Below are 57671 nucleotides of genomic sequence, written 5' to 3'. Positions count from 1 at the left end.
AGTTTTTGCAAACTAGCGGGCAGGACACTGCTCCAATGGCCGCATAGAAGGAAATGCCAAATGCACAAACTGCGACAACGCCGATTGTCGTTCTGGATCCACATCGACACAAATTTTCGCGCGTGCACCTGCGGCCGATTTTTGCTTGACGGTAATCTGCGCCTCATCAACGTTCATATGCGTTAGCGCAGAGCGTAAAGAATCGAGCTGCACTGGCGTTTCGCTGATATAACACATACCAGAGAATTTCTCTCGTCCGCAATGTTTGCCAGCGGCAGTCGACAGGGAACTGCCCGACAACTCAGACAGTTGCGTATCATTTTTTTGGAAAATCGCTTTCTCCTGTTTCATAGGTTTCATATACCTGCTTTATCTATCTTGTACATTAGTGATGACACAGAATCTGTCTGGGAAATATCTCTGACTTTAGTCATTTTTAAGTCACACATTCGACGCGTATCGCACGGCAAAAATCAAAAAGCTTTAGACGCTAAGCGCATATCCAGACATTCTGCTTAGAAGAATTAATGCAATATAAGCGCCAGAATGACCACCACCTCACCTTCATCCGACAATCAACGGCTTAGGCGAACTGCTGACAGATAGCCCGCTCGGAGTCTCGAGTTCTTCCCGTAGAAATTACAAACTTTTGAAATTTCCACAGTGTTTATAAGTGCATTGGCCGCTCAAAAAAGCTAAAGGCTTGAATTTCCTGACGTTCACCAGCTGGAATTCGTTTTGCTTATAGAGGGTTAAATACCATCGCTTGCCTACCGTGATGACCCGAGAGGGTCGCAAACGCAAGCATAGCAGGAGAGGAGTCAATGACTGACAGCTATCAGACACAGAGCATTCTGAAAATCGGTGATAATTCCTACACCATTTACGATCTCAACAAACTTCCCAACGTAAATCTCGACCGCCTGCCCTACAGCCTGAAAATACTTCTCGAAAACCAGCTCAGAAAAGAGGATGGACGTCAGGTTACTCAGGCTGACATCGATGCGATCTGCCAGTGGCAGCCAGAAGCAATACCAACAGCAACCGTTAACTTCACACCGGCACGGGTAGTCCTTCAGGACTTTACCGGTGTGCCCGCCATTGTCGACTTGGCAGCCATGCGGGATGCGATCGTCAAATTGGGCGGCGACGCGGACCAAATTAATCCGCTAGAACCTGTCGACTTGGTCATCGACCACTCTGTTATGGTTGACCATTTCGGCACCCCCGACGCCATGCGACAAAACACGGATATCGAATTTGAACGCAACTACGAGCGCTACCGGTTTTTGCGTTGGGGTCAAAAAGCCTTTCAGAACTTTCGCGTAGTTCCCCCTGGCACGGGTATCGTGCATCAGGTGAATCTGGAATATTTGGCAGACGTTGTCACCCAGCGAGAGACTCATTCGGGGCAGCTACTGTATCCCGACACACTTGTTGGAACCGACTCCCACACAACCATGATCAACGGCTTGGGAGTCTTGGGCTGGGGTGTCGGAGGTATCGAGGCCGAAGCTGGCATGCTAGGTCAACCCGTCAGCATGCTGTTACCTCAAGTGGTCGGTTTCAAACTCAGAGGTAGCTTGCAAGAAGGCACCACGGCGACAGACTTAGTACTGACTGTCACCGAAATTCTACGGGCAAGGGGCGTAGTTGGTAAGTTTGTCGAATTCTATGGTGACGGACTCTCCAACCTGCCACTGGCAGACCGAGCCACCATTGCCAATATGGCGCCCGAATACGGGGCCACCTGCGGAATATTTCCGATCGATCAGGAAACCGTGCGCTATCTGCATTTAAGCGGTCGTGACGAAAAGCACATTCAAATGATTGAAGCCTACGCCCGTCACCAAGGCCTGTGGCGCGAGGATGGTGGCGCTGAGGCAGACTACTCTGATCATCTTGAACTCGACTTAAGCGACGTTGTTCCCAGTATCGCCGGCCCTAAACGGCCCCAGGACCGAATCCCTCTGCAGCAAGCACACTCGGCCTACCGAGAACATATGGAGTTGATGGGCACGCCGATTAGCGAAGACTCCGTAGACAGATTTGCCGGTGAGGGAGGACATACCGCCATCGGTGCCGATTCCGATAAAGAAGATATACAGACGCCCTACGACGCCACACCAGACGAGCGCCCACTGCGCAATGGTGACGTTGTTATTGCCGCAATCACCTCCTGCACCAATACATCCAATCCCGCCGTGATGATCGCCGCAGGTCTGGTGGCTCGTAAAGCCACTGAACTGGGGTTGACGACCAAACCTTGGGTAAAAACGTCACTGGCGCCAGGTTCTCAGGTTGTTCCCGGCTACTTGACTAACGCGGGCTTGCTTGAGCCTCTGGAAAAACTTGGTTTTGATGTCGTAGGATTCGGTTGCACCACGTGTATCGGTAATAGCGGGCCCCTGCCCGAGGAAGTCAGCGAAGAAATTAATGCTGGCGACTTGAACGTCTGCTCAGTTCTTTCTGGAAACCGCAACTTTGAAGGCCGCATACACCAAGAGGTCAAATCGAATTATCTAGCATCACCGCCGCTGGTCGTTCTCTATGCATTGGCCGGCTCTATGTTGATTGATGTGTTTAAGGACCCTATAGGTGTCAATGGCGAGGGCGATGCCATCTATCTTAAAGATCTGTGGCCTAGCCAGTCGGAAATCAATGAATTGGTAGCGAAGGCGATATCTGCCCCCTTGTACAAAGAACGGTATGCGGATGTCTTTCAAGGAACCGACGCCTGGCAACAGCTTCCTGTCGAAGAAGGCCAAACCTACAACTGGCCAGCATCAACCTACATTAACAACCCGCCCTACTTTGATGGGATGACCAGCGAGCCTAGCGCACTACAAGCGGTTACCGATGCCCGCTGTCTGGTGAAAGTTGGCGACTCCATCACCACCGACCATATTTCTCCGGCCGGAGCCATCAAGCCCGACAGCCCTGCGGGGCAATACCTGCAATCACAAGACGTTGAGCCGAAAGACTTCAACAGTCTCGGTTCACGACGAGGCAACCACGAAGTCATGATGCGCGGCACCTTCGCCAACACCCGCTTGCGAAATCAGTTGGCTCCAGGAACAGAAGGTGGGTATACGCGACTCCTCCCTGGAGATAAGGTGATGAGCATCTACGATGCTGCGATGACCTATGCCAAAGATCACATTCCGCTGGTCGTCCTTGCCGGTAAAGAATATGGAACGGGCTCCAGCCGCGACTGGGCGGCGAAAGGCACGAAACTTCTAGGCGTCCAGGTTGTGATTGCGGAGAGCTTCGAGCGCATCCACCGCTCAAATCTGGTCCAGTTCGGCGTACTACCGCTGCAGTTTGTGGATGGCGAATCTGTGGAAACGTTAGGATTATCCGGCGAGGAAACCTTCTCGTTCGATTCTGTCGATGAAGAGCCGGAAACGATATCGGTGACAGCAACCAATAGCGCGGGTGAAACCAAAACGTTCACGGCCAAAGTGAGAATTGATACTCCCGCGGAATGGGACTACTACCGACATGGCGGTATTTTGCAGTACGTTCTACGCAACCTCGCCGCACAAAAATAAACACTGCGGACGACTCGACAGCGAACAAGCTTGGAGACGCGAATAAATCATCACAGGGGCAGACGTCAATCGATCTGCCCTGTTTTGTCTCACTCAGCCTTGTTCCGCCAGAGCAGATTCCTGAAGAATTTTGTCGATGTAGGTGCAGCGGCTATTAACCGAATACCCGCTGCTCTGAGCCCACTGCAAACCTGCCTGCGCCAAATCTCTACCATGCCCCTGACCTCGCAATCGGTATGGAATATGGGTCGACGTAAACTCCACCGTTTGATCGCCAACAAAATGGTATTCCAGTTTACCGAGTTGGCCGTTTAAATTGAGGGTAAAGCAATGCTGCTCTGGTTGATGAACCACCCCGCTCATCATTCATACTCCACATCAGAAAATGTCAGTTACACCACCGATAATAGTCATAGCCCCAAACACGTTGCATAGATCACGCCTATTCCATAGCGCGTCAGCGTATTTGACGGACAGATCATTAACGAAACCGTAGACTCTAGGACAATGGGCTTCTCGCCCAAGGCGAAAGTTTTTGAAATGACCTTCGACTGCACTGGGTAAGACAATAAATCGCTGAGACTTATCTTAAGATTAGATGAAAAATTCGCCGAAATAGAAGTTCCCACAAAACAAATAAGGAATATAAAAACTGCATCACATTCCCCAAATCGCAGTGACATTTTTTTGTCACTTATTAGCGAAACCACCCGCCTGATTTGAGCAAACGTCACAAAACTGACAGGCAAGCAGGCGCCAGAAAATCAGAGCGACGAACTGAAAACATCTAATCCAGTAGATATTCCCTTCGACTGGATGATGCCAGTTCACGAGCGAGACGCCGACGAATTCTAGGCAGCAACAATATCGAACGCAGACTGTCTTTATGGTTGGTTTTGGCTAGGCTGGATGGCTGAAGATGGGTGAGCGCATTATCACGTCTTAATACAAAGGGTGGCAGCCCCTCTTTCAACAATAGAAAGCTCATTAACAAAGCCCCCGTTCGATGATTCCCTTCAACAAAGAGCTGTGGTTGACTCACTACGAATATGTAGATACCCGCAGCCAAATTCCAGGCATCAAAATGGCTGTGCATATCCAGCCATTCCATCAATCGCTCTATCCCTTCGCCAGGAGGGCCGTAAAAGTGTTCGCGGCTGTAATCGATGGCGTCATTCGCCTCTTCCCGAGCTTGGGTTGAAGTACCAAATAAAACCAGCGTATTTAACTCAAGAATATGGGATGAATTGCCTCTCGCCAACAGATCTGTCCCGACAGAATTCTCTCGATCGATAAATTGATAGCCCGCCATCAAGTTCTCAATAATTTGAGCGTTTAATGGCGCCCTGGGCTCATCCAACTGACGATTAATATCTTGAAACCCTTCCCGCAGAAGATTTAAATCGCGCTCTATCGCGGCCAAGTTGAGGCGAACGATAGGGCGATGCAAGCCTGTCGGGTTTTCGTGGGCAGGTTGAGCATCGGTCGCATGAACATCCACCGGTGTCTCTCGGTTAGATTGCTGCTCCGGCAATGACAAATTGGAACGTTTTTCAACGTTGAACGCCATAGTGCCCCGCCCTGTAGAGTGTGGTTTTTACTGTCTGATAACAACGCTTAGTATGGCAACTCCGACAGTATCCTCCAGGAAATCCTCAGCCCGCAACAAAAAAGGGCGGTCAAATGCCGCCCTATTTCCATCTAATGAGCAATCGGGCGCCTGCAACGAGGACAACCCCCAACGAAAAAAGCTCTTTAGCTGAATTCTCCAGACACGTACTGTTTGGTCAAATCCTGTTGCGGATTGTTAAATATTTGGTCAGTAGGTCCCATCTCGACCAAATGCCCAGTACGTCCACCACCAGAAATATCAACGCCGAAAAACGCGGTGGTATCGGCGACTCGTGTCGCCTGTTGCATATTGTGAGTCACAAGAGCTACGGTGTAGTTGTCCTTCAACTCGAGCATCAGTTCCTCGACCTGACGGGTCGCAATAGGGTCGAGCGCAGAACATGGCTCATCCATCAGAAGAACATCCGGTTCTGTGGCGATCGCGCGAGCGATACACAAACGCTGCTGCTGCCCACCGGAGAGACTTAGGCCGCTGGATTTCAGTTTGTCTTTAACCTCTTTCCAGAGCGCCGCTCGCTCCAGAGCTTTTTGAACACGCTCTTCAACATCGCCCTTAAAGCGGTTAAGTCGTAAGCCGAAAGCAATATTGTCATAGATGCTCATCGAGAACGGGTTTGGCTGTTGGAACACCATTCCGATGTACCGTCGTACCAGTACGGGATCCACGTTTTTGGCATAAATGTCACTTCCGTGATAAGTCACCTGCCCCTCAAAACGAAAACTGGGAATCAGATCGTTCATCCGGTTCAGAGATCTCAACACTGTACTCTTACCGCATCCGGAAGGTCCGATAAAGCCGGTAATTTTACCCTTCTCAATGGGGACATTACTGTCGCGAACGGCGAGAAAATCACCGTAATAGACTTTGTTCAGGCGGCAGTCGATAACGGCGTTGGTTTGCGCGTCCTGACTGGCTTCAAACGAATTGGTAGCTGCTTTCATCAGCATTTCCCCCGAAAATCAAAACTTTGGTCGGCCGAGAATTCGGGCCAGAATATTGAACACCAGTACAATCAATACCAGCGTTAGCGACGCTGCCCAGGCCAGTTCAATTTGGTTCTCAAAGGGCATTGCCGAGAAGTTGTAAATTAGGATTGATAGCGAAGCCGTTGGTTCCATCAGCTCTTCCATATAATAATTGGAAAAGAGCGCGGTAAACAGCAGTGGCGCAGATTCTCCTGCGGCACCGGCAATCGCTAGCATCACGCCGGTCAAAACACCCGGCAATCCTGTCGGCAATACGATCTTTAAAATCACCTGAGTACGAGTGCAGCCCATTCCATAAGCGGCATCGGTCATTTTTTGGGGCACTTGCCGCAAGGCTTCTTCAGCGGCCAAAACGATTGTTGGCAACATCAGTACAGCAAGAGCAATCCCCCCTGCCAATGCGGAGTAACCGAAATTAACAACCAGCACTGCGTAGGTAAACACACCGGCTAAAATCGAAGGAAATCCCGTCAAGGTTTTCGCAACGAACCGCGATGCACTGGATAGACGCCCATTGGGTGCTACCACCGCTAAATAGATCGCGGCCAGCAACCCAAACGGAATGGCGATCACTGACGCGATCAAGACCATAACCAACGTACCCAGAATCGCATTTCCAAATCCGCCTCCCATGTCGAAGCCGGCTGGGGGAAGCGCCGTCAAGGTTTCCCAATTGAGCCGCACACCGCCTTCCACGATCAGCATGTAAATCACCGATAGTAATGGGATGCTACCCAAGATAGCGGCAAACCAAGCTAAACCTGTCAAAAACAAATTTGTGAAAGCTCTGCGTTCAAAAAGATCCCTCTGCAGATGAGGGAGTTCACCTAGACGCTCCAGACCTTCCATGCCAACTTCCGATGCCTGTTTCATTTTTTGCCCTCAAACTTTCGCATCGTGATCTGCTGGACGGTGTAACCAACGACATTCACCAGGAAGGTGATCACTAATAACACCATGGCTGCGTACATCAACGCTTGAATTTCAATTTGACTCGCCTCGGGGAAATTAGATGCCAGGAGCGAAGCCAACGTATCGGCGGGAGCGAACAGAGACATACTGATCTGATTACTGTTTCCGATGAGCATAGCCAGCGCCATCGTCTCACCAAGCGCTCGACCAAAGGCTAAAACTAACGCAGCGAGAATTCCGGATGAAGCAGTCGGCAGCATCACTTTTAAAATGGCCTCCCAGCGAGTGGTCCCCATTCCGTAAACCGCCTCTTTGAGCTTGTAGGGAATTCGTCTGAGGGCATCGACAGATATTGCCGCGACGGTTGGCAATATCATAATCGCCAGTACCAGAGCAGCTGGCGCCATACCCGGGCCGCTCAGTTCGGTTCCGAAGAGAGGGATAAAGCCAAAATTCTCGTGCAGTGAGTGCGCAACCGGTCGCAAAAGTGGGATTAAGACATAGATGCCCCACAAGCCAAACACCACCGATGGAATAGCCGCTAATAGCTCGACGATCGTACGGAAAACGACGGCGACGGCTGGAGGAATAAAATCCTGAGTCAGAAAAATAGCAATGGTAACGCCCAGTGTCCCACCGATGATTAGTGCAAGCAGTGAGCTGTAGAGGGTTCCCCAAATCTCAGGCAAAACGCCAAACTCATTGCGGACCCCATCCCAGGTCGTCCCGGTAATAAAACCGAGGCCATGCTCCGCCATGGCGGGCGCAGCCTTTTCTCCAATTTCGAACAAAATATAAACCAGGAGAACGATAACAAGCAGTGCCGCGCTGTAACATATCGCCCGGAATATCGCATCCGAACGGTAATCAAAGGCACTCGGCGGAGCAGATACAGAGCCTGAAGACGACTGCTGTGCAAAGGGGTTATCGGACATGAAGTTACCCGTTTTTTACTCATTGCCGGGGCAGTTGTTGGCTAACCGCCCCGGAGTTTTCCGTAGATTATGCTGCTATCAACTTAGTTAATGTTTTTAGCGACTTCACGAACAGTAGCGATAACGTTCTCAGGCAGAGGAATGTAGCCCAGGCTGTCGGCACTTTTCTGACCTTCGGTCAAACAGTATTCAACCAGATCCTTAGCTGCGGCTGCTTTTTTCTTACCCATATCTTCTGGGAACATCAACCAAGTGAAAGACGCGATGGGATAGGCATCTTCACCAGCAGGGTCGAATACCCAAGCGCGCAAATCGGGAATCTTTGAATCAGGCAGGTTGCCAGAAGGAAACTCTGCACTGGCCAATGCTGCAGCTCCAGATTCTGCACCGGCAGAAACAAAGTTTCCGGACTTATTCTCTAATATCGCTGTTGGCATACCCGTCAGTTTGGCGTAGCCGTACTCGATGTAACCAATAGATCCAGGCGTCTGTTTAACAGTCGCTGTGACACCATCGTTTTTGGGTGATTTCACGAAGCTATTAGGCCACTGAGGCGCTTTACCCTGACCAATCTGATCTTTGAAATCGGTGCTGATGTTAGAGAGGTGACCGGTGTAAACGTAAGTGGTACCGGAGGAGTCAGACCGAACGACAACGTTGATTTTCGCTTCTGGCAGATCAACACCTGGATTGGCTTCAGCGATCTTAGGATCGTTCCACTGAGTGATCTCTCCGGAGAAAATCTCAGGGTACACATCACGGGGAAGTTTAAGCTCATCAACACCGTCGAGGTTATAGGTCAACACGACTTCGCCAGCAGTGATCGGCAGTAATACAACACCCTTCTTGGTCTCCGCAATTTCATCATCGTTCATGGCAGCGTCGCTGCCAGCAAAATCGACGACCTGATTGGTGAAATCGCGAATACCTGCGCCACTACCCTTGGCTTGGTAATCGACACGTACGTCATCGCTTTCCTTGCTATAGTCACGAAACCACTTGGAGTACAGTGGAAATGGAAAGCTGGCGCCAGAACCCTGCAATTTGGTATCGGCAGATGCCACTGGCACTTGCACCCCCATAACAATTCCCGCGACCAACAATGGCTTAACCAGGCTGGAAAACTTCACGTTTAATCTCCCGTTGAACTTGCATTAATAGATGCCAATGAAAGAACGTACAGGCCACGCCCAAGACTATTCCTTTAGGTAAAAATCCGTAGTCTGATTTTCTTTAAGACGAGGTAGCAGTACATCCAAAATTTGTCCAACCATTAGACGTACTTTATATGACAGAACAATGACAGTGTCGCTTGAGTTCAATCCGATTCGGCTAAGAATGACAGGCGCCAAGAGATATTTGTGACTTACTGTGCCAACGCCATACACTTGAAATAAAAGCCGTTATACTCTTTCGCGCCGTCTTTTCACGCGCAGTTTGAGTCGACATTAATTTCTGCAAAGACAGGTTTTAACAGGGAACAGACCACAGGAGTTGCAACGATGTTTAACGTCAATCCCAGTGAAGTAGATCAACGGGCGCTAGAAGCTTATAACGCCAAATTGACCGAGCCAGAAAAAGTGATACGGGAACTGGGAGAGATCAGCAATATGATTCTTGCCATGGGAGTTGCTATGCCAGAGCTTCTCCTGCAAAGCATGGCTCGAATTCTGCCAACTCTTGAAGTGAAGCCCTTCAACATTTACTACATGCATGGGAATGAAGCGCTGCGAGATCTGCTTTTGCAGGAGAACATTCACGAGAAGGTGAATCCCCGTCCCCTCTTCCTCAGCGCCTATGACCGGGAGGTTTTTCAACGCTTTCCTCAGTGGATGCAATACGTTCCGTCAACCTTTCACCAGGTAGGTCGCCTGCTGTCGGAGAGGGTTACTCCCGATTGTTTTATGGCCACCGTCTCGCCGATGGATAAGCATGGTTATTTTAGCCTGGGCACCAATGCCGATTATGGCGCGACCGTCGTTCGCAAAGCGAAGAAAGTGATTCTCGAAGTGAATCCCAATATGCCGAGAACCTTTGGGGAATGTTCGGTTCATTTTTCGGAAGTGGATCATATCGTCGAGTGTGATCGACCTCTGCACGAAATCGCCGACAAACCCATTTCTGACATTGACCAACAGATTGCCGCCCATATCGCCGAGCGCATCTGTGACGGAGACACCTTACAGCTCGGCGTTGGTGGGGTCCCCAATGCAGTCGCCAGTATGTTGACCAATCATACGGATCTCGGTCTTCACTCCGAGCTTTTTACCCCTTCGATGGCGAAACTGGTAGCCGCGGGAGTCATCAATGGCAAACGCAAAACCTTGATGCCTCACAAACATGTCTACACGCTGGCCCTGGGTGATCGGGCCATGTTTGACTTTATGAACGATAATCCTGCCATTATCGGCCTTCCTGCGGATACGGTGAATAATCCAAGCGTTATCCGGAAAAATGACAACATGGTGTCAGTGAACGCTGCGATTGAGGTTGATCTGGCCGGCCAGATTAACGCGGAATATGTTAACGGCAGTATATTCTCTGGCACTGGCGGCCAACTGGACTTTGTCCGAGGCGCCTTTGCCTCTCGCAATGGCCGCTCGTTTATCGCCATGCATTCCACCGCCAAAAAAGGCACCATCAGCCGCATCGTTCCGCGCTTGGTCGGCAGTGTTGTGACAGACACCCGCATGGATACTCATTTTGTGGTGACCGAATACGGCTGTGCTAACTTGAAGGGGCTTTCATTGCCGGAGCGGGCTCAGGCGTTGATCGCCATCGCACACCCGGATTTTCGAGAAGAGTTACAACGCCAAGCCCATCAAATGGTGTTTTAACGAGCGGGATAAAGACAGATTCGCTCAGCGTTTTTTGCGATCGTTTTTCTGCTTTTGAAAATGACGCGCCAAACGCTGCTTCTTTTGCACCTGACGCTGGGTAAGAGCGTTCTTGCGCCCTTCAAAGGGGTTATCAGACGTTTTGAATCGAATCTTTACGGGCGTGCCGTGAAGTTCCAGCGCACGCCGAAAGGTTTTCTCCAAATAACGCACATAGTGATTGGGTACTTTATCGGTTTGATTGCCGTGAATCACAATGATTGGTGGGTTGTGTCCACCAGAGTGAGCGTAGCGCAACTTGATGCGACGACCATTGACCATCGGAGGCTGATGCACGGTAACCGCCTCTTCCAAAATCCGTGTTAAGCGGCTGGTGCCCAATTGATCGGTCGCAGCCTGATAAGCCTGCTCAATCGACTCATATAAATTCCCTACTCCACTGCCGTGAAGTGCGGAGATAAAATGAACGTCGGCAAAATCGATAAATCTCAAACGGCGCTCCAGTTCGCGCTTGATCGCATCGCGCTGCTCCGTTTCCAGGCCATCCCACTTGTTGACCGCAATCACAAGGGCTCGACCGCTATCGATGACCTGCCCCATCAAATGCAGATCCTGTTCGACCAATCCCTCCTGCGCATCCATAACAGCGATCACCACATTGGCGTCATCAATGGCTTGCAGAGTTTTTACGATGGAGAACTTCTCAACGGCCAGTCGGATGTTTTTGCGACGGCGGACACCGGCTGTATCAATCAGCGTATAGGGGTTCCCGTCTCGCTCATAGTCGATATAAACGCTGTCACGTGTGGTTCCCGGCATATCGTAAACGACCACCCGGTCTTCACCCAGCAAGCGATTGACCAACGTCGATTTACCGACATTGGGCCGACCGACGATCGCGATTTTAATACCTCGTTTATTCGCATCTTCGGACTCTTCGGCAGCAGCCTCTTCTATGGGCAAATATTCGACGATAGCTTCTGTCAGCTGGCGGACACCTCGCCCCTGACTGGCCGTCACCGGGTGAACGTCACCCATTCCCAGTTCAAAAAACGGCGCGATCGCCATATCAAAATTCTGACCATCAACCTTATTGGCGACCACCAGCAAGGGCTTTCCCATGGTGCGCAGTTGTTGCGCCAGAGTCGCATCAACAGAGGTTAGGCCGGCTTTGCAGTCGAGCATGAAAAGGACGACGTCGGCCTCTTCCGCGGCCTTGATGGACTGATTGGCCATAGCCGCATCCAAGCCCTCATCTTCTCCGGTGATACCGCCTGTATCGATGAGTAGCACACGCCGCCCGTGCAGATCTGCTTCGCCGTATTTACGATCTCGCGTCAATCCGGAAAAGTCAGCAACCAATGCGTCACGACTACGGGTCAAACGGTTAAATAAAGTGGACTTGCCCACATTGGGGCGTCCCACCAGGGCGACTACAGGTATCATAGGAGGTCTTTACGCGTCTAAAGAGGCAGATTCACCGCTGAAGGCGGAAAATTACCGGTTTTGAGGCTAATTTCTAGCCCCGCCTGAAAAACCGCCAACTATAGCGCTTGGCAGCGACTGCGGCCAGTGCCGCAGTCAATCCGCTGCTTGTGAGGGGAGAATCAATCTTCCTGGATGCGCAGGGCTTCAACTTCGCCGCTATTGCCATAGACGTAAAGGACGTCGCCCAGGCCCAGCATCGGCGAGCGAACACCGTCGCCGTCCACCTTGCGACGGGCGACGAACTGACCATCCGATTGAGTCATAATATGAACGTATCCGTCGAGGTCACCAACGGCAACATAGCGGGAGAAGGTGGTCGGAGCACTGATTTTGCGGCGTAGCATTTGATCGTTGGTCCACTGCAGCTCACCGCTATAAGCGTCAAATGCTTTGACTTCCGAGTTAGCGGAACTCATAAAAACCCGCCCCAGGGCTGCTCCCAAATTGTTGTAAGTGCTGGCCTTCTGATTCCATAGTGGACGGCCAGTACCTCGATTGAGTGCCAGCAGACGCCCTTGATAGCTCCCCGAATAGAGGATATCACCGACCAACAGAGGTGCCCCGTTGATGTCGACAACTCGCTCCAATTCAGAACGCCCCTGAGGGAAAGCCACACGCTGCTCCCACTGCAAGGTACCGTCCTTAATATCGATCGCCAGAATTTTGCCCGTCTCAAACCCGGAGTAAACGGAGGTATCAGTGACGACGGGTGTCGATGTACCACGCAACGTCAACGCTGGCAGGCTGGTGTCCTGATGCCAAATTTCGACCCCATCCTTCGCATTGAGCGCAAACAACTTGCCGTCCTGGGTCTGGACAACCACTTCGCTACCATTGCTCTGCGGTGGCGACAAAATTTCACTGCTTAACTGAGAACGCCAAAGCTCCTCGCCATCTTCGGCTTGAAGAGCAATGACTTCACCGCCCGTGGTGCCAACATAAACCACACCTCGCGCACTACCCACACCACTGGCAATTTCAGTCCGCAGTTTTTGGGCCCAACGTTTCTTGCCGGTCTCACGATCAATGGCGGCTAAATACCCATGAATATCCACCACGAACAGCAACTCGTCATTGGAGGCCATGGGCAACAATGTAAAAAAGTCTCCTGCGCCATCGCCGACAGACGTCGACCATAACCGCTCTACCTTGGCCGTCGGCTCAAAATCCACCAACTCAACAGGTTCGATATCGGCGTCATCGGTTGAGGAACAGCCACTCAGCATGCCGCCAACAGTCAAAGCCAACGCCAGGGTCAATCGCCACTTCATGAATTTTCACTCGTCGTTGCATCGGTAGCACCCGCCTCGGCGGTGGGCGCCTGTAAATCGTCCAGCTTCATTTCCAGCAGCGGTCGGCGCTGCGATTCTGCCGGCAAGAGGCTGTCCAGCGCTAAGCTGTAGGCTGCGCGAGCGTCTTTCTCTCGCCCCAGGGCCAGCAAGGCATCGCCACGCAGTTCCGCCATAGAAGCAGCAAAGCTCGAATTGTCGCTATTTTTAGCAAGATCCAGAACAGCATCGTTCTGCCCTTGGGCCAATCGCACACGCGCCAAGCGTACTCGAGCCAGAAGGGCCATGTCCGAGTCGCCATTTTGATCAACCACCCAAGTAAGATGCTGCGCCGCCTGATCTAAATCACCGGCGTCGGCCGCGACCTTCGCTTGATAGAAGGCCGATTGAATGGCATAGAGATTATTCGTGAATTGCTCCTGCAATTGGCCTGACAGATGTGTCAGCGTTGCCTTCTGATCATCGCTCAGCCCTTCTTGTGGCGCTTTTTCAATCAGCTGTATTATCTGACCATAAAGCGCTGACGCCTGCTCTGCGGACTGGCGCTTCTGCCCCTTCCAGAACTCCCAACCAAAAAATCCGGCAATAGCCAAAACCACAAGAACAGCCACCATGGTGCCATAGGTCGCCCACCAACGTTTCAGGCTTTCCAGCTGTTCTTCTTCACTTAAATGTACAGACACAGTCTCTCCTAACAAGATTCGTGTTGTTGATCTATAACGGGCTCAGCGCCCACTACGGAGCTTCGCAATAGGTTTGCAAAACCGCTAACAGAGCATCCCAATCCAGACTTTCCTGAGGCCGCTCTTCGCGCAGAAACTTAACAGATACGCGGTTTGACGCGATTTCGTCTTCCCCTTGAATCAGCGCCACACTGGCACCACTTGCGTCCGCTTTTTTCATCTGCTTTTTAAAATTGCCACCACCAGCATGATTGACCAACCGCAAATTCGGTAACGCCGAGCGAATCTTCTCTGTGAGCTGCAAGGCTGCAACGCTATCGCCGCCAGCAGTTAACATATAAACGTCCGTTGAGCGGTTAAGACCCGATGGAAGCACATCCAGTTCCTTCAGCAGCAAAACCAAGCGTTCGATGCCCATAGCGAACCCAACCGCCGGCGTCGATTTACCCCCAAGGTGCTCAACCAAACCATCGTAGCGACCTCCCGCACAAACGGTACCCTGGGCGCCAAGACGATCCGTCACCCACTCGAAGACCGTTTTACTGTAGTAATCCAGACCTCGAACCAGGCGGGGATTGATCTCATAAGCAATCCCGGCTGCATCGAGGATCCCTGTAAGGCCATCAAAGTGCTCGCGTGATTCGTCATCGAGGTAGTCGTGCAAGGCCGGTGCATTTGCTAACAACGCTTGAGTTTCTGGATTTTTACTGTCGAGAATACGCAGAGGGTTCGTGTGCAATCGGCGCTGACTGTCCTCATCAAGCTGATCAACAAACCCTTCCAGATAGTCAATCAAGGCCTGCCGGTAGGTTGCTCTCGCCGCCGTGGAACCAATGGTATTGAGCTGCAGAGTAACGGCATCGGCCACGCCAAGCTCTTTCCATAAGCGCGCGGATAGCAACAACAGCTCAGCGTCGATGTCCGGTCCAGTCATTCCAAAGGTTTCAACACCAATCTGGTGAAACTGGCGCAACCGGCCTTTTTGTGGTCGCTCGTAGCGGAACATGGGCCCCATGTACCAGAGGCGCTGGGTTTGATTGTAGAGCAAACCATGCTCTTCACTTGCCCGCACACAGGAAGCCGTACCTTCCGGTCGCAATGTCAGACTGTCGCCATTACGATCGTCAAAGGTATACATTTCCTTCTCAACAACATCGGTGACTTCTCCGATGGAGCGAACAAAGAGCTCGGTCGGCTCCAGTAGAGGAAAACGAATCTCTCGATAGCCGTAGCTGAGCAATAATTGCCCAACCTTGCGCTCAAGGTATTGCCAATAAGGAGATTCCGTCGGCAGAAGATCGTTCATGCCGCGGATTGCTTGCAGTTTTTTCACAGAAATGTTCCCAGGAATCAAAATCCTATGCGCGCGCAATTATATCGTTTTCTGCGCGGGATTTTTGCTCAGCCTTGTCGCGAATCAAACGCTCAAGATCGTCGATCAGCGTCTCAGCTTTGAGCTTTTGATTAGGTTCACCGTCGATGTAAACCAAGTTATTCGGCGTACCCCCGGCCAGCCCCAAGTCGGCCTCTTTAGCTTCACCCGGACCGTTGACGACGCAGCCGATGACCGCAACATCCATTGGAACGGTAATATCTTCCAGGCGCTGCTCCAGCTCATTCATGGTTTTAATGACATCGAAATTCTGCCGCGAACAGCTTGGGCAGGCGATAAAGTTAATCCCTTTATTGCGCAAGCGCAGACTTTTCAACAGATCCCAGGCCACTCGCACCTCTTCGACCGGATCGGCGGCCAGAGAAATACGTACGGTATCGCCGATACCATCCAGTAACAACGCACCGAGGCCAACAGCAGATTTTACCGTGCCCGCCCGCAGTCCACCGGCTTCGGTGATTCCGAGATGCAACGGCTGCTCAATCTCTTTGGCGAGCAAGCGGTAGGCGTCGACAGCCATAAATACATTCGATGCCTTGACGCTCACTTTAAAATTCTGGAAGTCAAGTTCATCCAAAATGGCGACATGTCGCAACGCGGACTCCACCAAGGCAGTCGGTGTCGGTTCGCCGTATTTCTTTTGTATGTCTTTCTCAAGAGAGCCAGCATTAACCCCGATTCGAATTGGGATATTGAGATCTCTAGCTTTGTCGACTACCGCTCGAATGCGCTTTTCGCGTCCGATGTTACCTGGATTGATGCGCAGGCAATCGACTCCCAGGTCCGCTACCCGCAAGGCAATTCGATAATCAAAATGAATGTCAGCCACCAGAGGTACGGTGACCAGTTTACGGATTTGTCCAAACGCTTCAGCGGCCTCCAGAGAGGGCACAGAAACCCGTACGATATCCGCCCCAGCATCCTGAATACGTTTAATTTGGGCAACCGTGGCGGCAACGTCGGTGGTTTCCGTATTTGTCATGCTCTGGACAGAAATGGGGGCATCGCCACCCACGGGGACATTGCCGACCATAATCTGACGCGAGCGACGTCGCTCGATCGGGCAATCGTTGTGCATAATTGTGGTGTCCTGAAACTTCTAAGGTTGGTTGGTCGCGTTTTCCCAACTCATACCAATTACAGTGTGGACAGGGCCTTGCCGCTCCGGACCTTGATAATCAAGGAGATTGCCGTTGACGGCCAGATGTGCGGAGGAAGGATTACCCAGAGTCACCGAGAATGGACTCCGACCATGAACGGTTACCTGATCACCCTGCTGGTAGAGATCGGTCGCCAGTATATCGCCTTTAGCGTCGGTTATCTCTACCCAGGATTCATCCGTGAAGCTAATTTGCAGTACATCGAGGGTAATCCCCGCGGCTGTCACAACGGGTTTGGCAGCTTCACCTCGTCCAGGCAGAGGGCTACGCCGCTCTATGACATTGTTGGCGACGCTCATTCCGGCGGAGGCAACGGGCAAAGCAAGCGCATCAGCCTGCTGAACTTGAGAAGATTCACTGGTAGGACCAGGCGCGCTGGAGCCGCCGTCCTGTAGATAAAAATAAACAATAACCCAACATAAAACGGCTAACAGCACACACAGCTTAACACCACAGAAACGTATTAACTGGCGCCAAACGGGCAAGCTCTCATCGTCATCTTCGGGGGATTCCGACTCCACAGCCGGACGGCGTACCTGCTCAAGAGTCTCCTCGAGTTGCTGACGATAAGCGCGATAATCGGACAGCAATTGTTCCGGCGGCAAACCGACTCGTATCGCGTAATTGCGGAGATAGCCGATGATGAAGGTATCACCTCGTAATTTCTCGTACTGATCCTTCTCAAGAGCTGTCACCAAATATTCGGTGATGCACAAGCCACGGGCAATCTCTCCCTTCGAGAGAGACTGGGCTTCGCGGGCGCGACGCAACTGCACCCCCGGAGTCACCTCAACCCGAACGGGAGCAACTGGCTGCTGTAGCTCTTGGTCAGTTTGTATCATTCCATACTCTTTTTGTATTCGCGATACTCCGCCGAGTTAGGGTGCAGGTTTCTTAACGCAAGCTCGTAGCTTGCCTCCTTGTCGCTGTCACCAAAATGGCGCTCCAGGCGAATACCCAACCATAAACTTCGGGCACTATGCCTTGCGACCTTACTGTAGCGAGCTAAGCTGCTACGGGATAGAGTGTACTTTTCCTGCTGAAAATACAAATCGGCAAGTTCAAGGTGAGCAATCCCAAGGCGGGGATTGATTCCAACCGCTTGTTTCAACGCTTCTTCTGCTGCAGAAAAATCGCCCAATTTTAGCTCAGTGCGCCCCAGGTTCAAGAGGGCCAGTTCACGTCTTTCGTAATCGTAATCATCTGCGACTACCCGCAACTGCTTGGCAGCTTCACTGAAGCGCCCCTGTGAGTACAGCATCGCCGCATAGTTGTTGCGAGCCAAGGAAAACGATGCATCGTATCTCACAGCCCGCTGAAAATACTCTTCAGCTTTATCCAAGTCACTTTCCGCCTGGTAAACCAATGCCATCCCGTTGCAGGCTCCTGCGGAACGAGAATCGATATCCAGGGCTTTTTGAAAGTGGCGCCGGGCTGAATCTTTGTCCTTCTGGCGAAGATACCCCAAACCCGCTTGAATATGCGTTTCTTCGGCTTTTTCGAGATCCACGGCCTGTCGAGGCGAACTGGTCGTAGTAACACACCCGCTCAACAAAACTATAAGAACTCCGGCAACGGCTGGACGCCATTGTCTCAATCGCATTCTCGACACTCCGACAGGTTAACTCTTATCAGTATAACCAATCGTCAAAAGTGCACCGGGCAATTTTTGCGAAATTACCGGCTTTTTGCAAAGGTTTATCCCTAATTTATGACCCTGACCGCCTCTTCAGCGGCTTTTTGGTAGCGACGACTACGCTGGGTTTTATCATTGACCTGCCCCGCCAGCTGACCACAGGCGGCGTCTATATCATCACCCCGGGTGGTACGAACCGTAGTGGTGAACCCCTCTTGAATCAGAATATCTTGAAAACGTCGTAATGCATTGTTACTGACCCGACGATAATTTGACAGAGAAAAGGGATTAAAGGGAATCAAATTTATTTTAACCGGCACATCTCGCAGTAATCGAGCCAGTTCTTGAGCGTGATGAGGGCGATCGTTGACTTGATCAATCAACGTGTATTCGATGGTGATTTTACGACGTTTATCCGGCAGACCGTCAATATAACGCTGTGCGGAATCCAGCAACTGAGCGATAGGATACTTGCGGTTGATAGGAACCAGCTCGTCTCGCAGCTTGTCATTTGGTGCATGCAGAGATATCGCCAAACAAGCATCGGTATACTGCCCCAGGCGATCCAAAGCCGGCACCAAGCCAGATGTGCTCAATGTCACGCGCCGCTTCGAGAGCCCATAACAATTGTCGTCCATCATTAAATTCAGGGCGTTGACGACGTTATCAAAATTCATCAACGGCTCTCCCATGCCCATCATCACCACATTCGTAATAATTCTCGGGCGCTTTTCACCGAACTGACCGTAGGATTTCGCGGCTACCCAAACCTGGCCGATGATCTCTGCCAGAGTCAGGTCGCGTTGAAAGCCCTGCTTTCCGGTCGCACAAAAACTGCAATCGAGAGAGCAGCCGACTTGAGACGAGACACACAAAGTACCTCTGTCTTTGTCGGGAATAAGTACCGTCTCTACGGCACTTCCACCAGTGATACGAATAAGGAACTTACGCGTGCCATCAGCGGAATCAAATTGCTGGATGACCTCCGGAGCACGGATTTCAGCAATCTCCTTGAGCTTTTCGCGCAGGGCTTTGCTGATATTGGTCATCTCATCAAAGTCATCTACCCCCATCTGGTGAATCCATTTGAGAACCTGCACCGCGCGGAATTTCTTTTCACCGATAGATTCAAAGAATTCCACCATGCCAGTCCGGGACAAATTCAATAGATTGACTTTGTCTGGATGGATACTGGGGGTAGAGTCATTCATAGCGTACAACTCGCTACATCAAATAATAAGGATCATTAACGAGAGCAAATTTCTTCCGCTTTGAAGAAATAGGCCACTTCACGCTCAGCAGATTGAGGAGAATCCGATCCGTGCACGGCGTTAGCTTCGATGCTGCTGGCAAAATCCGCACGGATTGTACCTGGCTGAGCTTCTTTCGGGTTGGTCGCACCCATCAAATCGCGGTTGGCTGCGATAGCGTTTTCCCCTTCCAGAACCTGAACAATCACCGGACCGGACGTCATGAAGGCAACCAGATCTTCAAAAAATGGGCGCTCTTTGTGCTCAGCATAAAAACCGCCAGCCAGTTCGCGGTCCAATTGCAGCATTTTCATGGCAACAACTTTTAATCCTGCACCTTCAAAGCGGGCAACGATGTTACCAATCGCATTCTTGGCAACAGCATCGGGTTTAATGATGGACAAAGTCTGCTCGACAGCCATAGGAGTCTCCAAAAACAAATTATCGAGTGTGATTTCCGAAATGAACCGGTGGTGCCGGAGCCCAACGGGCATCACTATGCGTCACCAATCCATGGGCGGCAAAGCCGCGGATTATACGCAGATTCCCCAGGATTTAATACGTATCGAAGGGTCCTACAGCCAAAAGCGGGTTTTCGCTTGCCCAGACGACAAATTCGATGATCAGGCGCCAGCTTGGGCGCGAATTCGCGCAACAATCGCCCGCAATCCATTGCCACGGGTCGGGCTAAGATGCCGCTCTAAATCCAAAGCCTTAAAATAGCCATCAATATCAAACTCCCTGATGGAAGCAGGCGGTTTATCGTTATAGGCAGACATGACTAACGCGAGCAGCCCCCGAACAATAATGGCATCACTATCAACATCGAAACAAAGGCGATCACTCTCTTGGCGAGAGTGAAGCCAGACGTTGCTCTGACAACCTTTAACCAGACTTTCTGGCGTGCGCCGATCTTCAGGTAGCGTAGGCAGCCCCTTCCCCAGATCAATGATAAAGCTGTATTTCTGCTCCCAATCGTCAAAAAACGACAGATCGTCAATGATCTCATCGGGGGTAGGTAAATTCATGCAACGTCCTTAGGGAAAATTAGTGAACGGGTCCGCCTATTAAAAAAAGAGACCCGCTTCCAGCTGCGCTTCTTCTGACATCATCTCACGGCTCCAAGGAGGATCAAACACCAAGTCGACATTGACCTTTTGGACATTAGGCACCTTGGCAACCCGATAACGAACGTCACTTACCAATACTTGCCCCATACCGCAGCCGGGCGCCGTCAAGGTCATAGCGATATCAACCTGCCCGCTTTCCTGCACAATATCGACATGATAAATAAGCCCAAGACTGACCAAGCTGATGGGAATTTCCGGATCAAAAATGGAATCCAACGCTTGGTATACCTGATCACGATCAACACGGCCACTGCCGTCGTCTTCGAACACCGGTAGCTCAACTTTCTGCCCGATGGCATCAGCATCTGTGCCATCAATGCGCAGCATGTTGCCCTGCCAGGTTACGGTAAAATTCCCGCCCAGCGCTTGATTAATGGTAATAAACTGCCCCGAAGGGATAGTTTGCGGCTCCCCCGAAGGCACTCTTCGCGCAGGACATTCGCGCTCAGTAACAACCATATTTTGCTGCATTACAATCCCCTCAGCACGACCAGGCCAGCCTTACTCTTCTTCTTCAGCAACGCTGAAACTTTCACCGCACCCACAGGCAGCAGTGACATTGGGATTGTTAAACTTCACCGTTTTGTTAACACCCTCAAGGACGAAATCTATTTCCGTTCCACGAACCAAATCCAGCGCCGTACGATCTACGGCCAGAGAGATATCATCGCCAACATGAACAATCTTGTCGCCTGGCTCGGGACCATCTACCAGATCCAACACGTACGCATAACCGGTACAACCGCTTACCCGAGTGCTTAGACGAACCATCTGTTGTTCAGCAGCTGCCAGCTTCTCGCGAAAATGCTTGAGCGCAGGCGCTGTCATAGTGACAGCAGGTGCTGCTGGATCAAAACTCACAACTGTCATAATTTACCTCCAAAAAAGCGACGGCCTATTGTGCCGGTCACGGTTTTTTATTCGCTGTCGTTGATATTGGGGCATGCTCGCATTAACCCAACATTTGCACAGCTTTGCGCAATGCAGCGAATAACTGGTCGACTTCTTCCAGTGTGTTGTAAATGGCAAAAGACGCCCGCGCAGTCCCAGGAATCCCCAGACGCCCCATCAACGGCTCCGCACAGTGGTGCCCTGTGCGAATGGCGATCCCCTGCTGATCCAATAAAAAACCAACATCTGCCGGATGCCCTCCGGCGAGCAAAAAACTAAAAGCGCCTAGCTTGTGAGCAGCCTGACCAACCTGCTTTAATTCAGGAAAATCTGCCGCCAATTCCGTCGCCCTCTGCATCAGTGCCGCCTCATGGGCTGCGACCGCAGCTCGATCTAACGATTGAAACCATCGAACCGCGGCACCCAGACCAATGGCCCCTGCGATATTGGGTGTACCGGCTTCAAACCGATAAGGCAATTGATTCCACACCGCGGACTCGTACGTAACCTCGGATATCATTTCCCCACCGGTTTGCCATACCGGCAGACTCTCCAGGACCGACGCCTTTCCCCAGAGCACACCAATACCCGTTGGGCCATAGATTTTGTGACCGGAAAACGCGTAAAAATCACACCCCAGAGACTGCACATCGACACCACCGTGGGGCGCCCCTTGAGCACCATCGACCAAGACCAACGCACCGAACTCTTTCGCCGCCAGCGCTAATTCGCGCACTGGGTTTACCGTTCCCAGTGCGTTGGAGACATGGGGAAATGCAACCAGGCGAGTGTTTTCACTGAGCAGCTGCCGATAGGCGACCAGATCCAGCTCACCTAATTCAGTGATCGGAGCAATCACCAAGCGCGCACCACTGCGCTCACAAGCTTGCTGCCACGGAATAAGATTGGCGTGGTGCTCCATGGCGGTCACCAGCACCTCATCTCCGGGGTGAAGACTCGGTACCATACCGTTGGCAACCATGTTGATACCCTCGGTGGTACCGCGAGTCCAGATAACCTCTTCCGAGCGCTCCGCATTCAGGAAACCTGCCACACACTGACGGGCGTCTTCGAAACGGCGAGTGGCTTCATCAGCAAGACGATGCGCACCACGGTGCACATTGGAGTTGCACGTTGAGTAATAGTCCACCAATGCGTCAATGACGCATTGAGGCTTCTGCGTTGTGGCGGCGTTGTCAAGATAGACAAGCGGCTTGCCATTGACGTCCTGACTTAATATCGGAAACTCGTTACGTAGCGCTTCGACATTCAGCTCAGCAGACTTCATTTAACCTCCATGGCTACGAATCTCTGCCGCAACTGCGGACGCAGCCAGTCGGCCAGCTCCCCGTGGGGGAACTGTGCCAGCAACTCGTTTATAAAACCAAAATTCAACAGCTCTTGAGCTTTAGATACGCTTACGCCTCGACTGGTGAGATAGAACAACGCCTGTTGATCCATTTCAGCAATGGTAGCTCCGTGAGCACAGCGAACATCATCCGCATAGATCTCAAGCTCGGGCTTGGTATCAATTTCAGCCCGGCGAGAAAGCAACAAATTGCGGTTGTTTAATTCGGCAACGGTTTTTTGAGCATCCCGGTGAATATGAATTCGACCATTGAACACCGCGCGAGCATTGTCACCGACAATACCGCGAATTTTTTCAGAGGTCGTACCTTCCGGACACTCGTGTTCTACCGTTGCATGCAGATCAAAAATTTCTTTTTCTGCAAGCAAGTAAACCGCCCCAAGTTCCGCAAGCGCACCCGACTCTTTGTGAATAATATCCAGGTCTAGCCTCGACAACTGACTACCAAATGCAACAACATTGCTAACCAGATGTGATGCCCCCGCCAACGAAAAATGGCAACCACCGATGTGCAGCGCATTGCCGGTACTCATCTGCAAACGATAGTGCTGCAGCTTTGCCTTGGCTCGCAACAAATACTCGGTGTAGTAAGTGGCACGACTAGCGCTGCTGTCACTGCAGTCTTCTACAATGGATACGTCTGCATTCTCTCCGACACGAACTAACACCCGAGTATGGCTTTCAACGCCTGCTGAGTTGGCCACATGAATGCGTAGAGGCTGAGTTATTTTTACACCGTCCTGAACATCAACCACCAGTACGTCAGGCGCGAGAAGGTCGTTGACCAAACCAAACAAATGACGTTCAGGTTTGACGGATTTAAATGACTCTCTAACCCAGGACTGATCCTTTGCATCGATTTGATTAAGCGTCTTTACGCTCAATCCGGAGGGCAACGCCAGCTCGCTTCCCGACCTTAGCTGTCCATCGACAAGATGTAATTCGATACACGCCAAATCTGCGATTGATGGAACAGCAAAGGAATCATTGGAGCCATTAACGCCTCCAAGCTCAACTCGCTCCCACTGATTGACCGGCAGGTATTTCCAGGCTTCCGTTTTACGAGTAGGCCACGACCGAGACTGAAGTTCATTCAATGCACGATGACGCATCGGAGCCAACCAATCATCACCTACCCGCGCCCGAGAAAGCGTGTCACTTAACCATGAAGTCATTATTACTCCTCGACTCGCGCCTCAAATTCTTCGCGACGCTCTTTCAACCAGCCGTAACCTTGCTCTTCCAATTCAAGTGCCAGCGACGCATCACCACTGCGAACGATCTGCCCCGCTGACAACACATGAACAAAATCTGGCTTGATGTAGTCCAAAAGGCGCTGGTAGTGAGTGACAACAATGAAACTGCGCTTACCGTCACGCTGACTGTTAACGCCATCAGCAACCACTTGTAAAGCGTCAATATCCAACCCGGAATCCGATTCATCCAGAATGCACAGCGATGGCTTCAGCATTAACATCTGCAAAATTTCATTGCGCTTTTTTTCTCCACCGGAGAAGCCTTCGTTTACACCTCGTTTGAGAAAGTCAGCGGATAGATTCACTTGCTTACAGGCAGCTTTTGCCTGCTGCAGAAAATCACGCGACGAAAACTCTTCCTCACCATTAGCTGCGCGGGTTGCATCAACCGCAGCTTTAAGAAATTCCAGGTTACTGACCCCGGGTATTTCTACAGGATATTGGAACGCGAGAAAAAGTCCCGCGCGAGCGCGCTCTTCAGCGTCGAGAGAGAGCAAATCTTGCCCCTTAAACGTCGCACTGCCGTCAGTTGCCTCATAACCTTCACGGCCAGACAACACGTAACCTAATGTACTTTTACCGGCGCCGTTTGGCCCCATGATAGCGTGCACCTCACCGGGCTGAATCTCCAAGTCCAACCCTTTAAGGATGGGTTTTTCAGCAACGGTGGCATGTAAATTTTTAATAGACAGCATAGTATCGTTATTTCCTGTAAATCCTGTTGTCAGCCGACCGCGCCTTCGAGGCTGATTTCCAGCAATTTGCCGGCTTCGACGGCAAATTCCATAGGGAGCTCTTTGAAAACCTCTTTACAAAAACCATTGACGATCATGGATACTGCTTTTTCAGGGTCAATGCCCCGCTGCTGGCATAGAAACATCTGATCATCCGACACTTTCGAGGTGGTCGCTTCATGTTCGACGATCGCGGAAGGATTTCGGCTCTCAATATAAGGGAAGGTATGGGCTCCACAGCGGTCACCGATCAAGAGAGAATCGCACTGGGTATAATTGCGCGCGCCCTCTGCCGTACTGTTCATTTTTACCAATCCGCGGTAGCTGTTGTTGCTGCGCTCTGCAGAGATACCTTTGGATATGATCGTGGAGCGGGAGTTTTTCCCGAGATGGATCATTTTGGTTCCCGTGTCAGCCTGCTGGCATCCGCGAGTTAAGGCAACCGAATAAAATTCTCCGATGCTGTTGTCACCTTTCAAAATACAGCTGGGGTATTTCCAGGTGATTGCCGAACCAGTTTCAACCTGTGTCCAGGAGATTTTTGCGTCGTTGTGACAAATCCCCCTCTTGGTAACAAAGTTGTAGATACCTCCACGACCTTCTTCATCACCGGGATACCAGTTTTGAACCGTGGAATATTTAATTTCAGCACCGTCCAATGCGACCAATTCAACCACTGCTGCGTGCAGCTGGTTTTCATCCCGCTGGGGCGCAGTGCACCCCTCCAGGTAACTAACATGGCTGCCTTCATCGGCCACAATCAAAGTACGCTCGAACTGCCCCGTGTTTTGCTCGTTGATACGGAAGTACGTCGACAACTCCATTGGGCAGCGCACCCCCTTAGGGATGTAGACAAACGAACCATCGGTAAAGACGGCGCAATTCAGTGCGGCAAAATAATTGTCTCTCTGTGGAACAACGCTACCCAGATATTTTTTAACTAACTCCGGATATTTGTGTACCGCTTCAGAGATTGGACAGAAAATAACGCCTGCCTCTTCCAACTTCTCACGAAACGTTGTGACTACCGACACAGAATCAAAGACCGCATCGACCGCCACTCCCGCCAGCATTTGCTGCTCATGTAAGGGAATGCCTAACTTTTCGTAGGTTGCCAACAGCTCTGGATCAACTTCGTCCAGCGATTGAGGCTTATCCTTCATACTTTTGGGCGCTGAAAAATACGATATTGCCTGGTAATCAATCTCAGGATAATTCAACTGCGCCCAATCGGGCGGTGTCATTTCCAGCCAACTACGATAGGCTTTCAGACGCCATTCCAACATCCACTCCGGCTCGTTTTTGCGCACCGAAATGGCAGCGATAATTTCTTCATTGAGCCCGGGCGGAAACGTATCCGACTCCACCGCAGAAACGAATCCGGCGGAATACTCGCGTCTCAGGACTTCTTCAATTTGTTCACTCATGATTACGTCTCGCCTGTATCGAGATGAACGTTAATTCCGTGACCCCCAGCTGAGCCTCATGGCCAGCTGACGACGTCAAAAAACCTTTTTACTCAAGCGGCCTGAAGCTGCTCAACAACCTCACAAATATGCGCCGCTGCGCGGCGAATGTCTGATTCAGAGGTGTAGCGCCCCAGTGAAAATCGCACGGAACTGTGCGCATCCTCATCCGAGACGCCCATTGCCTTTAACACATAAGACGGCTCGATACTCGCCGATGTGCAGGCTGAGCCGGTAGACACAGCCAGCTCACGTAGGGACAACAGCAATGACTCACCATCCAGGCCAGAAAAACACACATTCAAATGGCCCGGCGCTATCTGCTCTTCTGAACCGTTACGCTTAATCCCGGGGAGATGTTTGATCTCAGCCCAAAAGCTGTCGCGCAGATCGCCAATTCGCCGAGCTTCTTCTTGCAGATTTTCACGACACAATTGAGCTGCAGCCCCCATTCCCACCAACTGATGGGTCGGCAGGGTTCCAGACCTCAACCCTCGCTCATGGCCACCGCCGTGAATCAACGGCGCGATTTCACGCTGTAAGCTGCGCTTTACGTAGAGAGCACCGACCCCTTTGGGACCGTAAAATTTGTGCGCTGATAGGCTCAACATATCAATACCGAGCTCATTTATATCAACAGAGACCTTGCCAACGGCTTGTGCGGCGTCGCAATGCATAAGAACGCCTTTTTGACGGCACAATGCCCCAATCTCAGCGATGGGATTGATGGCACCCGTCTCATTATTCACAAACATCAAGCTGACCAACTTGGTATCTGCCCGCAGTGCACTCTCTACTTGGGCATCATCAATGCGTCCATCGACGCCAGGTTGCAACCAAGTTATATCGACACCACGCTTTTCCAACCAGAGAGCGGGATCAATTACCGCCTTATGCTCTATGGCCGAGGTGATGAGATGCCCTTTAAAGTCACTGGCTTCAAACACACCTTTGAGCGCCAGGTTGTCCGACTCAGTAGCGCCACTGGTCCATACAATCTCTCGGCTGTCGCAGCCAATCAGCTCAGCCACTTGCAACCGCGCGGTCTCCACCTTCTCTTCCGCCTGCCAGCCAAACAGATGGGAACGAGAGGCCGGGTTGGCGAATACGCCATCCATCGTCAGGCAACCAGCCATCGCGTCAGCGACGGATGGATCGACAGGCGTTGTCGCCGCATAATCGAGATAAATCGGTTTAATCACGAACCACTCGCACTCAACAGCTCTAGTTTTTGCTCTAATTCAGGCTCGGCCTTGGCTATTTCGCCCTGACGCTCAACCAAACTCGCCAACGTAATGCTGCTTAAAAAGCGGTGTATTTGGTCACTCAGGTCACACCAAAGGTGATGTGTTAGACACTGACCACCCTCTTTTTTACAGGTGCTTGCTCCGCCACAACTGGTTGCATCAATATTTTCATTAACGGCGTCGATGATTTCAGCAACACAGATCGCGCTGGCTTCGCGACTGAGACGATAACCGCCGCCAGGGCCACGCACACTGCGCACCAGCGCCTGTTGCTTTAATTTGGCAAACAGCTGTTCAAGATAAGACAGTGAAATCTCTTGTCGCCGGGAAATATCGGCCAAACTAACGGGCCCCACTCCGGCATTTAGAGCCAGATCGAGCATCGCAGTTACTGCGTATCGGCCTTTTGTCGTCAGGCGCATTGCAATCTTCCTCGGGAAATATCAGGAACGCATTATAACCGAGTAAAACAGTCAAGTATATAACCTACTATTTTAATTGGTTATTGCCATTATCCACTGACTTATCGCTCTCAGGCCCCTGGCTGCTGCTTGCATCACGCTTGCGACTGTAGAAAATAAAATTCTGGATAGAAGTCAGCATGCCTCGCAAAATACTCAACTCCATCTCATCCAGCCGAATGCGACTGTAGAGTCGACGCAGTCGAGTCATCGTCTGCCTCGGGTTATCCCTTTCTATAAACCCCAGCTCAATGAGGGTTTGCTGCAGGTGTTCGTAGTACATTTCCAGCGCTTCGTGACGGGCCGGCGGCTGATCCCAGTCGTCGAAATGGGGCTCTTTGCCAGATTCTGCCGTGAGCCAAGCCATCCGCAATTCGTAACATATCACCTGAACGGCAGCGCCCAAATTTAACGCGCTATAGTCGGGGTTGGCGGGTATATGCACATGGCAATGACATTTATGCAGCTCCTGATTCGTCAATCCGCGGTCTTCACGCCCAAAAATAACGGCCACCGGGTGCTGTCGAGTCTCAGCAACCGCTTTTACACCCAACTCACGAGGAGTAACCAAAGGCCAGGGAATACGACGCTCCCGAGCACTGGTACCAACGACTAAGCCACAATCAGCCACAGCCTCATCGAGACTGTCCACGACCACAACCTCGTCCAAAAGCTCCGCCGCCCCAGCTGCTCGCCAGACGGCTTTATCTGCGGGAAACTCTTTAGGGCTGACCAAATACAAAGACGAGAGCCCCATGTTTTTCATCGCCCTAGCCGTGGCGCCAATATTGCCCGGATGACTGGTTTCAATGAGAACGATACGAATCTGATCCAACATTGTGTTTGCCATGGGTCTGCTGCGTAGTCCTGTGCTCAAAGGGCGCGCAGTCTACCAAACTCAATCAAGCGAGCCTACTCAGATTGAGAGGCCAGAGGGCCGCTGCTATAATCCCCGCTCCTTTCGTCTCCGTTGATCACCCCCTGGGCGCACCCATACAGACTGCCTCGCCTCCTCTTGTCGCAAATGACGGCTGGAGATCTCGACAGCATCTTCGGATCGAATGGCCTTTTTGTCTTACACCTCACCCTGATGGCCTGCCTTATGGAACCCATGATTAACATTGCCTTGCGCGCCGCCCGAAAAGCCGGCGAAATCATTGAACGCGCGATGGAAAAAGTCGACTTCATCTCAATCGAAGAGAAAGGTCGAAACGATTTCGTTACGGAAGTCGATAAAGCATCCGAGCGAGAGCTGATCAGCCAATTGCGTAAGGCTTACCCAGACCACTCCATTCTGGCGGAAGAAAGCGGCAGCGATGGCCGTGAAAGCGACTACGAATGGATCATCGACCCTCTAGATGGCACCACAAATTTTATCCACGGCATCCCTCACTTTGCGATCAGCATCGCCTGCACTTATAAGGGTCAACTTGAGCATGCCGTGGTTCTAAACCCGAGCACAAGAGAGGAATTCACCGCCAGCAGAGGCAAAGGTGCAACGCTAAACGGCAAACGCATCCGCGTATCAAACCGTCGGGAGCTGAAAGGCGCCGTCATAGGCACAGGAATTCCCTTCAGCGGCTTCGCGCTCGACAATATAGACAGCTATCTTGGCGCCCTGAAGGAAATCGCCGGGCAGACTGCCGGTATTCGTCGACCAGGCTCTGCTGCGCTGGACCTGGCGTATGTCGCTGCAGGTCGTTTCGACGGTTTCTGGGAAATGAACTTGCAGCCCTGGGATATTGCGGCAGGCTTACTGCTGGTTCGGGAAGCAGGAGGGTTGGTCAGCGATTTTAAAGGGGGGAATACAGCACTGGAGAACGGTCACATGGTTTGTGCTAATCCCAAGGTCTTTAAGCCTCTTTTACAGATTGTACAGAGACACCTCGGCCACATTTGATTCGGAAAAAATTCCGAACGTAGCCACTAAAATTCAGCAAGAAACCCTTCAGCCCAATCGCTTCAAGCGATTTCGAGCAGGCAAAAAAAGGCCCCGACTGGCGGGGCTACAAGCTCAGAGAGATTCTTTACAAAAAACTGTTGCGACTCAGTCGCAACAAACAATCCGATTACACCTTAAAAACTGTGTCTTTGCCGTGCCTGAGGCGTTACCTGAAAACTACGTCATCTAAAATAACGTCAGGACAACAGATTTGGCGTTAGCATCTTGACCTACATCAATAGAAGCAAGCGCCATGCCAAAAAAAAGCCGCTAAAAAGCGGCTTTTTTCAGATTTATTGCACCAACAAGTAACACATCGACTTAACGCCCCCTTATCGCGCACCAAATATTGTCATCTGGTGTGTCGATAGGAAACAAGGCGACAGACTCACCGTATTCAGGGCATATCATCAAGAACATCGTTTTCTTTAACAGGTACAACGAGGTCCTGACGATTAATTTTCAACGTCAACAGGAGGCTACTTGCCACATAGATAGAGGAATAAGTACCTATGATGATGCCAATAAGCAATGCGGTAGCAAATCCATGAATCGTTTCACCACCAAAATAAAACAATGCGATCAACACCAACACCGTGGTAAACGACGTGATCGTTGTGCGCCCCAAGGTTTGCGTCAGAGATATATCGATAACGTCCTGGGGTTCTTCACCTCGCAACAAGCGAAAATTCTCCCTGACCCGATCCGCGACCACGATGGTGTCGTTAAGCGAATAACCAATCACGGCTAGAACTGCAGCAAGTACCGTTAAGTCAAACTCCAGCTTCAGAATCGAAAAAACGCCAAGAGTAATGACGACATCGTGAACCAATGCCAATACTGCGCCGATCGAGAACTTGTACTGGAAACGCATTGCGACATATCCCATGACCACCAGCAATGCGAACAGCATTCCCAGGCCACCTTCATCTCGCAATTCCTCACCGATTTGTGGGCCCACAAACTCTACTCGACGCAATGAAGCAGGATTTGCCGACGCAGAGTTGATGGCGGCCAAAACCTTCTCACCAAGCCCAGGCTCGAAGCCTTGCTGCAGGCGAATCAAAACATCTGTATCTGCACCAAAGAAGACAACAACAGCACCATCAAAACCCGCATCGCTCAAATGGCTACGCAGATCACTCAAATGTGCCGGCTGCTCAAAACCCACCTCAATCTGCGTTCCGCCGGTAAAATCCAACCCAAACTGCAAACCATTAATGGCCAGAGAGCCGATTGATCCCAGCAAAAGAAGAATTGAAAACGCACCAGCGATGTATCGCTGCTTCATAAATTTGATAATCATGTGTTACCCCAAAACCTTTATCAGTCCGGTGAAGGATGTCAATGCAATGCTCATATCAGATCCAGATTTTCTCCAGTCTGCGGCGACGGCCATACCAAAGGTTAACCAGAGCGCGCGAACCGATAATAGCGGTAAACATCGATGTCAAAATTCCGATCGACAGGGTGACCGCAAACCCCTGCACCGGGCCAGACCCAATTGCGTAGAGGATGACAGCCACGATAAGCGTTGTGATGTTTGCATCCAGAATGGTCGAGAACGCGCGATCATAACCGGAGTGAATCGCCGATTGTGGCGCAACACCATCCTTGAGCTCCTCTCGAATCCGAGAAAAGATCAACACATTGGCATCCACCGCCATACCTACGGTTAATACAATCCCTGCAATCCCCGGCAGAGTTAGCGTAGCCCCCAATAGGGACATACAGGCGACCAACAGCACCATATTGAGAATCAAGGCGAAATTGGCGATAACGCCGAATACCCGGTAGTAAATCAGCATAAAGAGAAGCACGAGCCCCAGACCGATCTGTACTGACTGCACGCCCAACTGAATGTTCTCAGCCCCCAATGATGGACCGATAGTGCGCTCTTCTACGAAGTACATCGGCGCGGCCAGTGCACCAGCACGCAACAACAGCGCCAGCTCAGAGGCTTCTGCCGGGCTCTCTAGCCCGGTGATGCGAAATTGCACCCCCAGGGCACTTTGGATGGTTGCCAGGCTGATAACCTTGCGTTCAATCAGCTGTTGAGGCACCAATTTTTCGGTGCCATCTTCAGCGACTTCTTTCACCATCTGCGTTTTGTATTCGGTAAACAGAACCCCCATACGGCGGCCGACGCTATTACGCGTGGCGCGGTGCATTTTGGTCCCCCCACTGCTGTCGAGAGTGATATTGACCTGCGGCAAACTGGTTTGAGTATCGAAACTCGATTGTGCGTTCGCGACATGATCACCAGTTAAAATGATTTGCTTTTCCAAATCGGCGTTGCCAAAGCGTCGCTGATCCAGCTCGCTGCGAAACTCGAAAGATTCTTTCCGCACGACCAGCTCATCGGGCGTGGCTTCAAGGCGAAACTCCAAGTTTGCGGTTTTACCAATAATTCGTTTTGCCTCAGCAGTATCCTGAACGCCAGGCAACTCAACCACCACGCGGTTACTGCCTTGACGCTGGACAATAGGCTCAGACACACCGAGCTCATTAACACGGTTGCGCAGGGTTGTCAGGTTCTGACTCACCGCATAATCTTCAATTTCGGCAACAGCCTGTTCCGTCATCTGCAGCTTCAGCAGGAATTCCCCGCCCGATTCCGAAGTGCTGGATTGCAGAGTTTGAAAATCGCTGCGCACCTTACGCGCTGCGGCATCCCTATCTTCAGCACTGCGAAACACCGCCGTGATGACGTTTTGATCATCCAGTTCAACGCTGCGGTAGCGAACCTTATCCTTGCGCAGTTGAGATTTAAGCTCATCGGCATCGGACTCAAGACGGGTTGCCACGGCCGACTTGGTATCGACTTCCAACAGAAAATGCACACCCCCCGCCAGATCAAGGCCCAGCTTCATGGGAGAAGCACCCAAGGCTCGCAACCAATCCGGCGTCGTTGGCGCCAAATTGAGAGCAACCACGTAATTGAGCCCCAGCTTTTCTGCAATGGCTTCTTTCGCTGGCAGCTGCTGATCGGCCGACCGCAACCTCAGCAACCCGCTGGAACCTGTGGTTTCAGCGCCAAAGTACTCAATACCCGCTTCTTTAAGCGCATCTTCAGCCTGTTGCAACGCGGTCTCATCAATGACCGTGGCTCCCGACTGCCCGGAAATCTGTACAGCAGGATCCGGAGGATACAAATTTGGCATTGCATAGATAATGGCAAAAACGGCCACTAGAACGACTAGAAGATTTTTCCAAAGGGGAAAACGGTTCAACATAAGACTTTCCATCGCGACCCAAAGGGTCGTTATTTCATCGTTGGATAATTGCGCGGACCAGAGTCCAATCAGACCAAATCACAAACAGACAACAGCCAAAGGCGGCAGCGGCGAAGATCAGGGGCCCGCATTATACGGAAAATTATTTCAGGCCAGGTACTGCCCTTCCCTGCTTTGCATAAAATTTCTCAACAAAGTCTTCCAATGCATCGCTTTCAATGGCTTTTCTCAACCCATGCATGACCGTCTGGTAGTAAGTCAGGTTATGTATGGTATTGAGCTGAGAGCCAAGGATTTCACCGCACTTATCTAAGTGGTGCAGATAACTGCGACTGAAATTGGCGCAAGTATAGCAATGGCATTCGGGATCAAGAGGGCCAGTATCTGTGCGATGAGAGGCATTGCGGATTTTGACCACGCCGGCTGCAGTGAATAAATGACCATTGCGAGCGTTGCGAGTCGGCATCACACAATCGAACATATCCACCCCTCGTCGCACGCCCTCCACCAAATCTTCTGGCTTGCCGACGCCCATTAAATATCGCGGAAACTCCGCCGGCATCTGTGGCGTGAGCGAGGACAAAATGCGATGCATGTCCTCTTTGGGCTCACCAACCGAAAGACCGCCAATGGCGTAACCGTCAAAACCGATATCTAACAGTCCGGTGAGAGATTCCTGCCGCAACGACTCATACATTCCCCCCTGAATAATGCCAAAAAGCGCTGAGGGGTTGTCGCCATGAGCATCGCGGCTACGCTTCGCCCACCGCAGAGAAAGTGCCATAGAATCTCGGGCTTCCTTCTCCGTGGCGGGATAAGGGGTGCACTCGTCAAAGATCATCACGATATCTGACCCCAGATCCCTCTGCACCTGCATTGAGATCTCTGGGGTTAACTCAACTTTGGAACCGTCAATTGGAGAGCGGAATACCACGCCTTGTTCCGTAATTTTGCGCAATTTCCCCAAAGAGAAGACCTGGAAGCCACCAGAATCGGTCAAGATCGGTCCTGGCCATTGGACAAAGTCATGTAAATCGCCGTGTTGCCGCACGATCTCCGTTCCCGGCCGCAACATCAAATGGAAGGTATTTCCGAGAATTATTTCGGCGCCAGTCGCCTCGATATCCCGAGGCAGCATGCCTTTTACCGTGCCGTAGGTACCTACGGGCATAAACGCCGGGGTTTCTACCGTGCCGCGCGCAAAGGTCAAGCGACCGCGTCGAGCGGCTCCGGATGTACCCAGCAGTTGAAACCCCTGGTAATTTCTTTCCGATGTCATATTAGGGCAACTCCTCGGCACTGGCGTGGGAGTTTCGGGTAAGAAACATAGCGTCTCCATAGCTGAAAAATCGATACCGGTTGGCCACGGCCTCGCGGTAGGCCGTCATCGTGTTGCGATAACCGGCAAAGGCGCTCACCAACATTAACAACGTTGATTCCGGCAGATGGAAATTTGTCACCAGGGCATCGACAACCTGATATTGATAACTGGGGTAAATAAAAATATTGGTTTCCCCTTGGTAGGGTTCAATTGCCCCATCCTGGGCGGCCGTCTCCAAACAACGAACAACCGTGGTTCCCACAGCAACAACTCGACGACCCGCTTTTTTGGTCGATCTCACCAGATCGCATACGGCGTCATCGACCTCCATAATTTCAGAGTGCATATGATGATCCCGCACCTGATCAACCCTCACAGGTTGAAAAGTACCCGCGCCTATGTGGAGAGTAACAAAGGCCGTCTGCACGCCTTTATTTCTCAAGGCTTCGATAAAGGTCTCATCAAAGTGCAAACCGGCCGTAGGTGCTGCAACAGCTCCAAGTTTTCGACTATAGACGGTCTGATAGCGCTCTCGGTCGTCTTCCATCGCCTGACGACCAATATAGGGTGGCAACGGCAAATGACCGATCCGATCCAGCACCTCTAAAATCGACAGTTCGCTGTGGAACGTCAGCTCAAACAATGCTTCCTGCCGACCGACGACCGTAACCCTGGTGCCATCCTCAAGGATAAGCTCGGAATCGACTTTGGGGGATTTGCTGGCGCGGACATGAGCCAGCGCACGATGAGGACTGGTAATCCGCTCGACGAGAACTTCAACCCGCCCACCCGTTGACTTTTGCCCGTAAACACGAGCCGGAATAACCCGGGTGTCGTTAAATACCAGTAAATCTCCTGGCTCTAGCCAATCCAAAAGATCGGGAAACTGGCCATGCTCTATCGTGCCTGACTCACCATCCAGCCGCAGCAGACGACTGCCGCTTCGTTGCTGGGTTGGCTCTGAGGCAATAAGATCATCGGGTAACTCGTAGAAAAAGTCCTGACGGCGCATAGTGAGGATAAACTGGGGGCAATGAAAAACAGGGCGCAAGAGTAGCGGAAAAGGCCGCTGGACGCCAAAATTTCACCCGAAAAGCACGCCAAACGCCTCAACTAGAGACGTTACAGCCTCAGAGCTATGCGAATAGACACGCTTGGGCCTGCTACCTGTATAAAACCTAGCCCATGTTTAGCGTAAAGTCATCGGCATCCAGGTGTGCGGGGAAGGCTTCACGATAATCGTTTAAGGCAGCAGCAGATAGAGTGCCGGTAAAAATTCCCTGTTCAGATTTGGGTTCGACGAGAGCCTCGCCACGAGCATCCAGGATAATGCTGCCACCACTGTAGTCGTTCCCCTTACCGTCAACGCCGATGCGATTAACGCCAACAACACAGGCAAGATTTTCGATGGCTCTGGCCTTTAGCAAGGTCGACCAGTGCTTTTCTCTGGCCGCAGGCCAATTGGCAACAAACACCATAAGGTCATAGTCACCGCGATTGCGACACCAGACGGGAAAGCGCAGGTCATAGCAAATCAAGGGCAACACACGCCATCCCTTCACTTCCACAAAAATTTTAGTGTTTCCCGACTTGTATCGCTTGTCTTCGCCCATCATACGGAATAAGTGTTTTTTAGCGTAGGTCTGGTAACTACCATCAGGAGACATCCAAACCAGCCGGTTAACCGGCTCATTATTTTCGAGGACGGCGTAACTTCCGGTAATGACACTTCCGGACGCCTTGGCTACCTCGGCCATCCACCCCAGAGTCTCGCCTTCTTCAGGCTCTGCCACCGAACGCACATCCATACTGAATCCGGCAGTAAACATTTCTGGCAATACGATCAGATCGTGAGGCATATCGAGCTCGGCGATACGCTCAGCAAAAGCAGTCCGATTGGCCATAGGATCTTTCCAAACCAAAGGCTGCTGTACGATTCCGACCGTTAAATCCTGCGCAGGCATCACGTAAAACTCCGAAACATAAGTGTACGAGGACTATATCACGAAGCTGAAGGGCTCTTAAAAATGCACGAAGACAGAAGACTTGGTTTGTATCACCAATCTTAAGAAGGCTACACATTGACTAAAATAAGAAGCAGTATATCTACAATGGGTAACTACCCCTGATGGAGCTCAGAAAATACTCAACCGATCGCTAAAAAGAGATGTCATTGCCTGAATTTAGGATAGCCACCGCTGGATCACGCTACTCCCCATGATCAGAGACTGAGGATTGAGTGACTATCCCAAATTGGGGAATACCCCATTCAATGACAAAAGCCGCATAAAGCCTCTTTAGCGTTGGATTAAAAGGCGTCTCGGTGAAGGTCTTCTGAAATTTCATCGGGATTGAAAACAGGAGAGCCGTATTCGTCGCTTTCCACCAGCCAGTCATAACTGTCTTCATTATTCAGGTATACAGAAAAATCATCAGCCTCAAGGTTCATCAAGTAGTTCACAGCAATTCTCCTTAAACAGTAAAAACAACCACTGAGAACCCGCGACAGTCACAGGCATTTTTATACGTCGGCGAGCCTCACAGGAGTAATTGCATGGCGCGTACCATCTACATGAAGAATAAAATCTGGCGAATTTTTTATTTTAAATTAATGGCTTACAGTACCTGAAAAACGTTCTCAAGAAGATATTGGAGCATTTACGACAAAGATCATTACCATTTCTTTACGATTTGTTGATATCGAGTGTCAGTTTTACATCAGACAGCACGACTAGCCGAACAACTTGTGCACGGACTTGCTCAACGCCTTTGCCATGGTGTTTTGAGGATCGCGATTCATTTCATCATCCGCATCTTCTATATTGACGAAATGCTCCAGAAAATAATCCACCTCCGGCAATTCAAACCCTTCCAACCGCGATTCCAAGTTTGTCAGAGTTTGCTGATATTCGTTGTTCCCGTTACTCAATTCTGCCTTCGCCTTGAGAATCGCTGATAGCATATCTGCCGCCTTGATGTATTTTCTCTCCACCAGAGAAACACCATCTTGCTTGACGACTTCCGCCATACCAGACTGCATTGCTACCGGCAGCATCGCCAGCAAGGCATTTTCCGCGTCCCTCTCAATGACTTCATATGCACGCTTCAACTCTGGCGAATAATATTTCACTGGGGTTGGTAAATCCCCGGTGATGGATTCTGCACAGTCGTGATACAACGCCAGCGTCGCCAACCGATAAGCATCAAGATCCCCCTGAAAAACTCGCTGATTAATCACGCCCAGCATATGCGCGATGACCCCGGCTTCCCAACTGTGCTCCATAACGTTTTCAGGAATGGTGTTACGTTTCAAATTCCAGCGCTGAATCCAGCGAATACGAGCGATGATCTTTAAAAAATTTCCTGCCATATTGCTCACTCCTCGGTACTCTTCAACAATCTCTTCTCTTCGCTGGTATTGTTTATGTCCTGGCACCCGCGATAGAGAAGCGTATCGTCGAACATCTGTACAAACTCGAAAATAAACTGTATTTATATACACTATGCCGCCATCAGCGACAGATCAACATTTATTCAGCGCCAAGGAGATTACGTGTCGTGTTTTCAGGCACATCCACACTTTTTGGCGCGAATATCATCCGATTATTATCGGTTTAGACCTACTGCAACTGATATCCGCAACACTCTGCTCAATACGTGAACCCGATGCCATCGACCAACACTCTCCGCTGGGACCTTAAACTTCGCTATCGATTGATAGAAATTGTCGCCTTGTGGGAAGGTCGCCTAACCACCCGTCACTTATGTACCAGCTTTGGCATCGGGCGTCAGCAAGCCTCTAAAGATATCAACCACTACAATCGGGAGATTGCGCCCGACAATCTTAGGTACGACTCACAGCGTCGTGGCTATGTCCCCGCCCCCGGATTTAGGCCGGTGTTGACCCAGGGTTCCGCAGACGAATATCTGCATATTCTCAGCCATCAACAGGACACATCCCACGCAATCGAGGGATTAAATCTCGAATTGGCAAAAACGGAAATTCTGCAACTCCCTCCACGGCAGCTTCCACCAGAGCGTCTGCGCCTTATCGTAAAAGCGGTGCGCGAACAGCAGCGCCTGGAAATCGGCTATCTGTCACTGTCATCACCGGAAGAGGAAGACCGCATCATTTCACCTCATACCCTTGTTTATACGGGCCTAAGGTGGCATGTACGTGCATTTTGTGAAAAAAACCGCGATTTCAGAGATTTTGTATTGACCCGATTCCGTGGCACGCCGGAACTCTTGGGAGAAGCCCTGCAAAAACCTAACGCAGACCAAGCCTGGCATATACACGTAGCGGTAAAAATCGCTCCAGACCCAAGGTTGTCTCTTGCGCAACAGGACATTGTTGCGAAGGACTATGGCATGAGTAACGGCATGATGGTCATCAAAACGCGAGGAGCGCTGGTGAAATACACCTTGCAGATGCTCAATATCGATCCGCAACGGTTAGAGGAAAGTCCCCAGGCTCAGCAGCTCACCCTTGCGAATCTAGAAGAACTACAGGCCTGGTTATTTTGAGGGTATATCTGGCGAAATTTAGATCTCGCGAACCTTAGGAATCAACGCCTTTAAGACCCGGCAAATGTTGATAGAACCAGGTTTCACTGAGAGGTTTATCACCGCGCTGCAGGAACATTCGTAATTCCACCGGCTCATCACCTTCGGCTTTAACATCGAAGCTGGCTCGCCAAATACGGGTATCCATAATAGGCTCAGCTTTGATCAGACTGACCTCGCCTCGTGAGGCAGTGACCTTAACATCAGGAAATTCTCCGTATTTAAGATCTCCCAAGATGTCGCCTTCAAAATCGATGGAGAATTTGGTCACGCCCTCTGGCCGAGGTTTGCCAGGCTCACCACCTCGCCCCATGCGCGTTGCTGTGACGTGAGCCAGGTTGTCCATCGGAAAGGGATTATTCGCCTGCCAGTAGAGTCGGTAGCGATAATGCAGTTCATCCCCCGCTTTGGCAGCCTGCTTGGGCACCCAGAAAGCGGCGATGTTATCGTGAATCTCATCATCCGTTGGAATTTCAACCAGTTGAACACTGCCCTCACCCCATTTGCCAAGTGGCTCAACCCAGAGACTGGGACGGCGGTGATAGCGCACGCCGTCTAAATAGTGGGTAACTTCTCGATCTCTCTGCATCAGACCAAAGCCCCGGGGGTCTTTATCTGAAAACGACGAAACACGAGTCTTTTCGGGATTGTTCAGCTGCCGCCAGATGCGCTCTCCCCCACCGGTCCATAACTCCAAACCATCGGAATCATGTACTTCTGGGCGCCAATCCACTTTGAAAGAACGGTTCAGCTCAGAAAACCAAAACATACTGGTCAGAGGTGCGATCCCCAGACGAGCAATGTCGGAGCGTAAAAAGAGGTGCTTATCGACCTCCATGGTAACGCCCTTGTCCCGATACAACTTAAAGGCGAAAGCGCCGGTAATACTGGGACCATTCAACAGCGCATAGACGATCACCGGATCGGCTGCTGACTTGGCGGGCTGAATATAAAACTCGGTAAAATCTGGAAATTCTTCTCCTGAACCCGCGACCGTATTAACGGCGATCCCTCTCGCGGAGATTCCGTACTGCCCCTCATCACCGATGGCGCGAAAGTAAGAAGCCCCAAGAAAGGCCGTCCAATCCTGAGTTTTCCAATCCTCTCGGGCTAAATCTTCATGCAATCGAAACCCTGCAAAACCAATGTTGCCCGACAATTGATGAGCGACACTGTCTTCCGGCATATCAAAGTAGTCTGGCGTATAGACTATTTCCTTGGCCTTACCTTCTTCTAAGCGGAACATATGTACCGGTTTTGGGAAGAAGCGACCCAAATGGAAATAGGTGACCGGATAGATGCCAGAGCCGTCTGCAAACGGCGAGTAGTCCCGCTTGTAATGCAGTTTGCCATGGGCATCGTAATCAATCTGCTGCACTATCTCCGGGTCTGGTACAGCAGGCGCTTCGTAGGGGGTATCGGCCAGAGATTTGGCACGATTTATAAGATTTTCAAAACTGAAGTCTTTTTCTTCACCAAAATTCAATTTTGCATTTTCTGCAAACGTTGGAAGAGCGACTAGGCACCCCACAACAACGACGAGCGCTCGCGCGCATCGATTCCACCGATAGGCCAGTTTTCCGCCTGTTTCCATCCAAAAGTTCCTTAAGGTCCTTAACATAAAATCTCTAAGAGCTTGCAACGGTTGAACTCAAAACCGAGCTAACAGCTTTTTAACGTTGGCAAGCCGAACAAACCGCACGCAATTTTCGAGCCTGATAACCGAAAATGGTTCATCGGCAGAGATTACACGGCCCCAAACTTACATCAAGCTGAAGGCAATACAATTCAGCCTTTAGTTTGAGCACCTCATCCGACCGTCTTTCCAACAATCACGCACAACATGTCCAGGGGTTTTCAGCGACGCATTACCCAAGATATTGTCCGCATACGAAAGAATATTAAACATAAAGAACCGCTCCTTGGAACCTGGATCGGTAATTGCCTTCTAATACTAAGAATTGTAAAAACACACGGCTATCGCCAACACAAGGCTTTTATGATTAGCTAGGGCTAGTGCCCTTATGGATAGAGCCGCCAAGGTTCAGGGAAGTCAATGTCGTTACGGCCCCCGGAAATACTTCGGCCTTTTATCAAAGCCTGTATAAACGCATTGGTATTCCTATGAGAATGAACCTAATTGATGGTATTCGCGGACATCTTCTACTCGGAATGATGATCGCTCACCTGGCCTTTTCCAGTAACGATGGAGACGCCGCCAGATTCATATTGAACTTCCACCACTGGAAAGTACTCGGCATGTACGATGCGGAATTTTTTGTTCCCATCGCCGGATTTCTGATGGGATTCCTACTCCATGAAAAATGGCGAGACAACACCGCCAAATTCACGGATTTTCTTCAGTCGCGCATGATCAAGGTTTATAAGTACCAACTTTTATGCGCCATTCCGATCATGTTCTTTATCGCTTTTGATCAACCCCTGGCGGAATACGCTAAAGAGTTTGCATCGACACTGGGCAAAGTTTTTATCCTACAAGCGGGTTTCAGCTACTCCGACATTTTGCCGATATATCTCGGCTGTTTCGTGGTTTTAATCGCTGGAATATGGATAGGCTTGTACAGAAACCGCCTCTGGCTACTGGTCTACTTTGCCGCCATTTATGTGATCGGCCAGGCCGTGGTTTTCAATCAACTAAAATTCATCGCGTTTGATGTTCTCAGCTGGAGTTTTCTGTTTAACGTCTTTTTCTTGATCGGAACTTATCGCCAGGAACTGACGGAAAAGTTCGTCGGTCTGAACCTGACACTGAGATCCCTCGCGCTGGTTATCACCATCGGTTGTTGGGCTGTAATACGGATCTTTGAGCCCTTCCCAGAATTTATGACGCAACTGCCAGAGCGTACCATCAACAATTGGTATCGGATGTTACTCAATCCAATTTATATGATTTGGATTCTTTCCGTCATAGGAACCTTTGTTCTAATCATGACTTATCGTGGCGCTATGCCTGTGATCGCCTGGCCTCGCAAGGCACTGTCGTTCTACTTGAACTTGGGGTTTTTGCGCCACGTCGGATCACAGCCGTTACAGCTATTTATCGCTCACGTTTTCATTGTGAATGGTTATATCTATTCCATGAAATATTTTGGTAAGGGCTTTGAGATTCTTGGCGCAGCAATCTGTCTGACACTCTTCTTCTTATTTGCCTATCGCAAAGAAATTTGGGAGAGCATTCGCCCACGGACCAAGCCGGCTGCATCCGTGGAATAATCAACTTCCATTTTTAGATGTTTACATCAACACCTCACAACACCACATTCATCCCTTTGGTGCATAGATGCTGCACTAAGGGATGAGCTTTTTTGCGCATTGAATTTACCGATACCGATCCTCGTTGTCATGTTAGGTTCAGGCGCATTAAACTCATCACGTTAAATTTTCATTACCAATAAAACGAGCGTAGCGCATGGCAAAAAGAGTCTATCTATTCGATCAGGGAAGTAAGGATGATCGCGATCTGCTTGGTGGCAAAGGGGCTAACCTTTGTGAAATGACAAACCTGGGCTTACCCGTTCCCTACGGATTTGTGATCACCACTCCCACCTGTCTGGAGTTTTTCGAATCCGGCAACCGTTTCCCCAACCGACTCGAACAGGAATACCGAGTGGCTCTGGATTTGGTTGAGCAAAAAATGGGAGCGCATTTCGGTGACCCTGAAAATCCGCTGCTCTTCTCGGTACGATCGGGAGCCCCCGTTTCCATGCCGGGAATGATGGATACAATCCTCAACCTCGGCCTGAATGACGAAATCGTTGAAGGCATGGCGAAAAAAACCGGCAACCCACGTTTTGCCTATGACTCATACCGGCGCTTTATTCAGATGTTCGGCGATGTGGTTCTCAACGTTGATAGTGAAAAATTTGAGCACGAAATCGAAACGTACAAAGAGAAACACGGTAAAAAACTCGACACAGACATGACAGCAGATGACTGGAAAGCGGTCATCCAAACATTTAAAACCCTTGCTGATTTTCCTCAAGATCCATTTGTTCAGCTGCAAAAAGCTATTGAGGCTGTCTTCCTTTCCTGGCACACCCCTCGCGCCAACGTTTATCGGGAAATGAACAATATTCCAGATTCCATGGGCACAGCGGTAAACGTTCAAGCGATGGTATTTGGTAATTTCGGGGAGGATTCCGGATCCGGCGTTGCCTTCACTCGTAACCCTGCAACCGGTGAGCGCCTGTTCTTCGGCGAATTTCTGTTCAACTCCGCCGGTGAAGATGTGGTCGCCGGCATACGAACGCCAGAACCCATTGAGGCACTGAAAGAACGTTTACCCGCTGTTTATGACGAACTGAATACCATTCAGGCCCGCCTGGAAAAACATTATCGCGACATGCAGGATATTGAGTTCACGGTACAAGAAGGCAAGCTTTACATGCTGCAAACCCGCAGCGGTAAACGCACCGGTCGGGCAGCCATTCGCATCGCTGTCGAAATGGTGTCTGAAGGTATGATCAGCGAAAAAGAAGCCCTGCTGCGAGTCTCACCAGAACACGTAGAGGCCTTTCTTCACCCCATGGTCGATCCTTCTGCAAAAACAGAAATTGTGGCTCAAGGCCTCCCCGCCAGTCCCGGTGGCGCCACAGGTGCCGTTGTTTTCTCCGCTGACGAGGCAGTAGAAGAATGTGCCAAAGGTAAAAAAGTGGTGCTGGTACGCCGCGAAACCACACCGGAAGATATCCACGGCATGAAGGTTTCAGAGGGTATCCTGACGCAACTTGGAGGCATGACCTCACACGCAGCCGTTGTTGCCCGAGGCATGGGCGTGTGTGCGATCACCGCATGTTCCGGTTTGTCGATAAACTACAAAAACGGTGAAGCCACAACGGGTGAAGGTTTAGTCATTCGCCGCGGCGATATCATCACCCTGGACGGCACAACCGGAGAAGTCATGCTGGGAGATATCCCTAAGATCGAAGCCAGCTCCAGCGATGACTTCCAGGTTCTTCTCTCCTGGGCGGATAAGCATCGGCGCCTCAAAGTTCGCGCCAATGCGGAAACTCCAGAGGATGCCGCCAAAGCCCGAGAGCTGGGCGCAGAAGGTATCGGTCTCTGCCGCACGGAACACATGTTCTTTGAAGCGGAACGCATTGATAACATGCGCGCCATGATCCTTGCCGAAAATACCGAAGAGCGTCGCCGCTATCTGGAAAAACTGCAGGTTTATCAGCAAGAAGACATTCTCGAGCTGTTTAAAATCATGGATGGATTGCCCATTACCATCCGCCTTCTGGATCCCCCCCTACACGAATTTCTGCCACACTCAGATGCTGACATCGAAGCGCTCGCACAGAAAATTGATAAACCAGCGGATAAAATACGCGCAGCCGCTGCGAACTTAGCGGAAGTGAACCCGATGCTGGGTTTCCGTGGTTGCCGACTGTCCGTCGTCTATCCTGAAATTACCGAAATGCAGGTTAAGGCCATCATTGGCGCGGCGGTCGCCGCGGCAGAACAAGGCCTGAGCCCATTCCCGGAAATTATGATCCCACTTGTGATTAACGTTCGTGAAGTTCGTTTGATTGAAGACATCATTGATCGCTGTGTGCACGAAGTTCTGCAAAACAAAGGGATCTCGATCCCTTACAAGATCGGTACGATGATGGAAACCCCACGCGCCTGTCTCAGTGCGGATCGCTTGGCGAACGAAGTTGAGTTTATGAGCTTCGGCACCAATGACTTGACCCAGATGACCTATGGCTTTTCTCGCGATGACGCAGGCAAGTTTATTCCCGATTATCTGAACAACAAGATCATCGAGAGCGACCCGTTCGTGAATCTCGACCAACGTGCGGTCGGCAAGCTGATGGAGATGGCGATCAAAGATTCCCGCGCCCGCAAGAAAAATATCAAATATGGTATTTGTGGCGAACACGGTGGCGCCCCGCAGGCCATCCGCTTCTGTCACGAGTTAGGGCTCGACTATGTGTCCTGCAGCCCCTTCCGCGTCCCCATTGCCCGAGTTGCCGCAGCTCAGGCAAACGTTGCCAAAGACGTGTAACGGCAATTGTCACGAACAACAAAAAAGGCGCCTCGGCGCCTTTTTTGTTTAACTGAATGGAAACAGCTGATTCAACCTACTCGCCAGCATCTTCCGTCCCAGCGTCTTCAGGTAACGGCATCAGCCCATCCGTCTCGGTTCCACCCCCAGTTGTTCGGTATAAGTTGATCCGATTGGAAAGTGCTGCCAACTGCTCGCTGATCAGGGTGTCTTCTGCAGAATAGAGCGTGCGCTGAGCTTGAAGCACATTCAAATATTCTTCTACGCCGACTTCATACTGACGTGTTGACAGCGAAAGACTGTCTCTTGCCGCTGAAACCAGATCCTCCTGCGCTTGGCGCCGGTCCAGCAGGACATCTCGCTCCGCCAATGCATCCGCAACTTCTTGAAAGGCCGTCTGTATCGACAGCTCATAAGCTGCCAGCAGACTGTTACGATTCGCCCAAGCGTAATCCAAATCTGCATTGCGACTGCCAGCATCAAAGATTGGCAAAGTCACAGACGGAGAAAACGACCAGATACGCTCGCCGTCGAACAACTCAGACAAATCACCACTTGCCAATCCCCCAAGTCCTGTCAGGGAAATGGTTGGAAAATAAGCTGCCCGCGCCGCACCAATGTTCGCGTTGGCGGACTTGAGCTGGTGCTCAGCAGAGAGCACATCCGGACGCTGCAACAGCAAATCGGAAGACATGCCTTCGGGAACGCTTGCCAGCCACACCGAAGTATCTTCTGGCAAGCCTTCTGGCAACAATTCACTGGCGACCGGCGAGCCCGCCAACAGATTCAGGGCATTGCGATCCTGTGCGACAGTCGCGGTAAGGTTTGCTAAATCATATCGCGCCTGGGCTTCAACGGTTTGAGCATCGTAGACATCAAGGCGTGTGGCAACCCCGATATCATAACGTCTCTGAGCGAGCTCGAGAGAGCGCTGAGCACTTTCTCGAGTCTCTTTAGCCAACTGCAGGCGTTGACGATCCGCAGCCAGAGTCAACCAGGCGGAAACCACATCTCCAACCAACGTCAGCTGAGTCGCACGAGCCCCTTCAAAGGTCGAGAGATAGGATTCCAACGCCGTATCAGACAAGCTTTTGACGCGGCCGAAAAGATCCAATTCAAAAGCAGAGATTCCAATCGTTGCCTGGCCACTTTCCGATATTGACGTACCACCCGTCGAATCCAGACTGCGCGCCCGACTGCCATCGACAGACGCGTCGACTCCCGGCAATCGATCTGCCCGCTGTACACGATACTCAGCACGTGCGGCTTCAATATCATAGAGGGCTTGGCGCAGGTCACGACTTTCATTCAAAGACAGCTCAATAACCTGCCGAAGACGCTCATCCAGCACAAACTCACGCCACCCCAGAGTTCGAATAGACGCATCTGCGGCTTGATCCTGATTAGTGGACCAACCATCCACTACCGGTGAATCAGGGCGTTCATAGTCCGGTGCCATAGAGACACAAGCACTCAACAGCGCCGCCATCGACACCACACTGACTTTCTTACAGGTACTAACAATTTCTAACATCATAAACATCTAACTCAGGCTTCTGCGACATCTTTGCGCTTAACCAGAGAGCTCACTAAAACATAAAATAAAGGAACAAAGAAAATAGCCAACACTGTCGCAGACAAAGTACCGCCGACAATTCCCGTCCCGATGGATATGCGACTATTTGCACCAGCACCTGAAGACAGAGCCAAAGGCATAACTCCCGCGATAAAGGCCAAAGAGGTCATTAAAATTGGACGCAATCGCAAACGGGCACCTTCAATAGCGGCGGCTATGGCTGTCTTACCTCTAGCGCGAGCCTCAGCGGCGAATTCCACAATCAGAATCGCATTTTTCGAAGACAGACCTATCGTGGTTAACAAGGCAACCTGGAAGTACACATCGTTTTCCAGCCCACGTAACCAAACTGCCGTTACTGCTCCAATGATGCCGAGAGGAATCACCAAGAGAACCGAAAACGGGATCGACCAACTCTCGTAGAGTGCCGCCAGGCAGAGAAATACGATCAGGATGGATACGCCGTAAAGCAAAGGTGCCTGCCCACTTGATTGGCGCTCCTGATACGACAGTCCACTCCAGGAGTAGGTACTGCCTTCTGGCAGTCCGTTGGCGATATCCTCGATGGTATTCATCGCGTCGCCAGAACTGACGCCGTCAGAACCCTGTCCCTGAATTTGGTAAGAGGCCAAACCATTAAAACGAGCCAGACTTTCCGGCCCATATTCCCAGCGAGGCTGAGCAAAGGCAGAAAATGGCGTCATCAGATCGTTGGACCCACGTACGTGCCACTGCCCCAGGTTTTCAGGCTTCGAACGAAACTGCTCATCACCTTGCATATAAACAGTTTTCACCCGACCGCGATCCAGAAAATCATTGATATAAGTCCCCCCCCAAGCAGATGACAGAGTGCTGTTAACATCGCTCATCGACAGACCTAGCGAGCTGGCTTTAGCGGTATCAATATCAATGTGTAACTGGGGCTTATCACCGATTTCACCCGGCCGAACCGCCGTCAATGACGAATTCTGTGACGCTTGCCCCAGCAGCTGATCACGCAGGTTTTTGAGTTCTTCCCTGGACGTAGAGGCCAGAGCCTGCAATTGCAACTCGAAACCACTCGACTGACCCAGTCCTTGAATCGCTGGCGGACTCAATGAAAATATCTGGGCATCCCGAATGGAAGACAGCGCCATCGTTGCTCGCTGAGCAATGGCTTCTGCACTGTCTGTTTTTGTATCCCTTTCACTCCAATCACGCAGCGGGATAAATGCCATCCCGAGATTTTGCCCGGTACCACTAAAATTGAATCCATTGAGGGTGAAGATATCGTTGACGTTATCCCCCTCTTCTTCAAGAAAGTAGTTTTCGATCTGCTTGGCCACCTCAACCGTGCGCGTCAAGGATGCGCCTGTCGGCAAGGTAAACTGCACCATAACCTGGCCCTGGTCTTCCTGTGGCAAAAAGCCGGTAGGAATTTTAAGAAACAGAAAACACATAATTGCGATGATTATTCCGTAGCCAAGTAACCAACGCAGCGGACGTTTAACCAAAGTCGCAACTCGTCCCTCATAGCCATTGAGCATTCGATCAAAGGTGCGGTTGAACCAACCGAAAAACCCGCGCTGCTGCTCATGGTCATGAGCTGTTTCGGGCTTCAAAATGGATGCGCATAGTGCCGGAGTAATGGTCAGTGCCACCAAGACCGACAACGCCATGGATGCCACAATGGTGATCGAAAACTGACGGTAAATAACTCCCGTCGAGCCGCCAAAAAACGCCATCGGCAAAAATACAGCCGACAAAACTGTGGCAATACCCACCAATGCACCGGTAATCTCGTGCATGGATTCCTCGGTTGCCTCCCGCGGACCAACACCTTTTTCCCGCATAATCCGGTCGACGTTTTCAACGACAACAATGGCGTCGTCCACCAGCAGACCAATCGCCAGCACCATACCGAATAAGGTCAGTGTATTGATGGAATAGCCAAAAATCGCAAGTACCCCAAAGGTCCCTAAGAGCACCACAGGGACGGCAATTGCGGGAATCAGTGTTGCACGCCAGCTCTGTAAAAACAGATACATAACGACGACAACTAGGAAGATGGCTTCAAACAGAGTTTTCACCACCTCGTGAACAGAGATCTGAATAAAATCAGTACTGTCACGTGGGTAGGCAACCTTGTAGCCTTCCGGCATATCTTTCTGAAATTCAGCCACCAACGTCTTGACGCGTTCGGCGGTCGACAGCGCATTGGCACCTGGCGCCAACATCACCGCGATACCGGCACCGGGATGACGGTTGAGTCGACGAACCTCACTGTAGGATTCACTGCCGATTTCAACACGCGCCACGTCTTCCAGTCGCACGGTTGCGCCGCTGGTGTCATCTTTGACAATGATCTGACGAAATTCCTCAGGCGAGCTCAGCATGGACTGAGCCGTCACTGTCGCATTCAGTTCCTGAGTGTCACTGGTGGGCTGACCACCAATGTTACCAGCGGCGACTTGTACATTCTGAGATTCAATGGCGCTGCTGATATCCGAAGGCATCAATTTATACGATGCTAACTTGTCGGCATCCAGCCAAATTCGCATTGCGTACTCAGCACCAAACACCTGCACTTCACCAACGCCAGTAACACGAGCAATCGGATCCTGAAGCGTAGAGACCAGATAATCAGCAACGTCGATCTGACTGTCCTGATCTGTCTCGTCATAAACGGCCACAACCAACAAAAAGTCTTGCTGAGACTTACTGACGACAACACCCTGCTGCTGCACCTCGCTCGGCAAACGCGACAGGGCTTGTTGAACTTTGTTCTGTACCTGGACCTGGGCTGTATCCGGATCGGTTCCCTGCTCGAAGGTCACACGGATCGATGCTCTACCTGTTGAGCTACTGGAAGAACTGAAATACAGGAGTCCATCGATCCCTGTCAGTTGCTGCTCAAGGATCTGGGTAACACTGTTTTCTACCGTCTCTGCAGAAGCGCCTGTATAAGTCGCCGAAATGGAGACTTCAGGGGGCGCGACATTGGGATATTGAGAGATTGGCAGCTTGGTGATTGCGGCATAGCCGCCCAACATAATGACGATCGCGATCACCCAGGCAAAGACTGGGCGCTGGATAAAGAAATGAGCCATGCTTAGCCACCTACACTTTCAGACGCAGTCTTCGCAGCAGAAGCATTAAACTGTTCTGTCAAATCAACAATCTTGACATCGGCGCCCGGCGATACTTTGCTGGTACCTTCGACAATAAGACGATCTCCAGCGGCGAGACCACTGCTGATCCACCAGCGGTTGCCAATGGCTCTGTCCGCCTCAACATTCACGCGCTTCACTTTATCGTCATCTCCGAGCACCAGTGCCGTCGCGTTTCCTTCAGTGTCTCTTGTGACACCTTGCTGCGGCGCCAGTATGGCATCGGGAATTTGCGCTTCTGCCAACTCAGCTCGAACGTACATGCCCGGCAGTAGAATACCGTCTGGATTCGGGAAAACCGCCCTTAAGGTTACGGAACCTGTCTCTTCATCCACGGCAACTTCAGCGAGTTTCAATTCTCCCTGCTGGTCATAGCGACTGCCATCTTCCAACAGCAAGCTGACGCTGGCTTTTCCCGTATTGAGCGCGCGCTTGCTGAGAAGCTGGCGCAGTTTGAGCCGATCTTTACTGGATTGAGTGAAATCGACATAGATGGGATCGAGCGTTCGAATGGACGACAGAGCATCGGTCTGCTCGGCCGTAACCAACGCCCCCTCACTCACGGAGGAAATGCCAATACGACCGGAAATGGGTGCTTTGACCTTGGTAAATTCAAGATCCACCCGAGCTGACTCCACGGCTGCTTCGTAGCGGGCAATATCGGCCTTTGCCTGCTGATAATCCGCTTTGGCCTGATCCGCTTCTTGTTTGGACACACCTTCAAATTGCAGCAATTCGTCGTAACGCTCGTTGGTTAAGCGCGCGATTTCAACCGCGGCACGGGCACTTTCCAAATTGCCAACCGCTTCATCGTATGCGGCTTGGTATACTGACGGATCTATCTGATACAACAGATCCCCCGCAGCCACATCAGAGCCTTCCGTAAAAGGCATTGATTCAATAATCCCAGACACCTGCGGTCTGACTTCCGCAACCTTGACGGCGGTCGTCCTTCCGGGCAAACGCGTCGTCAGGGTCAGAGGTTCTTCCTGCAGAGTTACTGCACCGACCTCAGGTGTAGGCATAGGCCCCTGCTGAGCCTGCTCTTTCGTACACGCACTCAATCCCACGGCTACAGCAACCGCGAGTAAGAAAACTTTTGACATAACTATACAAAGAAATATGAGAATGAGCGTTCATTCTCATATACAATGACGCCATTCGTCCAGTTTAAATTGCCGCTGAGGGGGTTAAGTATTGTGAATAAATGCCACTACGGCATCGCGACCAAAGGTGCCTCTACACCACGGCTTACGGAGCTCCCGTGAAAAAATTCACCGATAACGAGCACCGCCCCTCGAAAGCTGAAAGAGATGAGCTGCGTCGCCTACAAATTCTCTCAGCAATGCGTCGCTGCGCACTGCGCCAGGGTTTCCATGCGGCCAGCATGTCTCAAATTGCTGCAGAAGCTGAACTCAGTGTAGGTCAGATTTACCGCTACTACCCCAGTAAAACCGCAATTATCGAGGATCTCGTACGCCGCCAAGTGGATGAACAGCTCGCGTTTATCGTAAGCACCGCAGGCTGCGAAAACCATGCAGGTCGACTGGCGGGAAAACTCCTCGGTGAATGCCTGGAAGACAGTGACGAACAGATGCTCTACCTGGAGATGATGGCAGAAGCATCACGCAACCCGGATGTTCGCAGCATCATGCAGGCAGCTGACCTGAGCCTTAAAAATCAAGCGGTATCTGTTCTGAAAGGTGACTTCCCCCACCTCTCCGAAGAAGAGCTGCAAGCCATTACAACATTGGTTGCCTCTCTCGGTTTCGGCAGCTCAGCCAGATTTATCAACTTCGGTATCAACGATAAGGATCGCCTACTGCGGATTTACACAGATGCGATCGCCGGTCTGTTTGAACCACAGCAGCACACCTCCGGTGCGCAATCATAGTACGCAGAACTACACGGGTTGGATTGCTGCTTGAAAACCTCTCCAACAGACGCAAAAAAGCCGACGCCTGGGGCGTCAGCTTTTGAAGATCCCCTGATGTCAGGCAAGCTCAAATTGGATAGTGACCCGGCTCGGTTTCAACGGTGATCCAGCGCAACTCCGTAAACTGATCAATCCCCGCTTTTCCACCAAAACGACCGTATCCGGAAGCTCCGACGCCACCAAAAGGCATCTGAGCTTCATCGTGAACCGTTGGACCATTAACGTGGCAGATGCCTGAGTGAATTTGCCTGGCGACTTTTAATCCTCGTGCAGCATCACGGGTAAATACCGATGCGCTCAATCCGTACTCGCTGTCATTGGCGATGCGGATTGCCTCAGCCTCGTCTTTTGCACGAATCATAGCCACCACAGGGCCAAAGCTTTCATCACGATAGATGTTCATCTCTGATGTCACGCCATCAACAACCGTCGCCGGCATCAGGACTGAGTCACTCTTACCACCGGCAATAATAGTTGCCCCTTTGGCAACAGCGTCATCGATCAAGGCATTCACTTTCGAGCAGGTGTTCATATCAACGACGGCGCCCAGAGGCGTAGCGCCTTCACGAGGATCCCCCGTCGCCATACCGCGAACTTTTTCGGCAAATTTTTCAGCGAAGGCATCAGCCACTGAATCGACAACAATTAGTCGTTCGGTTGACATACATATCTGCCCCTGATTCATAAATGCCCCAAACGAAGCCGCTTTTACCGCCTCGTCGAGATCTGCATCATCAAGAATCAGACAGGGTGCTTTGCCACCCAACTCCAATAAACAGGGTTTCAAATGTTCAGCCGCACGTTTGGCGATGATTCGACCAACGTTGGTTGAGCCGGTGAAATTAATGCGTTTAACCGCCGGATGATCAATTAGTGCACCAACCACGTCACCAGCATCCGCTGGCGCGTTGGTAACAATGTTCACCGTACCTTCAGGAAAGCCCGCCTCTGCCAGAGCTTCGATAATCAACTCATGGGTACGCGGACAGATTTCCGACGCTTTTAAGATAACGGAATTCCCACAAGCCAGGGCCGTCGCTATCGCACGGACACCGAGGATAATGGGAGCATTCCAGGGCGCAATCCCCAAAATGACGCCGACCGGCTGCCTTATAGCCATTGCCATGCAACCCGGCTTATCAGAGGGAATCACTTCGCCGTTGATTTGCGTGGTAATTGAGGCCGCTTCTCGCAACATGGAAGCCGCAAGCATCAAATTGAACATCGCCCAACCTTGTGTTGCGCCGATTTCACCCATCATGGCATCAACAAATTGATCCTTTTTACTTTCCAGGGCGGTTGCTGCTGCGGTTAACACCGCACGGCGAGCATTCGGTCCCTGGACAGACCAAGCGGCAAAGCCGGCAGCAGCCGTCTCGGCAATAGCGGCCATATCTTCAGCCTGCATGGCTCTGGCAGAACTGGCGACTTCGCTGGTCAGGGGGTTTTTTCGCTCGAAGTTCATAGACATCCCTCACGCTGTATTCGTTAAATTGTTATCGTCAGCAAAACTGTTATGGATAATAACAATTAGCGGCAAGCCAGACAATAGTCAAAAGCTCCTGAAAAATCGTCTATTTCAATGGGACGCACGATAAAAAGCCCCCCATAAAAAAGCCGGTGCTCCTGTCCGAAACACCGGCTGTAATCATGAATTCACTAAAATTTACCGAAAGGGGAAGACGCCTGCAGAAACTCTCGAATTACTGCAAATCTTCATAGGGCAAGCCCACATATTGATTGGCAATCACTTTAAGCCCTTCCTCAGAATTTAAGTAATAGTCCAGCTCTGAGTTCATAAATCGAGAAAAAGTCCTACCGTCCATATTGTTGACAGACTCATCGCCATATTCGTGCAACATATTCGACATCCACCATGAAAAACGCTCTCCGTGCCAAACTCTGCGCAGAGCAATTTCAGAATATTGCGAGATACAATCTTTATCGCCGTCTTGATAAACACGGCACATGATTTTATACAGAGTAGCGACATCAGACGCAGCCAGATTCAATCCTTTAGCACCTGTCGGCGGGACAATATGACCCGCGTCCCCAACGAGAAAAAGGCGACCGTATTGCAGAGGCTCACAAACAAACGAGCGCAACGGCGCAATACTCTTTTCAATGCTTGGACCAGTAACCAGGTCGGAAACGGCGCCCGCAGGTAAGCGCTTCTTCAGCTCCTCCCAGAAAGCCTCATCGCTCCAATTCTCAATCTTATCGGTCAGCGGAACTTGCAGGTAATATCGAGAGCGTGTTTCAGAGCGCATACTCGCTAACGCGAAGCCACGCTCGCTTTTGCAGTAAATCAATTCGTGACTGACCGGAGGCGTATCACTGAGCAAACCTAGCCAACCAAAGGGATAAACTCGTTCATGCTCTGTGCGTTCAGATTCCGGTATTGTCTTACGGCTCACACCATGAAAACCGTCACAGCCGGCAACATAGTCGCAGTCGAGTCGCCAACTCTCGCCTTGATAGTCGAAGGTAACATACGGGTTTTCTGATTTCGGATCCTGAATCGAGACATTGCTGGCTTCGTAGTAGGTCGGCAATGCTGCCGTCTGGCGAGCGTCCATCAGGTCGCGGGTAATTTCAGTCTGACCATAACAAACGACCGTCTTACCCCCAGTGAGCTTCTTGAGATCCACGCGAGTTCGATTGCCATGAACGGCGATCTCAACGCCATCATGCACCTGCCCTTCAGCCTCCATACGCTCGGCAACACCAGCTTCTCTCACCAAATCGGCAAAACCTTGCTCCAAAATACCTGCGCGAATTCGACCCAGTACATAGTCGCCGGTGACGCGCTCTAAAATGACATTATCAATGCCCTGTTTCGCGAGCAGCTGACCCAACAGCAATCCGGAAGGACCTGCGCCAATAATAGCCACCTGTGTTTTTATCGTTTGCATAGGATTTACCTGACTTATACATTTTTTTCCAGATTAGCCCACTAGCAGCCCTTGGTTAATTCACAATTCTCGCAATTTATTGTACTTTTCAATCAAAACTCCCTTATTAACCACAACTCAATATGTCACGAACAGCAAACAATACAGGACATCAAACCGCCCCGGTTTACGGACTCTATGGCGATTTAGACATCGATAGTGACCCGGGTTTTGTACATATAGAAGAGATTGTAGATCGCAGCAGTGATGCGGGGTGGAGGATCAAACCCCACCGCCATAGCCACCTCTTTCAGGTACTCTGCATCTTTGATGGCGAGCTGGAGGTGCAACTCGGAGAGCAGACCCACGCCCTCTCGGGCAACTGGATTGTGACCGTACCGCCGGCACTGCTGCACGGTTTCCGCTTTAAACCGGACAGCGATGGTTTTGTACTTTCCGTCGCCGACCCCATTTTATCTAACACCAGCGGAGACCCACTGGCCAGTATCGGATCTGAATTTCTGCTCGCGCCGCATCTTTTTCAAGCTCAAGGAACCGAACCGGACTACCTGAATTTTCTAGCGACGATTGAGATGACAAAACGAGAATTTCGGACTTACCGTCCAGACCAACGACAGGCTTTGGAGCTCTTGTGCAAGCTCACGCTGATGGCACTGAGACGCTTGTTACGGCAGGAACATCTCATCAGCGCATCAACAATGGCAGAAACCCGTTCTCTGGTTACCTTTCGAACACTGGTGGAGAATCACTACCGGGAACACTGGAGCGTTGCCCGCTATGCTGAAGAACTCCACTTATCAACCTCAACCTTGAATCGGTTGTGCCACAAATGTCTCGACCGCAGTCCGAAAAGCATTTTACAGGAACGTGTCTATGGAGAAGCCAAACGCCGCCTGATCTATACCCAGCAATCGTTGGAAGAGATTGCCGACACTCTGGGATTCAAGGATCAGGCGTATTTCGCGCGTTTTTTTAAAAAGATGGCCGGTGAAACCGCCGGCAGCTTTCGCCGTCATACCAATTCCATTAAAGGCGACGACGGCTAAGAGAGCCCAAACAATCAGAACTCTTCCGTATCAATTTCCGCTTGGGTTCCCGCTGGATAACGAGGACCTTGAACGGTTTCTTGGTTGAATATTTCAGATGCTTCTTGAAGGGCAACAATGTTGAGATTGAGCGACAGCGTTTCCATATTTTCCTGTAGATGTGCAATTGAGCGAGTTCCAGGAATAGGAATAATATGTTCGTCCTGCTGCAACAGCCAATACAGTGCCAGTTGACCGGGCGTACAGCCATTGTCTGCCGCCAGCGCCTGCAACTTATTCAACAGCTCACTGTTTGCTGCGAAATTTGGCTCTTGAAACCGCGGCATGCCTCGCCGAATATCCTTTTCAGCCAGATCGTCCGGGCTGGATACACCGGCACTGAGAAACCCCCGCCCAAGCGGACTAAAAGCAACAAACGCTGCTCCCAATTCCCGGCAGGCATCCAGCACAGCAATCTCAGCATTGCGAGTCCACAGGGAATATTCGGTTTGCACGGCAGTAATCGGATGCACGCTGTGAGCTTTGCGCAACGTTTCTGCGGAGATTTCCGATAACCCAATTGCGCCAATCTTACCTGCCTCAACCATGCGCGCCAAAGCGCCAACACTTTCTTCGACAGGAACCTGTTGATCCCAGCGATGCAGGTAATAAAGATCTATGTGGTCCGTTTGTAGACGCTGTAGCGCAGCATCCAACGTCGCAACAAGTGTCTCTGGGCGACCATCGATAACTCGCTTGCCATCGACACCGGTCATACCACATTTACTGGCCAGATGAATCTCGCTGCGCATGCCCTGCAATGCCTTACCAACCAGCGTTTCGTTGGCTCCGAAGCCGTAAAGGGCTGCTGTATCAAAATGTCTTACACCGATATCAAAGGCGGTATGTAACAGCTTGATGGCGTCTTCCTCACTGGGAGGATGACCGTAGGCGTGACTTAAATTCATACACCCAAGCCCAATTGAGGGAACCGAGGTGTTGCCGATTTTTCGTTCTTGCATGGGATTCTCCTTTTGCACTCAGCCACCATAGGCAATAAACCGGTGGCGATATCAGCAAATTAAACCGTTATAGTGTATAGCATCTGCTGACGCATCCAAAACCAATTGCCATTATGTCAATACGGAAGACGCCTACTATTTAGACGTCTTTTAGACCCAAATGCCACAACACAACTCATGCCACCTAAATCTACATAAACGATAATTCTGGCGTATAGCCCTTACCTAAATCGATAACATCTTCGCTTTTTGACCCCCGTCATGACATTGCACATTGCCCTGTAAGCCTCTAGAGTGGCGCGCATGAAATCACGCCCATCCGATCACCTCCGCTTATGACCACGTCTGCACTTTTCCGATTGGCCCCTTTTCGGCGCTACTTTTACGCCATGTGCCTGTCGACGATGGGGACCTGGGTAAATCGATTTTTGTTGGGCTGGAGCGCCTGGGAGCTAACTCATTCAGCCATGTGGGTGGGAATCACCAGCGCCGGGATGTTGCTTCCCACGTTTCTCTTTTCTCCAATTTTTGGTGTTTTATCTGATCGCATCGATTTGCGTAACGGATTACTGACAACACTTACCAGTCAGGCATTGGTCGCCGCTCTTGCCACCCTCGCCCTCAGCTACGACTGGTTCAATC

Annotated in this window: 49 protein-coding genes (1 of these 49 only partly in view); 9 read left to right on the top strand and 40 right to left on the bottom strand. The window is 51.0% G+C overall.

Annotated features, from left to right (window positions below; all coding sequences use genetic code 11):
- Nucleotides 1-12: 12 nt before the first annotated feature.
- Entirely contained in the window at nt 13-351 is a 339-nt protein-coding gene (locus tag ACXAFR_RS09550; protein WP_475176046.1) for a hypothetical protein, read from the bottom strand.
- Nucleotides 352-824: 473 nt separating this feature from the next.
- Between ACXAFR_RS09550 and acnA the strand changes: the two genes are divergently transcribed.
- Nucleotides 825-3554: an aconitate hydratase AcnA gene (gene acnA, locus ACXAFR_RS09545; RefSeq protein WP_475176044.1), complete on the top strand. Its 2730-nt coding sequence runs from the start codon at nt 825-827 to the stop codon at nt 3552-3554.
- Nucleotides 3555-3647: 93 nt separating this feature from the next.
- Here the strand turns inward: acnA and ACXAFR_RS09540 are convergent, their stop codons facing one another.
- The 6 genes from ACXAFR_RS09540 to pstS form a co-directional block, all read right to left on the bottom strand.
- The gene (locus tag ACXAFR_RS09540) at nt 3648-3920 is read right to left on the bottom strand and encodes a GNAT family N-acetyltransferase (protein ID WP_475176043.1); all 273 of its coding nucleotides are present in this window, start codon (nt 3918-3920) and stop codon (nt 3648-3650) included.
- A 421-nt stretch (nt 3921-4341) separates the two neighbouring features.
- Nucleotides 4342-5124, bottom strand: a complete 783-nt coding sequence (locus ACXAFR_RS09535) for a Fic family protein (RefSeq protein ID WP_475176041.1) — start codon at nt 5122-5124, stop codon at nt 4342-4344.
- A 185-nt stretch (nt 5125-5309) separates the two neighbouring features.
- Nucleotides 5310-6128, bottom strand: coding sequence for a phosphate ABC transporter ATP-binding protein PstB (pstB, locus tag ACXAFR_RS09530; RefSeq protein WP_475176040.1), 819 nt, complete (start codon nt 6126-6128; stop codon nt 5310-5312).
- Nucleotides 6129-6146: 18 nt separating this feature from the next.
- Complete coding sequence (gene pstA / locus ACXAFR_RS09525; RefSeq protein ID WP_475176037.1) at nt 6147-7046, bottom strand: phosphate ABC transporter permease PstA; 900 nt, start codon at nt 7044-7046, stop codon at nt 6147-6149.
- A complete protein-coding gene (gene pstC / locus ACXAFR_RS09520; protein ID WP_475176035.1) occupies nt 7043-8020 on the bottom strand; it encodes a phosphate ABC transporter permease subunit PstC in 978 nt (325 codons plus the stop codon). The genes pstA and pstC overlap by 4 nt, the downstream gene beginning before the upstream one ends.
- An 83-nt stretch (nt 8021-8103) precedes the next feature.
- Nucleotides 8104-9150, bottom strand: a complete 1047-nt coding sequence (gene pstS / locus ACXAFR_RS09515) for a phosphate ABC transporter substrate-binding protein PstS (protein WP_475176033.1) — start codon at nt 9148-9150, stop codon at nt 8104-8106.
- A gap of 372 nt (nt 9151-9522) precedes the next feature.
- Here pstS and ACXAFR_RS09510 point away from each other — a divergent pair, with 372 nt between their 5' ends.
- The gene (locus ACXAFR_RS09510; RefSeq protein WP_475176031.1) at nt 9523-10857 is read left to right on the top strand and encodes an acetyl-CoA hydrolase/transferase family protein; all 1335 of its coding nucleotides are present in this window, start codon (nt 9523-9525) and stop codon (nt 10855-10857) included.
- Nucleotides 10858-10881: 24 nt separating this feature from the next.
- Here the strand turns inward: ACXAFR_RS09510 and der are convergent, their stop codons facing one another.
- The 19 genes from der to trmJ form a co-directional block, all read right to left on the bottom strand.
- Nucleotides 10882-12303: a ribosome biogenesis GTPase Der gene (der, locus tag ACXAFR_RS09505; RefSeq protein ID WP_475176029.1), complete on the bottom strand. Its 1422-nt coding sequence runs from the start codon at nt 12301-12303 to the stop codon at nt 10882-10884.
- 161 nt (nt 12304-12464) lie between these two features.
- Entirely contained in the window at nt 12465-13616 is a 1152-nt protein-coding gene (gene bamB, locus ACXAFR_RS09500) for an outer membrane protein assembly factor BamB (RefSeq protein WP_475176028.1), read from the bottom strand.
- A complete protein-coding gene (locus ACXAFR_RS09495) occupies nt 13613-14317 on the bottom strand; it encodes a YfgM family protein (RefSeq protein WP_475176026.1) in 705 nt (234 codons plus the stop codon). The genes bamB and ACXAFR_RS09495 overlap by 4 nt, the downstream gene beginning before the upstream one ends.
- 52 nt (nt 14318-14369) lie before the next feature.
- Nucleotides 14370-15650, bottom strand: coding sequence for a histidine--tRNA ligase (gene hisS / locus ACXAFR_RS09490; protein ID WP_475176024.1), 1281 nt, complete (start codon nt 15648-15650; stop codon nt 14370-14372).
- Between the two features lie 25 nt (nt 15651-15675).
- Nucleotides 15676-16788, bottom strand: a complete 1113-nt coding sequence (gene ispG, locus ACXAFR_RS09485) for a flavodoxin-dependent (E)-4-hydroxy-3-methylbut-2-enyl-diphosphate synthase (protein WP_475176022.1) — start codon at nt 16786-16788, stop codon at nt 15676-15678.
- 21 nt (nt 16789-16809) lie between these two features.
- Entirely contained in the window at nt 16810-17712 is a 903-nt protein-coding gene (locus ACXAFR_RS09480) for a helix-turn-helix domain-containing protein (protein ID WP_475176021.1), read from the bottom strand.
- Complete coding sequence (gene pilW / locus ACXAFR_RS09475; protein WP_475176019.1) at nt 17709-18473, bottom strand: type IV pilus biogenesis/stability protein PilW; 765 nt, start codon at nt 18471-18473, stop codon at nt 17709-17711. Before pilW ends, ACXAFR_RS09480 begins: the two co-directional genes overlap by 4 nt.
- Nucleotides 18474-18574: 101 nt before the next feature.
- A complete protein-coding gene (gene rlmN, locus ACXAFR_RS09470; RefSeq protein WP_475176017.1) occupies nt 18575-19717 on the bottom strand; it encodes a dual-specificity RNA methyltransferase RlmN in 1143 nt (380 codons plus the stop codon).
- A 35-nt stretch (nt 19718-19752) separates the two neighbouring features.
- On the bottom strand, nt 19753-20178 hold the full coding sequence (gene ndk / locus ACXAFR_RS09465) for a nucleoside-diphosphate kinase (RefSeq protein WP_475176014.1): 426 nt from the start codon (nt 20176-20178) through the stop codon (nt 19753-19755).
- A 201-nt stretch (nt 20179-20379) separates the two neighbouring features.
- Nucleotides 20380-20784, bottom strand: coding sequence for a SufE family protein (locus ACXAFR_RS09460; RefSeq protein WP_475176013.1), 405 nt, complete (start codon nt 20782-20784; stop codon nt 20380-20382).
- A gap of 39 nt (nt 20785-20823) precedes the next feature.
- Complete coding sequence (sufT, locus tag ACXAFR_RS09455; RefSeq protein WP_475176011.1) at nt 20824-21357, bottom strand: putative Fe-S cluster assembly protein SufT; 534 nt, start codon at nt 21355-21357, stop codon at nt 20824-20826.
- A gap of 30 nt (nt 21358-21387) precedes the next feature.
- Entirely contained in the window at nt 21388-21756 is a 369-nt protein-coding gene (locus tag ACXAFR_RS09450) for a HesB/IscA family protein (protein WP_475176008.1), read from the bottom strand.
- An 82-nt stretch (nt 21757-21838) separates the two neighbouring features.
- Nucleotides 21839-23065 carry an aminotransferase class V-fold PLP-dependent enzyme gene (locus ACXAFR_RS09445; RefSeq protein WP_475176007.1) on the bottom strand — a complete coding sequence of 409 codons (1227 nt, stop codon included), beginning with the start codon at nt 23063-23065 and terminating at the stop codon, nt 21839-21841.
- Nucleotides 23062-24321, bottom strand: coding sequence for a Fe-S cluster assembly protein SufD (sufD, locus tag ACXAFR_RS09440; protein ID WP_475176005.1), 1260 nt, complete (start codon nt 24319-24321; stop codon nt 23062-23064). The genes ACXAFR_RS09445 and sufD overlap by 4 nt, the downstream gene beginning before the upstream one ends.
- A gap of 2 nt (nt 24322-24323) precedes the next feature.
- Nucleotides 24324-25097 carry a Fe-S cluster assembly ATPase SufC gene (sufC, locus tag ACXAFR_RS09435; protein ID WP_475176004.1) on the bottom strand — a complete coding sequence of 258 codons (774 nt, stop codon included), beginning with the start codon at nt 25095-25097 and terminating at the stop codon, nt 24324-24326.
- Nucleotides 25098-25126: 29 nt separating this feature from the next.
- A complete protein-coding gene (sufB, locus tag ACXAFR_RS09430) occupies nt 25127-26563 on the bottom strand; it encodes a Fe-S cluster assembly protein SufB (RefSeq protein WP_475176003.1) in 1437 nt (478 codons plus the stop codon).
- Between the two features lie 92 nt (nt 26564-26655).
- On the bottom strand, nt 26656-27804 hold the full coding sequence (locus tag ACXAFR_RS09425; RefSeq protein WP_475176001.1) for a cysteine desulfurase family protein: 1149 nt from the start codon (nt 27802-27804) through the stop codon (nt 26656-26658).
- Complete coding sequence (gene iscR, locus ACXAFR_RS09420; RefSeq protein ID WP_475175999.1) at nt 27801-28271, bottom strand: Fe-S cluster assembly transcriptional regulator IscR; 471 nt, start codon at nt 28269-28271, stop codon at nt 27801-27803. Before iscR ends, ACXAFR_RS09425 begins: the two co-directional genes overlap by 4 nt.
- Nucleotides 28272-28338: 67 nt before the next feature.
- Complete coding sequence (gene trmJ, locus ACXAFR_RS09415; protein WP_475175998.1) at nt 28339-29160, bottom strand: tRNA (cytosine(32)/uridine(32)-2'-O)-methyltransferase TrmJ; 822 nt, start codon at nt 29158-29160, stop codon at nt 28339-28341.
- A gap of 252 nt (nt 29161-29412) precedes the next feature.
- Here trmJ and ACXAFR_RS09410 point away from each other — a divergent pair, with 252 nt between their 5' ends.
- Nucleotides 29413-30210, top strand: coding sequence for an inositol monophosphatase family protein (locus ACXAFR_RS09410; protein ID WP_475175996.1), 798 nt, complete (start codon nt 29413-29415; stop codon nt 30208-30210).
- A 439-nt stretch (nt 30211-30649) separates the two neighbouring features.
- Here ACXAFR_RS09410 and secF read toward each other — a convergent pair whose 3' ends face one another.
- The 7 genes from secF to yfbR all read right to left on the bottom strand — a co-directional run bounded on the left by secF (nt 30650) and on the right by yfbR (nt 38179).
- The gene (secF, locus tag ACXAFR_RS09405; protein ID WP_475175993.1) at nt 30650-31558 is read right to left on the bottom strand and encodes a protein translocase subunit SecF; all 909 of its coding nucleotides are present in this window, start codon (nt 31556-31558) and stop codon (nt 30650-30652) included.
- 55 nt (nt 31559-31613) lie between these two features.
- Complete coding sequence (secD, locus tag ACXAFR_RS09400) at nt 31614-33488, bottom strand: protein translocase subunit SecD (RefSeq protein WP_475175989.1); 1875 nt, start codon at nt 33486-33488, stop codon at nt 31614-31616.
- Nucleotides 33489-33630: 142 nt separating this feature from the next.
- Complete coding sequence (gene tgt / locus ACXAFR_RS09395) at nt 33631-34767, bottom strand: tRNA guanosine(34) transglycosylase Tgt (protein ID WP_475175988.1); 1137 nt, start codon at nt 34765-34767, stop codon at nt 33631-33633.
- Nucleotide 34768: 1 nt separating this feature from the next.
- Nucleotides 34769-35821, bottom strand: coding sequence for a tRNA preQ1(34) S-adenosylmethionine ribosyltransferase-isomerase QueA (gene queA / locus ACXAFR_RS09390; protein WP_475175987.1), 1053 nt, complete (start codon nt 35819-35821; stop codon nt 34769-34771).
- Between the two features lie 166 nt (nt 35822-35987).
- On the bottom strand, nt 35988-36773 hold the full coding sequence (locus tag ACXAFR_RS09385) for an amidohydrolase (RefSeq protein ID WP_475176877.1): 786 nt from the start codon (nt 36771-36773) through the stop codon (nt 35988-35990).
- Between the two features lie 344 nt (nt 36774-37117).
- Entirely contained in the window at nt 37118-37270 is a 153-nt protein-coding gene (locus ACXAFR_RS09380; RefSeq protein WP_475175985.1) for a hypothetical protein, read from the bottom strand.
- Nucleotides 37271-37540: 270 nt separating this feature from the next.
- Nucleotides 37541-38179: a 5'-deoxynucleotidase gene (yfbR, locus tag ACXAFR_RS09375; protein WP_475175983.1), complete on the bottom strand. Its 639-nt coding sequence runs from the start codon at nt 38177-38179 to the stop codon at nt 37541-37543.
- A gap of 296 nt (nt 38180-38475) precedes the next feature.
- Here yfbR and ACXAFR_RS09370 point away from each other — a divergent pair, with 296 nt between their 5' ends.
- Entirely contained in the window at nt 38476-39336 is an 861-nt protein-coding gene (locus tag ACXAFR_RS09370; protein ID WP_475175982.1) for a helix-turn-helix transcriptional regulator, read from the top strand.
- A gap of 34 nt (nt 39337-39370) precedes the next feature.
- Here ACXAFR_RS09370 and ACXAFR_RS09365 read toward each other — a convergent pair whose 3' ends face one another.
- Nucleotides 39371-40969 (bottom strand): OpgD/OpgG family glucan biosynthesis protein, encoded by a 1599-nt coding sequence (locus ACXAFR_RS09365; protein WP_475175980.1) that lies wholly within the window; start codon nt 40967-40969, stop codon nt 39371-39373.
- A gap of 530 nt (nt 40970-41499) precedes the next feature.
- Here ACXAFR_RS09365 and ACXAFR_RS09360 point away from each other — a divergent pair.
- Entirely contained in the window at nt 41500-42609 is a 1110-nt protein-coding gene (locus tag ACXAFR_RS09360) for an acyltransferase family protein (RefSeq protein ID WP_475175978.1), read from the top strand.
- A gap of 196 nt (nt 42610-42805) precedes the next feature.
- Nucleotides 42806-45406 (top strand): pyruvate, phosphate dikinase, encoded by a 2601-nt coding sequence (gene ppdK / locus ACXAFR_RS09355; RefSeq protein WP_475175977.1) that lies wholly within the window; start codon nt 42806-42808, stop codon nt 45404-45406.
- A gap of 76 nt (nt 45407-45482) precedes the next feature.
- On the opposite strand, the gene ACXAFR_RS09350 is transcribed toward ppdK, so the two are convergent.
- From ACXAFR_RS09350 to ACXAFR_RS09340, 3 genes are read right to left on the bottom strand one after another with little or no spacing between them, the layout of a single operon-like run.
- Complete coding sequence (locus ACXAFR_RS09350; RefSeq protein ID WP_475175975.1) at nt 45483-46943, bottom strand: efflux transporter outer membrane subunit; 1461 nt, start codon at nt 46941-46943, stop codon at nt 45483-45485.
- A gap of 11 nt (nt 46944-46954) precedes the next feature.
- Nucleotides 46955-50071: an efflux RND transporter permease subunit gene (locus ACXAFR_RS09345; RefSeq protein ID WP_475175972.1), complete on the bottom strand. Its 3117-nt coding sequence runs from the start codon at nt 50069-50071 to the stop codon at nt 46955-46957.
- Nucleotides 50072-50073: 2 nt separating this feature from the next.
- Complete coding sequence (locus ACXAFR_RS09340; RefSeq protein WP_475175970.1) at nt 50074-51237, bottom strand: efflux RND transporter periplasmic adaptor subunit; 1164 nt, start codon at nt 51235-51237, stop codon at nt 50074-50076.
- A 158-nt stretch (nt 51238-51395) separates the two neighbouring features.
- Between ACXAFR_RS09340 and ACXAFR_RS09335 the strand changes: the two genes are divergently transcribed.
- Nucleotides 51396-52025: a TetR/AcrR family transcriptional regulator gene (locus ACXAFR_RS09335; RefSeq protein ID WP_475175968.1), complete on the top strand. Its 630-nt coding sequence runs from the start codon at nt 51396-51398 to the stop codon at nt 52023-52025.
- Nucleotides 52026-52134: 109 nt separating this feature from the next.
- Here the strand turns inward: ACXAFR_RS09335 and ACXAFR_RS09330 are convergent, their stop codons facing one another.
- A complete protein-coding gene (locus tag ACXAFR_RS09330; protein ID WP_475175965.1) occupies nt 52135-53532 on the bottom strand; it encodes an aldehyde dehydrogenase in 1398 nt (465 codons plus the stop codon).
- A gap of 238 nt (nt 53533-53770) precedes the next feature.
- Entirely contained in the window at nt 53771-54982 is a 1212-nt protein-coding gene (gene pobA / locus ACXAFR_RS09325; RefSeq protein ID WP_475175963.1) for a 4-hydroxybenzoate 3-monooxygenase, read from the bottom strand.
- Between the two features lie 122 nt (nt 54983-55104).
- Here pobA and ACXAFR_RS09320 point away from each other — a divergent pair, with 122 nt between their 5' ends.
- Nucleotides 55105-56028, top strand: coding sequence for a helix-turn-helix domain-containing protein (locus ACXAFR_RS09320; RefSeq protein ID WP_475175962.1), 924 nt, complete (start codon nt 55105-55107; stop codon nt 56026-56028).
- A gap of 14 nt (nt 56029-56042) precedes the next feature.
- Here ACXAFR_RS09320 and ACXAFR_RS09315 read toward each other — a convergent pair whose 3' ends face one another.
- On the bottom strand, nt 56043-57029 hold the full coding sequence (locus tag ACXAFR_RS09315) for an aldo/keto reductase (protein ID WP_475175960.1): 987 nt from the start codon (nt 57027-57029) through the stop codon (nt 56043-56045).
- Between the two features lie 335 nt (nt 57030-57364).
- On the opposite strand from ACXAFR_RS09315, the gene ACXAFR_RS09310 reads away from it, so the two are divergent.
- Nucleotides 57365-57671: the 5' end (the start) of an MFS transporter gene (locus ACXAFR_RS09310; protein ID WP_475175959.1), read on the top strand. It continues 926 nt past the right edge of the window; 307 of the gene's 1233 nt are visible here — the first part of the coding sequence; the start codon lies at nt 57365-57367; its stop codon lies beyond the right edge, outside the window.

The organism is Pseudomaricurvus sp. ABR4_320 (assembly GCF_056159445.1).
Note: the sequence above shows the minus strand (reverse complement) of the source record. Positions and strands in the feature narration are given on the sequence as shown.

Coding starts and splice junctions, on each gene's coding strand:
- ACXAFR_RS09550 (WP_475176046.1), bottom strand. CDS start 351: ATGAAACAGGAGAAAGCGATTTTCCAAAAAAATGATACGCAACTGTCT.
- acnA (WP_475176044.1), top strand. CDS start 825: ATGACTGACAGCTATCAGACACAGAGCATTCTGAAAATCGGTGATAAT.
- ACXAFR_RS09540 (WP_475176043.1), bottom strand. CDS start 3,920: ATGATGAGCGGGGTGGTTCATCAACCAGAGCAGCATTGCTTTACCCTC.
- ACXAFR_RS09535 (WP_475176041.1), bottom strand. CDS start 5,124: ATGGCGTTCAACGTTGAAAAACGTTCCAATTTGTCATTGCCGGAGCAG.
- pstB (WP_475176040.1), bottom strand. CDS start 6,128: ATGAAAGCAGCTACCAATTCGTTTGAAGCCAGTCAGGACGCGCAAACC.
- pstA (WP_475176037.1), bottom strand. CDS start 7,046: ATGAAACAGGCATCGGAAGTTGGCATGGAAGGTCTGGAGCGTCTAGGT.
- pstC (WP_475176035.1), bottom strand. CDS start 8,020: ATGTCCGATAACCCCTTTGCACAGCAGTCGTCTTCAGGCTCTGTATCT.
- ACXAFR_RS09510 (WP_475176031.1), top strand. CDS start 9,523: ATGTTTAACGTCAATCCCAGTGAAGTAGATCAACGGGCGCTAGAAGCT.
- der (WP_475176029.1), bottom strand. CDS start 12,303: ATGATACCTGTAGTCGCCCTGGTGGGACGCCCCAATGTGGGCAAGTCC.
- bamB (WP_475176028.1), bottom strand. CDS start 13,616: ATGAAGTGGCGATTGACCCTGGCGTTGGCTTTGACTGTTGGCGGCATG.
- ispG (WP_475176022.1), bottom strand. CDS start 16,788: ATGCACAACGATTGCCCGATCGAGCGACGTCGCTCGCGTCAGATTATG.
- ACXAFR_RS09480 (WP_475176021.1), bottom strand. CDS start 17,712: ATGATACAAACTGACCAAGAGCTACAGCAGCCAGTTGCTCCCGTTCGG.
- pilW (WP_475176019.1), bottom strand. CDS start 18,473: ATGCGATTGAGACAATGGCGTCCAGCCGTTGCCGGAGTTCTTATAGTT.
- rlmN (WP_475176017.1), bottom strand. CDS start 19,717: ATGAATGACTCTACCCCCAGTATCCATCCAGACAAAGTCAATCTATTG.
- ndk (WP_475176014.1), bottom strand. CDS start 20,178: ATGGCTGTCGAGCAGACTTTGTCCATCATTAAACCCGATGCTGTTGCC.
- ACXAFR_RS09460 (WP_475176013.1), bottom strand. CDS start 20,784: ATGAATTTACCTACCCCCGATGAGATCATTGACGATCTGTCGTTTTTT.
- sufT (WP_475176011.1), bottom strand. CDS start 21,357: ATGCAGCAAAATATGGTTGTTACTGAGCGCGAATGTCCTGCGCGAAGA.
- ACXAFR_RS09450 (WP_475176008.1), bottom strand. CDS start 21,756: ATGACAGTTGTGAGTTTTGATCCAGCAGCACCTGCTGTCACTATGACA.
- ACXAFR_RS09445 (WP_475176007.1), bottom strand. CDS start 23,065: ATGAAGTCTGCTGAGCTGAATGTCGAAGCGCTACGTAACGAGTTTCCG.
- sufD (WP_475176005.1), bottom strand. CDS start 24,321: ATGACTTCATGGTTAAGTGACACGCTTTCTCGGGCGCGGGTAGGTGAT.
- sufC (WP_475176004.1), bottom strand. CDS start 25,097: ATGCTGTCTATTAAAAATTTACATGCCACCGTTGCTGAAAAACCCATC.
- sufB (WP_475176003.1), bottom strand. CDS start 26,563: ATGAGTGAACAAATTGAAGAAGTCCTGAGACGCGAGTATTCCGCCGGA.
- iscR (WP_475175999.1), bottom strand. CDS start 28,271: ATGCGCCTGACGACAAAAGGCCGATACGCAGTAACTGCGATGCTCGAT.
- trmJ (WP_475175998.1), bottom strand. CDS start 29,160: ATGGCAAACACAATGTTGGATCAGATTCGTATCGTTCTCATTGAAACC.
- ACXAFR_RS09410 (WP_475175996.1), top strand. CDS start 29,413: ATGGAACCCATGATTAACATTGCCTTGCGCGCCGCCCGAAAAGCCGGC.
- secF (WP_475175993.1), bottom strand. CDS start 31,558: ATGATTATCAAATTTATGAAGCAGCGATACATCGCTGGTGCGTTTTCA.
- secD (WP_475175989.1), bottom strand. CDS start 33,488: ATGTTGAACCGTTTTCCCCTTTGGAAAAATCTTCTAGTCGTTCTAGTG.
- tgt (WP_475175988.1), bottom strand. CDS start 34,767: ATGACATCGGAAAGAAATTACCAGGGGTTTCAACTGCTGGGTACATCC.
- queA (WP_475175987.1), bottom strand. CDS start 35,821: ATGCGCCGTCAGGACTTTTTCTACGAGTTACCCGATGATCTTATTGCC.
- ACXAFR_RS09385 (WP_475176877.1), bottom strand. CDS start 36,773: ATGCCTGCGCAGGATTTAACGGTCGGAATCGTACAGCAGCCTTTGGTT.
- yfbR (WP_475175983.1), bottom strand. CDS start 38,179: ATGGCAGGAAATTTTTTAAAGATCATCGCTCGTATTCGCTGGATTCAG.
- ACXAFR_RS09370 (WP_475175982.1), top strand. CDS start 38,476: ATGCCATCGACCAACACTCTCCGCTGGGACCTTAAACTTCGCTATCGA.
- ACXAFR_RS09365 (WP_475175980.1), bottom strand. CDS start 40,969: ATGGAAACAGGCGGAAAACTGGCCTATCGGTGGAATCGATGCGCGCGA.
- ACXAFR_RS09360 (WP_475175978.1), top strand. CDS start 41,500: ATGAGAATGAACCTAATTGATGGTATTCGCGGACATCTTCTACTCGGA.
- ppdK (WP_475175977.1), top strand. CDS start 42,806: ATGGCAAAAAGAGTCTATCTATTCGATCAGGGAAGTAAGGATGATCGC.
- ACXAFR_RS09350 (WP_475175975.1), bottom strand. CDS start 46,943: ATGATGTTAGAAATTGTTAGTACCTGTAAGAAAGTCAGTGTGGTGTCG.
- ACXAFR_RS09345 (WP_475175972.1), bottom strand. CDS start 50,071: ATGGCTCATTTCTTTATCCAGCGCCCAGTCTTTGCCTGGGTGATCGCG.
- ACXAFR_RS09340 (WP_475175970.1), bottom strand. CDS start 51,237: ATGTCAAAAGTTTTCTTACTCGCGGTTGCTGTAGCCGTGGGATTGAGT.
- ACXAFR_RS09330 (WP_475175965.1), bottom strand. CDS start 53,532: ATGAACTTCGAGCGAAAAAACCCCCTGACCAGCGAAGTCGCCAGTTCT.
- pobA (WP_475175963.1), bottom strand. CDS start 54,982: ATGCAAACGATAAAAACACAGGTGGCTATTATTGGCGCAGGTCCTTCC.
- ACXAFR_RS09320 (WP_475175962.1), top strand. CDS start 55,105: ATGTCACGAACAGCAAACAATACAGGACATCAAACCGCCCCGGTTTAC.
- ACXAFR_RS09315 (WP_475175960.1), bottom strand. CDS start 57,029: ATGCAAGAACGAAAAATCGGCAACACCTCGGTTCCCTCAATTGGGCTT.